The organism is Nocardia aurantia (assembly GCF_009604425.1).
Taxonomy (GTDB): domain Bacteria; phylum Actinomycetota; class Actinomycetes; order Mycobacteriales; family Mycobacteriaceae; genus Nocardia; species Nocardia aurantia.
In genome coordinates this window covers 346029-402186 of the sequence record NZ_WEGI01000003.1, presented here as the reverse complement: position 1 = coordinate 402186, position 56158 = coordinate 346029, and the positions used below count along the sequence as shown (strand labels likewise).

The window sequence follows — 56158 nt, the reverse complement described above, 5'->3', positions numbered from 1 at the left end:
ATTCGCCGCAGTAGGCGAGGTAGCTCGAATATGCTTCGGCCCGTTCGCTTTCGGTACCGGCGAACACCACCGGTGTCGGCAGTTGCCGCCGATCGGCAACGGCGAGTTGGCCACTCATCCAGCCGCCGGGGGTGTAGATCACACAACCTTGGGGGTTGTCACCGAAAGGTGCTGATACCGTTCCGTTTTCGTCGGTCGCGGTCCATGCCGTCAGGTTCCACCGGCCTACCAGTTCCTCGACGTCCATGCTCCCGATGCTAGCCCCGCACAGCGGTGCGGCCCGGTCGGTTCCACGCGCCGGATGGCTGCCGGAGGATACGACTCCCGGTGCGGCACTGCGGCGCTGCCGAAGCTTCGGCAGCGCCGCAGTGCGCCCGGGCGCCGGTCGTGAGTCGTTGCGGTGCAACGACTATTCGGCGCTCACCTCGCTGCGGTCGCCGCTCCACAGGGTGTGGAACTTGCCCTCCGCGTCGGTGCGTTCGTAGGTGTGCGCGCCGAAGTAGTCGCGCTGGCCCTGGGTGAGGGCGGCGGGGAGGCGTTCCGCGCGCAGGGCGTCGTAGTAGGACAGCGAGGATGCGAAGGCGGGCACCGGGATTCCCAGTCGCACCGCCGCGGACACGACTCGCCGCCAGCTGTCGACCGCTTCTTCGATGGCCTCGCGGAAGTACGGGGCCAGGATCAGGCTCGGCAGGGCGGGGTTCTGCTCGTACGCCTCCTTGATCCGGTCCAGGAAACGAGCCCGGATGATGCAGCCGCCGCGCCAGATGGTGGCCAGATCACCGGGGTGCAGATCCCAGTCGTATTCGGTGCTGCCGGCGGCGATCTGGTCGAACCCCTGGGCGTAGGCGACGATCTTGGAGGCGTACAGGGCTCGCCGGATGTCCTCGGTGAATTGTGCTGTGTCGGTGGGCTTCTCGGCCAGCGTTCCCGACGCCAGACCCTGGGCGGCCTTGCGCTGGGCGCGGGAGCCCGACAGGGCGCGGGCGAAGACCGCCTCGGCGATCCCGGTCACCGGGACACCCAGATCGAGCGCGGACTTGACCGTCCAGCGGCCGGTGCCCTTCTGCTCGGCCGCGTCCACGATCACATCGACCAGAGGCTGCCCGGTCTTCGCGTCGGTCTGCTGGAGTACCTGCGCGGTGATCTCGACCAGGTAGCTCTCCAGCTCACCGGAATTCCAGCCGGTGAACACGTCGGCGATCTCGCCCGCTCCGAGGCCCAGCGCGTCGCGCAGCAGGTGGTAGGCCTCGCCGATGAGCTGCATATCGGCGTATTCGATGCCGTTGTGCACCATCTTCACGAAGTGGCCGGATCCGTCCGGGCCGATGTGGGTGCAGCACGGGACTCCATCGACCTTCGCGGCGATCGATTCCAGCAGCGGCCCCAGCGACTCGTAGGACTCCTTGGGCCCGCCGGGCATGATCGCCGGTCCGTTGAGCGCGCCCTCCTCGCCCCCGGAGATGCCGGCGCCGACGAAGTTCAGCCCGCGCGCGGCCATCGCGGCCTCGCGCCGGATCGTGTCGGTGTACAGGGCATTGCCGCCGTCGATGATGATGTCGCCGGGTTCCATCGCGCCGGCGAGTTCCTCGATGACCGCGTCGGTGGCCTCACCCGCCTTGACCATGATCAGCACTCGGCGTGGCTTCTCCAGCGCACCGACGAATTCCTCGATGGTCTCGGTGCGAACGAAGCTGCCATCGTTACCGTGGGCTGCGAGCAGGGCATCGGTTTTGGCGACGCTGCGGTTGTGCAGGGCCACGGTGTAACCGTTACGGGCGAAGTTTCGGGCGATGTTGCTGCCCATCACGGCCAGACCGGTGACACCGATCTGCGCGGTTGCGGTGGAAGAAGCCATGCCTCCGATCATTGCATCGGTGCCGCGCGCTCGGTCGCCCCGGCGTCCCGGCGCGCGACGGCGAGTCCGTCCGCCCTCCGGCCCCACACCGGTCACGTGCGCGCATCGGGTAGCCGATACGGGCCGCTACCTGGGAAGTTGCCGTTCGGTGCAGGCGCACCCCGTGCTGACGCAGCCGTCGCGCGATCCGCCGGCCGTGACGCCGCACCCGCGACGGCGGGCACGGTGCCATGACCACACCAACCCCGCGGCACCGATTCCCAGCAGCGCGAATCCGAGCGGTCGCAGCCAGGACAGGCCCGCCAGTAGTGCGCCGCCGAGGAATCCGCCCGCGGCCAGGGGCGGCAGCAGGCAGCAGCCCACACAGAGGACGGCGCCCAAGCCGATCGAGGCCCGCCATCGCCGCGTGGTATCGGTCTCAGCAGCCACATCGATCACCGCTCACGGGCTCGATCGCGAGATCGGTGTCGAAGCGCGGAGGGTCGAACGGCACCGGGCAGCACGGGTTTTCGCTGCATTCGATCAGGTCGTCGCATCCGGCGGCCAGCGCCGCGCGCAGGGTGTCACGCACTGCCGTCAGCTCAGCGAGCTTGGCATCGACCTCGGCGAGTTTCGCGCCGGCGCGGACGCGCAGTCCGGTGTCGGGGCGTCTCCGGTGCCCGTAGCGCGTCCCCGCCAGCAGACCGGCGACCTCGTCGAGGGTGAATCCGAGCCGCTGGGCGGCCTTGATCACCCGCAGTACCGTCACCGCCTGCTCCGGATACAGCCGATGGCCGCCCAGCGAGCGATCGGGCTCGGCCAGCAGGCCGAGACGCTCGTAGTAGCGCAACGTCTGCGGATTCACCCCGGCCGCGGCCGCCAGTTCCCCGCTGCGCAGGCTCGTCACCGGCTCGCTCCCGGCCCGGCCGCCGCCGCGCGCCCGGCGAGCGCGTCGAGGATGTCGAGGTGTTCGGCGGGGACCTCGATTCCCATCACGGTGCCCGCCGTGTCCGGGGTGAACGTGAAGGTGAAGAACGCGCAGCAGTTCGACTCGCGGGCCGCCAGATCACGGCTCACGGGTTCGGCGCCCTCGCGTAGCCGCAACTCCAGCCGGGTCGCCGACGGGCGGGCCGTGGCGGTCACCGAGCGGGCGAAGAGGTCGTCGAATTCGGCGAGACGGGCCGGGCGCCGCACCGTCGGCAGCGTGCACGCCGAGAGAGTCGTCATCTGCGTATACAGGTCGTTGTCGGTCACGACCTCACGGTAAGCCTGTACTTCGGTACCGGATGCAACCCCGACTTCTCAGTCGATATTGCGGCGTCGCACCGACCATCCCGGCGTGGTGCACAGTCCGCAGGCCGGACCGGTGAAGGTTCGTGCTGCCACCGGATCGCCGGCGACGCGCCAGCGAATCCAGTCGCCGAGCAGAGTCGCGTAGGCGCCGCCACGGGGTTGCAGGAATGTGCCGAAGTGGCCGGTGTCGGACGAGCCCAGGAAAGCGGGCAGGGCCGGCGGGAGGTGTTCGAAGTCCCGGACCCCGTTCTCGTAGGCGATGTCGGTGGGCCCGCCCAGCAGATACAACACCGGCGCGCGCAGCCGATCGAGTTGCGCCTGGTCGACGACGATCTGACCGCTGTCGATGATGCCGACGGTCGCGATCTCCGGCCGGCTCACGGCCAGTTCGTAGGATTGCAGTCCGCCACAGGACCATCCGGCGACCGCGATGTGCCCGGCGTCGAGTCGCCCCGAATACGGGCCGCCCGGTCGCGCGTTCTCGGCGCCCACCCAGTCCACGGATGCGTTCATGACCGCCTGGTCGAGCAGTCCGAGACCGTACGGCTCGGAGTTGTCGATGACCATCACGCCGCGCGCCGCGATCGCCGAGAGGAAGTCGACGTACAGCGAATTCATTGCGACACAACCACCTTCACCCCAGATCAGCACCGGGGTGTGCTCCGCCGGCTCGGCGGGCAGGTATATCGTGTGGCCGGGCAGACGCGGATCGGTCACCATCCGGACCGGTCCCGGTTCGGCGCCGGCCGGTGTCGCCGCGGCGCCCCAGGACAGCGGCAGCAGGGCGCTCACCAGCAGCACCCCGATCAGCCGCCGCAGCGCACCCGATCGCCCTTCGCCGGTAAAAGCTCGAAACATAGTGTCCCCACTGGTTCGGTATCGGTTCGAACCTTATGGCCGGCCGGACGAAAACGGCGCGGATCAATCCGCTTCGTGCCGACTCACAGACCGGCGCCGGTGATCTGTTCGTGATACCACAACGAGTATTCGACGAATATCCTCGAATGTCGCATTTGCGCAACCCTTTCCGCCCGTGTCCACGCCCGGCACCGCCGACGCCGGGACGGGCATCGCCCGGCCTCACCACGCGGAGCGCCTGGACAAGCGCCTCGTTCCGATCAGATGCAGAAGAATTCCGATGGAAGTCCCGATCAATCCGAACGCGAAGTCGCGGAAGCGGAGACGGCGGCGACACGGTCCGGCCCACCCCGCATATGAACATTTCGATACGAATTTTTCACGGCCGCATCGGAATTCGCCATACTTTCGCCGGATGTCATGATGGGACGGTGTCGTCTTTTTCTCCGCCACTGGATATGCGTGAAGTGATCTGGCTCGAAGGGGAAGCCTGGCGCTTACGTGAGCACGATCGGCACGCCGCCACCGCCTGTTACGAACTGGCGTGCACCCATGCGCGGGAGCTGATCGTGGCCGAGCCGCAGCAGGCGGACACCTGGTACCGGCTCGGTTCGATGCTCTACACCCTCGGCGAATGGTATTTGGAGGCAGGCGATCACGCGGCCGCGACGACGGCTCTCGACGGCGCCGAGTCGGCCTACACCAGGCAGGGCGAGGCGGAGACCGGGGAGCTGATCGCGGATGTCGTGTTGCGGCGGGCGCGGGTGCACGCGGCGGCCGGGCGGCCGCTGTCGGCCATCGTCGATGCCCAGCACGCCGCGCTGTCGGCGCTCGATCCGGGCTGGCCGATGGAGTCGACGGCACGGGTGCTCGCCCACGTCGGCCTGGTGCAACTGATCATCGGCGGCGATCCGGATCTCGCTGCCGCCGCGGCGGATCGGTCGGTGCGCGGCTATCTGAGCATGTCCCGGACGTTCGACCCGGCGGCCCTGGCGCCGGCGCACGCGATCGCATTGCGGGTGGCGGCCAACGTATCCCGGGTCGTGCACGCCTCCGCGGGTCGCGACGACATGGCCCGTGCGGCGCACACACTGGTCATGGCCACCGGCGGCCCGATCGAATGCCCGGGATCGGAATACATCCGCGCCAACCAGCCGACCCTGGCGCGGGTGCTCGCCGCCGCCGACAGCGGCGTGCTGCCACCGAGTTTCACCGCGGCGGCCCCGGAGGATCGAATCCTGGTGCCGGCCATGCGTTGTGACGCGCAGCCCGGCCTCGGGCTCGCGAAGACCTTGGCGCGGTTGCAGTTCGCGGTTCCGGGCCGGGACCAGATCCTGCTGGGCCTGGAGGCGCACGCCCTCTTCGCGGCCGCGTCGCAGGAGGGCGCCACGAGTCCGCAGGGGCAGTCCGGCGATTTCGCCCCGACTTGGGCGGCGGTAGCGGTGAACTTCGGTCAGCGCATGTTCGAACAGGACGATCTCAGCGCGGCCGCCGATGCCGTCGGATGGCTGAACGGCATCATCGGCCGGCTGGTGCCACGTGCCCTGATCGACTCCGACGTCCGCGCCGTCGTCCTGGACTGCCTGCACTGGCAGCACCGCGTGCACGCCGCCACCGGCGACACGAAGGCGGCCGGCCGGGTCAGCCGGACGATCACCACCTTGACCGATCCGGCGCCCTGACCTTCTTCTAGACCGCTTTGGCGAGCGGGTCGACTCCCATCAGCGCGGCGAGATTGGCGCCCATGATCTTCTTGCGGTCTTCGAGGTCCAGCGAATCCAGCTCGTCGACCCAGGTCACCGGGTCGAACAAGCCCTCGGGGTGGGGATAGTCCGAGCCGAAGACGATGTTGTCCGCGCCGACGACGTCGACGAGGCCGAGCACGTCCTCCTCGTGGAACGGGTGCACGAAGATCGACCGCTTCATCGCCACCATCGGGTCCTCGTCGAACGCGTGCGGCGCGCGGTCGTAGACCTTCTGCAGGGTGTCGACCAGCGGGCGGACCCACGAACTGCCGTTCTCGACCGGCATGAACCGGATCCCGGGGAATCGGGTGGCCAGGCCGTGACCGATGATCGAGGCCACGACATCCTTGATGCCGCGTGACTCCGCGTGCAGGATCTCCCGGAAACCGGAGGTCCGGCGGGTGAAGGGCAGGAACTCGCCCTGCTCGCCCTCCCATTCGTTGATGTAGCGCTGGTATCCGTCGTCGGAGGCATGCATGCCGACCAGCACCCCGGATTCCTCGACCCGCTTCCAGAACGGGTCGAACTCGGGCAGCGCGAACGACCGGCGCGCACCCTTCACATCCGGCACCGGAGCGGGCCGGATCAGGATGACCCGGGCACCCCGTTCGACCACGCGATCGAATTCGCGGATCGCCTCGTCGACGATGGGCAGCGTGATCACCGGCGTCGGGAAGATGCGCTCGTTGACGTTGTAGGACCAATGCTCGAACATCCACTCGTTCAAGGCATGGACGACGAGATGGGTCGCCTCCGCATCGTCGGCGAGCCGCTCCTCCAGCAGGCTCGCGAGCGTCGGCCACATCAGCGCGCGGTCGATGCTGAGTTCGTTCATCAGCTCGAGCCGGTCCTGCGGATTGAAGAACGCCGGCGGCGCCTCGATGTACTTGGGCGGGTCCGCCAGAACCTTGTCGCCCTCCTTCGGCGCCTTCGTGCGCGAGGCGGGGTTCTTGAGCTTGAACTCGACCTCCTGCGCACCGGGCGGGGCGACCTTGTTGAAGGTCGGGTTGGGGATGTACTCGCTGATCACGTTCCGCAGCGCGATCTTCGTGCGCCCGTTGACCTGCACGTACTTCACCAGGCCGGCGTGACTGTCCGGCAAGTACTTGGTGAACGCATCCGTGGTCTCGTACATGTGGTTGTCGGCATCGAAAACCGGGAAGTCCAACTTCCGGGACATGACAGTTACCTCCAGGCAACTAGATGGTCTGGCAACCTCATCGTAAGGGCAGAATTTAACACTGTCTAGTAAATGATCGAGAGCGCCGAAACGCTTGCCGCCGTGCGCATTCGAGGACAAAGCCACCAGCACAGCCGGACACCGCCAGACTCCGCTCCACCCACGGCGAGCGGCTTCTCACTCACCGGAGATGAGGGTCTTCCAGCCGGTGAGCAGCGCCTCGAGCTCCAGCCGGAACAAGCGCTCCGCGGACTTCGGGGTCGCGCGCACGACCTTCTGCAGGTTGGGATGCTCGCTGCGGTCGTACAACCCCAGGCGCTCGTGCAGCGGCAGGCGGCGCAGATTCGTCATCGCCGACCCGAACGCCATAATTTCCATACTGTCCAGGATCGGGTAGCACAGCCGCCGCGGAACTCCGGAATCGAGCATCTTGGTGACGATGAACTCGCGTCGGAGATTGTCGGCGACAACCTGCCCGCCGGGCGGTGTCATCAGCGGTGCGGCGTTCGGATGCGCGAGCAGAGCGGCGCGGTAGCGGCTCACCGACTGGAGCACGTACTCCTCCCAGGTGCCACCGGGGATCGTCGGGATCACCTCCCGCCGGATGACCAAGTCCGTCACTCCACGCAGGATTTCCTCCTTGTCGGCGAAGTGGTGGTACAGCGCGGCACCGGTCACGCCGAGCTCGGCGCCGAGCCGCCGCAGGCTGAGCGCCGCGAGCCCGTCCCGGTCGATGATCTCCAGCGCCTTGGTCACCGCCACCTCGGGATCCACCAAGGGCACCTGCGGACGTCCCATCGGTCAGCGCCCTCCCGGCTCAGCGTCGCGCATCCGTCATGACCTTCCCGTCACGTCGAGATTTCCCTGCACCGCAAGCAGTCTCGGCGGCTGCCCGATCGCGGAACCGCCACCGGGAATTTTACCTATCAGTGTAAAGTATCGAACGCGGGCCGGACCGGAGTCTCCGCCGAGCCGAGAGAAGGAGCGAACGATGACCACCGCACCGCTGCGGTTCGGTATCGGGCTGCACAGCGCCCGCATCGACCGGTGGGCCGACATCGCCGAGGAGGCGGACCGCCTCGGCTTCGAATCCGTGTGGATACCGGAACATCTCGTGGTCCCGATCGACTCGTCCGGCAGCCCGCACGCCGGTTCGGACCACCCGCCCATCCCCTCCGACATCCCGGTCCTCGACCCCTTCGGGGTGCTCTGCCACCTGGCCGCGCGGACGCGGCGGGTCCTGCTGGGCATCAACGTCTACAACATCGGCCTGCGGCACCCGTTCGTCACCGCGCGGGCCGCGACCACCGTCGACGTCCTGTCCGGCGGGCGGCTGGCCCTCGGCCTCGGCGCCAGCTGGCTGCGTGCCGAATGGGAGGCCGTCGGACTGGATTTCGATCGCCGCGGCGCCCGCGTGGACGAGACGATCGAGGTGTGCCGGCGACTGTGGTCCGAACCGGTCGTCGAACACCACGGCGAGCACTTCGATTTCGGGCCGCTGGCCTTCGAGCCGAAACCGGTCCAGCGACCGGGACCGGCACTGCACATCGGCGGCGACGGCCCGGCCGCCCTGCGCCGCGCCGCCACCGTCGGCGCCGGCTGGATGCCGATGAACCACAGCCTCATCGAACTACCGGCGGCACTGGCCCGGCTCACCGACCTCGCCGCGCGGCACGGCCGCACCACCCCGATCGAGGTGACCGTGCACGGCCGCATCTCCGAGATCGCCGACCTGCGACAGTATGTCGACGCCGGCGTGACCCGGGTGATCGTCGCGCCGTGGACCAGAACCCGCACCGCGATCGAGGAACTCCGCGAGTTCGCCGAACGGGTTGTCCGGCCGTGGAATTCGACCTTCGATCCGACCGGCCGATGATCGGAACGGTCTCGTGGACCGTCGCCGGCGCGTCCTTGGTTCACGCGGCGCGACGATGTCCGGCCGACTCTCGGCGGTATCACCCCGGACCACCGCACCGGTGCCGACCGCGAACGGTCCGTCGCGCCGGCCCCGCGCGAGAATGCTTGCCGCAGCGACAGGTCGAGTTATAATCAACCGGTTAGTTGAGTACGAGCGAGAGACCGATACCCGTGCCGATCGATGAGACCCTGGCCACGACCACGCCGGCCCGGCCGAAGACGTTCGACTGGCGCCCCGACGACGTCCTGCTGTACCACCTGGCGCTGGGGGCCGGATCGGCTCCGACGGATCCCGCCGAGCTGGCGTACGCCACCGAGACGGATCTGCGGGTGCTGCCGTCGTTCGCGGTCGTGGCGCGTTCACTGCGCGACGCCGAACCGCCGGATCTGGACTGGCCCGGGATCGAGGCCGAGCTGTCGCAGTACCTGCACGGTAGCCAGCGGATCGACCTGCACGCCCCGATTCCGCCCCGGGCCGACGGCGCGCTCGCGGACACCCGGGTGGCCGCCGTGCACGACAAGGGCAAGGCGGCCCTGGTTTCGCTCGAGACGACGGTCCGCAGCGCCGCCGGAGCGCCGCTGTGGACGGAGACCTCCCGGCTGTTCATCCGTGGTGAGGGCGGATTCGGCGGCGAACGGGGCCCGTCGCGGGACATCGCGGTGCCCGGCCGCGCTCCGGACGCCGTCACCACCGTCGCGACCCTGCCGCAGCAGGCCCTCTGGTATCGGCTGCTCGGTGACCGCAACCCCCTGCACAGTGATCCGGTGGTCGCCGCGGCCGCCGGCTTCCCGCGGCCGATCCTGCACGGACTGTGCACCTACGGGATCGCGCTGAAAGCGGCGCTGCGCATCCTGCTCGACGACGACACCGCGGCCGTCCGCAGTTACGACGCGAAATTCACCGGCGTGGTGTTCCCCGGCGAGACCCTGCGCCTCACGGGATGGCACGAGGACGACCACGTGGTGCTGACCGCGACGGTCGCCGACCGCGACGACGCTCCGGCGCTGCTCGCCGAACTCGGTGTCGGGGCCGCCGCGTGACCACCCTCGACCGCGAACTGCCGGGCCCGGTCGCCGACTGGCTCGCACACGCGCTGCCCGCCGCCGAACCGCCGTTCACCTGCGAGCGGATCAGCGGCGGCTACAGCATGCTCACCTACCGGCTGCGGGACAACGCCGGCGAATGCTGGGTGCTCCGGCATCCGCCGGCCGGCCACACCTCGGGGAAGGCACACGACACCGACCGCGAGGTGCGGGTCATGTCCGCACTGGCCGGCAGCGCGGTACCGGTGCCCCGGCTCGCCGCGGTCGGCGCCGCCGCCGACCCGCTCGGATTGCCTTGTCACATCACCGAATTCGTGCCCGGATTCGTCCTCGCCGATGCCACGGCCGCGAGCCGCGACGTCGAACCGGCGGCGCTGCGCACCGCGACCGAACAGATCGTGGACATCCTCGCCACCCTGCACTCCATCGATCCGGATGCGGTGGGGCTCGGCGATTTCGGGCCGCGCTCGGGTTACGTCGCGCGGCAGTTGCATCGCTGGCGGTCCGTGATCGACGCGGCGGCCCAGCCCGGAACCGCCGACTCGGTGGCCCGTCTGCACAGCCTCACCGGCCTGATCGAGAGCCACCTGCCGGCGAGCGGTCCGGTCCGGATCGTGCACGGCGACTACCGGCTCGGCAACGCGATCGTCGGTTCCGACGGCCGGGTGCGGGCAATCCTGGACTGGGAACTCGCCTCGCTCGGCGATCCACTGGCCGATCTCGCCGCGCTGGTGGCGTTCTGGCAGCCGCCCGCGGAAGCGATGCTCGGCGACGAGATGCCCACCACCGCACCGGGTTCGATCACCGTCGCCGAAGTGCTGGACCGCTACCGGTCCCGTTCCACGGTGCCGATGGACGGCTTCTGGGTCTACGACACCTTCGCGTCGTGGCGGCTGGCGTGCACGGCGCTGCGCGCCCATGCCCGGTTCGCCTCCGGCGCCATGGACGACGACCGCGGCCTGGAACGCTTCCGGGTGGCGTGCCGGTCGTGGATCGACGCGGCCGAGCGGGCCACGACCGCGCGCTGACGGACACCCGCGCCGCCCCGTGGTGGATTCCGGGGCGGCACAGCTCGTTTCGTGGCGGCCTCGGTCAGATCAGTTCCAGCACGGTGGCATTGGCCATCCCGCCACCCTCACACATGCTCTGCAGGCCGTAGCGAATTCCGTTGTCCACCATGTGATGCACCAAACGGGTCATGAGGATCGCGCCCGAGCCGCCCAGCGGGTGACCCACCGCGATGGCGCCACCGAGCGGATTCAGCCGCTTCGGGTCCGCACCGGTCTCGGCCAGCCAGGCCAGCGGCACCGAGGCGAACGCCTCGTTGATCTCGAACGCCCCGATGTCGCCGATCGACAGGTCGGTCCGGGCCAGCACCTTCGCGGTCGCCGGGATGGGGCCGGTCAGCATGGTCACCGGATCACTGCCGGCCACGGCGAATCCGTGCAGCCGGGCCAGCGGCCGTAGTCCCAGCCGCGCGGCCTTCTCGCTCGTGGTGATCAGCAACGCGCCGGCGCCGTCGGAGATCTGCGACGAGTTGCCGGCGTGGATGACCCCGCCCTCCTTGAAAGCCGGTGGGAGCGAGGCCATCCGCTCCGGTGTCGTACCGCGGCGGACCCCCTCGTCGACGATGAGCCCGGTCCCCTCCACCGGTGCGTACTGTCCGGCGAAGGCGCCGCGATCGATCGCCGCGGCGGCCAGATCGTGTGAGTTCAGGGCATATTCGTCGAGTTGCTGCCGGGACAGCCGCCACTGTGCCGCGATCGTCTCGGCCCCGATGCCCTGATTCGGCGTCTCCGGATAGCGCGCACCGAACAGCGGGCCGAAGGGCTCGCCGAACTGTCCTCGCGTGACCGAGCCCATGGGCACCAGGCTCATCACCTCGGCGCCGCCGGCCACGACGACATCGGCCTGACCCGACACCACGAGAGCGGCCGCGAAATGCGCCGACTGCTGCGACGAGCCGCACTGCCGGTCGATCGTGGTGCCCGGCACCGACTCCGGCCACCCGGCCGCCAGCACCGCGTTGCGCGCCACATTCAGCGCCTGGGCATCGACCGGCTGGACGCAACCCCACACCACGTCGTCGACCACCGCCGGGTCGATTCCGGTGCGCTCCACGATCTCCCGTAACACTCCGGCCGACAGGTCGACCGGATGCACATCGGCGTAGGAGCCGTTGCGCTTACCGATCGGCGTGCGCACGGCGGCTACGATCACGGCATCTCTCACGATTCATCCCATCCGGCGCCCGGCGGTCACGTGATACGGTGCCGGGCAACCATTTTCCGATCTTCTCGCGGTCACGTGCCGTCGGGCACGACAGCGCACCTTGGTCGACCAAATGGTTGGTAACCCTCCGGACCGACCATACCCGGCGCACGCCGCCCCCGGAAGCCGCAGAACTACTTACCCAACCGATTGATCGGCATCGGTCCCACACAATGCGCTCGATTCGAGATCGTAGCCGACCAATCAGTTGGGTTGCTATGGTCACACCGAGTGACGGCGGGCCGCCGCGGCCGTGCCGCCGCCCGCCGTGAAGCACCGCCACGAGGAGGATCGCGCCGATGGACAGGACACCCGCGACAACACCGGCCGAACTGTCCGAGTGGACGACACCGGCGTCGGACGCGCTGATCGCCGAGTCGGTGCCGCAACTGCTCGCCCGCCGGCTCCCGGCGATCCACGCTCGGCGGGCACTGTTGTGGCCGGTCGGCGACCACTTCGAGCAGCTGACCTATCGCGAACTCGCCGACGCGGCGACGCTGGTCGCCCGCGCGCTCGCGACCACCGCCGCGCCCGGCGAGCGGGTCGGCATCTGGTCACGCAACAGCGTCGAGTGGGTGATCCTGCACTACGCCTGCGCGCTGTCCGGAACCATCGCCGCCCCGTTCAACACCGCGTGGACCGACAGCGAACTCCGCTACGCGATCGACCTCACCACACCGGCGGTCGTATTCGCCGGACCCGGGCGCGACGGCGGATCCCTCGTGGGCCGCGCGCGCGAGGTCGCCGGCCCGATCCCGGTCCACGACCTCGCCGATCTGATCACCTGGGCCTCTACCGTTCCCGCGGGCGACCTGCCACAGGTCACCCCCGACGCGCCGCTGCTGATCCAGTTCACCTCAGGAACCACCGGACGGTTCAAGGGCGCGCTCCAGAGTCATCGCGCGCTGCTGAGTTCCGCGGCCCTGCGCGCGGCCCACGACGTGATCCCCGACGACGACGTCTGGCTCAATCCCATTCCCTACCACCACGTCGGCGGCTTCTGCCACGTGATCCTCGGCGGCCTCGTCGACGGCGGCGCGATGGTGGTGATCGACCGGTTCAGCGCGGACGAGATGCTGCGGCTGCTCGGCATGGGCGAGATCACCCGCATCGGCGGCGTACCCACGATGATCGACGACATCGCCGACCGGATCCTCGAATCCGGCCGCACCGTGGCGCTGACCTCGGTGGCGACCGGCGCGGCCACCGTGACCCAGCATCTGATCGACAAGGTGCGCAACGCTTTCGGCGCGGTGATCGTCACCACCTACGGGCAGTCCGAATGCCCCACCATCACCGACACCGAACCCGGCGCCGACCCCGCGACGCTCGGCGCCACCATCGGCCGTCCCGTCGCCGGCACGACGGTCCGCATCGTCGACCCCGCCACCGGTCGAACCGTGCCGCTGGGCACCGTCGGCGAGATCCGCGCCCTCTCCCCGTGCACCATGCTCGGCTACTGGGGCATGCCCGAGCAGACCGCCGAGACGATCGGCCCCGACGGATACCTGGCGACGGGCGACCTTGCGTCGATGTCGGCCGGCGGATACATCGCCTTCGCCGGACGCGCCCGGGACGTGATCATCCGTGGCGGCGAGAACATCTACCCCGCCGAGATCGAGGAGATCCTGCTCGCCCATCCCGGCGTCGCCGCCGCGATCCTGGTGGGCGTCGACGACCGGCGTCTCGGCGAGCGGGTGGCCGCCGCGGTGATCCGGGCCCCGGGCACGGCGGTGACAGTCGGCGAGCTCACCGAATACCTGCGGAACAGGTTGGCGTACTTCAAGATTCCGGCCACGTGGCGGTTCGTCGACTCGTTCCCGATGACCGCCTCCGGCAAGATCCAGCGATTCCGCATCCGCGAGATGTTCGACGCCGAAGCCGCCGGCGACCGATCGGCATGAGCCGGCATCCACCACCGAACGATCCGAGGACCAGCACCGTGCCGATACTTCTGAAGCGCGACAACGGAATCGCGCACGTGACGCTCGACCGCCCGGAACGCCGCAATGCCCTCACGGCCGATGATTTCGCGCACCTGCGCGAGACATTCGACGAGATCGCGGTCACGGCCACCGATCGCGCGGTCCTGATCACCGGTACCGGCCAGGGATTCTGCGCCGGCGCCGACCTCGGCGGAGGACGGCCGGCCGAACACCCGACCACCGTCATGCGCCCGATCAACGACGCGTTCCGCGCGCTGCACCGGCTCCCGCAGCCGACCGTCGCGGCGGTCCACGGCGCCGCCTTCGGCGCGGGCATGAGCCTCGCGCTCGGCTGCGACATCGTGATCGCCGCCGACGACGCCCTCTTCAGCCAGATCTTCGTCCGCCGCGGACTGTCGCCGGACACCGGCAGTTCCTGGCTGCTCCCCCGGATCGTCGGCCTGCACACCGCGAAACGCCTTGCCCTGCTGGGTGACACGATCACCGCCGACCAAGCTCGAGCACTCGGCATCGTCACCGAGGTGACCCCCACCGCCCACCTCGCCGAGACCGCCACGGCCTACGCTCGCCGACTCGCCGACGGCCCGCCCATCGCCCTCGCCCTGACCAAACGCCTGCTGGACGCCGCATCGACCACCGGCTTCGACGAAGCCCTGGACGCCGAGGCCGCGGCCACCGCGATCAACGTAGCCACCGACGACATGGCCGAGGCCTTCACCGCCTTCACCGAGAAACGGCCCCCGGTCTTCCGCGGCCGGTGACCACCGGTCGACTCGGCTGTCACCGCAAGGATTACGCGGCCCCGCACCTCCGGCGGCGCGACCAGGAATAACCCGTTGTGCGCGTGTGGAATTCGCTCACTCGGTGTGGACGTGAGCATGGTCCGGCCGGTTTCCCGGCCCGGACCTCGTACTGTCAGGATGGGCAGTGGTCGGGATCGGCCGGTCGTCGGAACGAAAGTGAGCGCCTGTGGAATCCGAGCAGCCACCACCGGGTATCGATGTCTCCGTGCCGCATTCGGCCCGGCGCTACGACTACTGGCTCGGGGGTAAGGACAATTTCGAGGCCGACCGGGAGTCGGCGCGGGCGGTGGCCGAGGGGTATCCGCCGGTGCAGTGTGCGGCGGTGGCGAACCGGGCGTTCCTGCGGCGAGTGGTGGCCTATCTGGCCCGGGACGTGGGTGTCCGGCAGTACCTCGACATCGGCGCCGGGCTGCCCACGGTGGGCAACGTGCACGAGATCGCGCAGGCGATCGCGCCGGAGTCGCGGGTCGTGTACGTCGACAACGATCCGATCGTGGCGATCCACGCGAAGACGTTGCTGCGCGGCGGTTCTCACGGCCGCACCGCCTATCTGGAGGCCGACCTCCGGGACCCGGCGGCGATTCTCACCGATCCGGAGACGACATCGGTCCTGGATCTGAGCCGGCCGGTGGCGCTGATGCTCGTCGCCGTCCTGCATTTCATCACCGACGATCAGCGCCCCTACGAACTGGTGCGCCAGTTGTGCGACGCGCTGGCGCCGGGCAGCTATCTCGTTGTGTCGCATGCCACCAACGATCATCTCAGCGTGGAGGACCTCGCCGAGAGCGATGCGGCCAACCAGCGCAGCGGCATTCCGTTCCGGCTGCGCTCCACCGCCGAATTCGCCCGCTTCTTCGAAGGACTGGAACTGCAACCACCCGGGATCGGGTCGATCCTGTCCTGGCGGCCGGAGACCTGGAGCGCGCATCCACGGCCGGAGGCCGTGTCCATGCTGGGTGCGGTCGCGCGTAAACCCTGACGCGGGAACGGCTTCGGCCACCGGACCGGGTGCGCCGCCCGCGGTGGTTCTGGTCTAGGGTCGATCGGGTCAACCCCGCGGCGCGGCAGCAGTGTTGCGCCGTCTCGAAAGGTTCTGCATGTCACTGCGTTACAGTCCCTACGACTTCGACGTACACAACGACCCGTACCCCCACTACGCCCGGCTGCGCGAGCAGGCGCCGGTGTTCCGCAACGACACCGACGACTTCTGGGCGCTGTCGCGGCACGCCGATGTACTTGCGGTGCTGCGGGATTCGAGCAGGTTCTCGAGCCGCAACGGACTGCGCATGGAGCCGGCGTTCTGGGGCCCGCAGGCCGAGCAGTTCTTCTCGTTCGTCGCGATGGACCCGCCCCAGCACACCCGCATGCGCGGACTGGTGGCGCGGGCCTTCACCGCGCACCGGGTGCAGGCCCTGGAACCCGGCCTGCACCGGATGGCCCGGCAACTGCTGGAGCCGCTGCTCGAGGCCGAAAGCTTCGATCTGATCGCCGATTTCGCGGGTCCGTTCCCGACCGACGTCATCTCGGAGCTGGTCGGCGTCCCCGAGGCCGACCGCGCCATGATCCGCGCGCTCGGGATGGAGATCATGTACTCCGACGAGGAATCCACCGACCTGCGGCCCGAGGCCGTGCAGGCGATCGGCGCCCTCATCGGCTACTACACCGAACTGACCACCGACCGGCTCCGGCACCGCCGCGACGATCTGCTGTCCGCGCTGCTGGACGCCGCCGACGGAGACGACCGGCTCACCCCCGAGGAGATCGTCGGAGTCCTCATCCTGCTGGTCGGCGCGGGCATCGAGACCGCGATGCTGACCCTCGGCAACGCCTGGCACGCCGCGGGACAGCACCCCGACCAGCGCCGCGCCGCGTTCGGCGGCCGGATCGACGACTGGATCAGCGAATCCATGCGCTACGACCCCGCGACGCAGACCCAGCTCCGCACAACCACCGAACAGGTCGAACTGCACGGGGTGACGATCCCCGCCGGGCAGCGGATCCTGCTGATCTCCGGCTCTGCGAACCGGGACCCCGAGGTCTTCGCGAACCCGGACACGTTCGACCTGGACCGCGACACCAGCGCCTCCCTCACCTTCGGCTCCGGCCGCCACCACTGCCTCGGCGCGAACCTCGCCCGGCTGGAACTACGGGTGGCCCTGCGCGAAATCGTCGACGCCGTAGCCGATTACGAGATCGACACCGACAACGCGAAACGGATCCACTCGTCGAACAACCGCGGTTTCGCCGCCCTCCCCACCCACGTCACCACTCGCTGACCCGCCTATCGCGCGTCGCCCTCGCAGTACGCCTTGACGAAGATTCGCCGCTGCCCGGCGCCGCTGTCGTGGACGACCACCCAGCGGGCCGGGAACGGCGGGTGGTAGTCGGAGAATCGGGTGTTTCCCGTATCGGTTCGCAACGCCGCCGTGAGGCTCTCGTCCATCCAGCGCTCCGATCGCCACTCGTCCGGCACACCGGGAGTGAACGGTCCCAGACCGGACAGTTGCTCGAAGGTTTGCGTCGGTTCCGGTGGAACATCGACGACGACGGACAACGTCCGGCCCGCGCCGAAGTCGGCGGCGCGATGCTCCGTGACCACGTGGGGGGTTTCCGCGAAGTGAATGTTCGCGCAGGCCGACAGTTCGTCGAGGACGGGCTTTTCTCCCGTTCCGCACCCGGCGAGCACCGAGGCGGCCGACAGCAGCAGAACCACGGCGGATCTCACAGATCTCCTCGCCAGGTCTTCGGATAGGCGGAGTTGTCGCCGCTGACGCGGAAGCTGCGGGCCCACCCGGCCGCCTCGAGTTGCCGCATGTCGCTGTCGACATTGGTCTTGAAGCTGTACGAGGGATCCCCGAGGTCGAAATGGCGGGATTGATCGAAATTGTAATAGTCGTAGATGTAGACGGCGTATTCGATGACACCGATGAGTCTGCTGCCCGCCTTGATCACCGTCGTATCGCTCCCGACGGCGACGGAGAAATGTGCCAGTCCGTAGACGACATCGATGTTGTCGCTGGGAAAGGCCAGCATCCAGTTGCTGGTTATTTCCCTGGTCATCCCGACCTGCGGGTCGGCCTTGGCGACACTCCTGATGTATCGCAGGCCCTCGTCCACCTTGTTCCCGACGTCGTCGGTCGCGACCACCTCCGCCACTTCGCGGTCGTTCATGATGTATCTGGCATCGGGGCCGTTGTTGCCGATGTAGAAGTCGAAGAGGCCCGAGGCGAAGTCGTAGCCACGCATGTCGAAATACAGTGCGACATATCCGGCCTCGGACGCGTTCATGGCCGCTTCGAACTTGTCGAACCAGCCGTGCTTCGATCCGTATTTCACGACGTTGCCGGGGATTCCGGGTTCAGGCGGCGGCCGCAAGGTTCTGCTCCCACCAGACGTTGTTCCGGAACCCGTAGCGGATCGTGTCGTAGTCGAGGGTGACCTTGCCGGGCGGATCGAAGAGAGCGCCCGTCGGTTCCGCGATCGCGGTGCCGGGCTCGTAGGCCAGGGCCTTGTGCATCCGGTCCACCAGGTCCGTGATCGACGCGCTGCGGGCATCGGCCTCGCTGCGCACGGTGTCGACGGCGGAGGTGATCTGCGCCTTGATCGAGCCGCGCATCGGGCGATCCACGATCTGCCCCCAGACCCCGACGGGCAACGACAAGCCGAGGATGTCCAAGGGCCGCATGAGTCCCGAGGTCACGCCGGCGGCCTGATTGTGGACGTGCCGCTCCAGGCATTCGCCACCTTTTTCGAGGGTTTTGCCGATGGTCTCGAGCTCGGTGCCGCGCTGATGGATATCGGTGTGGAACGCGGTCATCGCGGTCGTGTACGAATCGGCGGACCCACCCGTCCACTGCGCGGTCAGCCAATTCGAGCCGCCGCTGAGGTTGCCGGCGGTGCTGGCGTGATTGACGCCCAGTTGCCGGATCCGCTTGCCGATGGCCTGGATATGTTCCCAGTCGTCGGCCAGCGGTGCGAGATAGTGCGCGGCCGGTTTGATCCCGATCGATCCGTTCAGGCGATCGTCGAAAACGGATACGATCCCGTGGGCACCGGTCACGGCGTTCCTGGTGGTGAGAGTGCCCGTCGCGACCTCGGGAAGTACGGGAAACAGCAACCCGCTGTAACGAATACTCCCGGTCGAGTCGCCCGACTCTCCGCCCGCCGGGATATGCGCGGCCGCGGAGACAATCTGCCCGGACGTGACGTCCTGATTCCGGAAATCATCGTTCGCACCACCGAGGTGCGTACCGAAGTCGATCATCCGGCCGTGATCCAGGCGACCCAGCGCGGATACCTGGTTCCGGAAATCCCGGAACGACGGCTCCAATGTCGCCAACAGTCCGGAAGCGCCGCTCGGAAGCGAAACCGCAGACGTTATCCTCGACGAATTGGCGCCGAAGAAATCGCCGATGTCGTTCAAATCGGTGCTGAACCCGCGTAACGCGGCGTGGGTAACGGAAAGTACACTCATACGGACCACGAGCCCCCTCGGCTGTGCCGATCCCGGAACGATCGACCGACTCCCTGTTCCCGATACGGTCGAACTCGAATTCTAAAGCATCCCAGCAGATTCGACCACCACCGGCGTGCACGTGCACACCATCCCGACCCGACATCGCCAGATGTGCCGCACCGGCAATCGGGAAGTAATCCCCCTGGAAACACTGCCGATGAAATTCGGGCATTGCATCCGGATACGAGAAGCCGCTGCGTCATTCGCTCGGAAACGCGCGTCCTCGTGGCAATTCCGATGGACGGTCACATCACCGCCGCGGCCCATCAGCGGCGCGGCGAGCGAATCAGGGGTTGCCGTAACCGATTCGGACCGCCTGTTCGACGACCGCCCGCAGGTCGGCGGGCCCGAGCCGGCGCGGGACGCCGACCGCGGCGGCATCGAGATAGATGCGGCACAGCCAATCCAGCAACGCCAGATTCTCCATCGCCGCCGCCAGCGACTGCCCGACCGCCACGGCCCCGTGATGCGCCATCAGCACCGCCTGGTGGCCGTGCAGGCCCCGCAGGGTGGCTTCGGCGAGTTCGCCGGAGCCGAACGGCGCGAACGGCACGACGGGGATCGCGCCCCCGAGCATCAACTGCTGGTAGTGCACGACCGGTAATTCGTCGGCGACGAGGGTGAACGCGACCGTGGTCGCCGAATGCGCGTGGACGACCGCCTGCGCGTCGCCCGCCCGGTACACCCCCAGGTGGATCCCGATCTCCGACGTCGGTCGGCGTTCACCCTCGAGACGGGTGCCGTCGAGGGCGACCAGCGTGATGTCCTCGGGGGTGGCCTCGGCCAGGACCAGTCCGGTGCCGGTGACCGCGATCGTGTCACCGGCGCGGGCGCTGAGATTCCCCGCCGTGCCGTGCACCGCTCCACCGGCGGCCAGCGATCGCGCGGCGGCCGCCAGATCCGCTCTCAGCGTTGCGATTTCGGTGGTCATCTGGTCGGCTCGTTCCGGACGAACCGCTCGATCGACGCCTGGTCGTAGTCGCCGTAATCGCTGCCCAGTCCTTGGGCGACGTGGGCGGCGACCGCGTTGCCGAAGCGCGCGGCGTCGACCAGGTTCCGGCCGAGCTGGACGGCGCGCAGAAAACCGGCGGAGAACGAGTCCCCGCAGCCGGTGGTGTCCACGACATCGACGGCGAACGTCGGTACCCGATCGATCCCGTCGGCGGTGGCGACGACGGTCGGTTCGGCCCCGGCGGTGGCCACCACCGCACGCACGCCGCGGTCGACCAGTTGCCGGCAGCCGTCCTCGAGGTCGGCGGCACCGGTCCAGCCCAGGACCTGCTCGTCGTTGGGCAACAGGAAATCCAGATGCGGGAGCACCGCGGCGAACCAGTCGAAGGTCGCGCGATCGGCGGGCGCGAGACTGTCCGCGGACGTCAGCGCGCCGGCCTCGCGTGCCCGCTCGCAGATCCGCGCGGCGAGTTCACCACCGTAGAACTCCGGCCCGCCCAGGTGCAGCAGGCCGATCCCGGTCAGCTCGGACCACGGCACGTGCTGCGGCAGCAGCGCACTGGTCCCGACCAGGTGCAGCGCCGGACGTGACCCGTCGGGCCGGATCGGCAGCACCGTCGCCGAGGTCGGCGTACCCGGCACCGCGACCAACCGGCCGGTGTCCACACCGTCCCGCTCGAGCAGCGTGGTCAGGAACTGCCCGGTCGAATCCGCACCGACCACCCCCGCGCTGCGGACCCGCGCGCCGAGCCGCGACATCACCAGAGCGGTCGCCCCCGCAGGCCCCGCCGCGGTCACGGCGATGTTCTCGACGAGCGCACCGGCCTGCCCGGCCGGAATCGCCTCGACCGGCCGGACGAGGGTGTCGAGGATGTGGACACCGAGCGCGAGGACGGGCTTCGGATCAGCACTGATCACGGGTGAGGTCATGGATGGTCTTTCACTTCGGGTGTCTGCCGCATACCACGAAGACGATAGGGCGTCGAAGTCCGCCGGAGAGCGGCGGGCGCGAGCGCGGCCCGATGCCGGCTCGCGAGGGCCGCTCGGGGACGCGCCACCTACCGGTGCGGTCACGCGGGGACCGCACCGGTGTCACCGGTGACGTCAGCTCGCGAGCTTCAGGGTCTTGCAGGCCTGGATCTCGTTCGCCAGCGCGTCCTTGTCCGTCGTGTACACGTTCACCGTGCATTCGTGGAACTTGTCGCCGTCGGGGACGAGTGCGGTGACCAGCACGTTCGAGGTGGACTGCGTCGCCACGTAGAACCCCTTGCCACCCGCGATGTCGACGTCCTCGAGCACGACGACGTCGGGTGCGCCCGTGCTGCCGCGCGCGAAATCGCGACGGCTGGAGACGAATTCGGGTGTCGCGGGGAACATCTCCGTCCGCACCACCAGGTCTTGCGCCGCTCTCGGTTCGGTCCCCAGCGCGAAGACGACCTTGTCGCCGGATTCCTGGGCGGTCGTGCCCGCCGGAGGCGTGAAACAGAAGCCGCTGTTCGCCCGGTACGGGCAGTTCGGACCGGAGGTCGCCCTGGTCGTGGCGCCGGCGCTCGTGGAAGTGGCGGTGTGGTCGTCGTTCGTCGCGCAGCCGGCGGCGACCACACACGCGAACAGGACAAGGATTCTCTTGATCATCACGGGTCAGTCTTCCCGTCGCCGCCGGCTTTCGTTAACCGCCCGGGGAAATATGGCCCGTGCTTCCGCCGAAAATGGCCCGCTGCCGAACCCGCCACGGACGCAGCCGATCATCGAGCCGGAAAAGCCCGGCACGCAACAGATCCGGACGTGCTCGGACGGCTCAGGGGCCGATCGGCAACACGCTCAGGATGGGGTCGTAGACCCAGTTGAGCATGTGGGCGGCGTCGGCCGCCGCGACGGCGCCGCTGTCCGGTGAGCTGTGCAGGACCACTCCGATCATCGGCAGGCCGCCCCGGACCGTCTCGAACAGCAGGCAGGTTCCGGCGGCGTCGGTGGACCCGGTCTTGATACCCACCGCACCGGGATAGTCGCGCAGCAGCCGGTTCGTGGTCCGCCAGTCGTGCTCGCGGTTACCCGGGCCTGCCGCGAGGTGATAGTTCTGCTGTCCGACGATCTCGCGGAACACCGGCAGGTTCATCGCGCGCAGACCGAGTTTCACGAGGTCCGACGCCGTGGAGTAGGTGGAGTAGTCGGTGGGGTCCGGCAGGCCGCTGGGGTCGCTGAAATGTGTTCCCGCCATGCCCAATTGACGCGCGGTGTCGTTCATCTTGGCGATGAAGGCGCCTTGGCCGGGCCCGTATTCCTCGGCGAGGGTGTAGGCGGCGTCGCAGCCGGACGGCAGCATCAGCGCGTACAGCAACTGCCGGGTGGTGAGGACCTCGCCGGGAACGAGATCCGCGGTGCTGGCACCGTATTCACGGTCGTAGGCGATGATGCCCTCCGGCACCGTGACGTTCCGTTCGAGGTCGCCGGCGTTGATCACGACCAGCGCCGTCATCACCTTCGTGATGCTGGCGATGGGGACCGGGGTGTTCGCCTCCCGCGACCACAGCACCGTGCCGGTGATGCCGTCGGCCAGTTCGGCCTCCGGCGCCTGCACGCCGTCCGGCTCGGCGGTCGGCCAGAAGGGCAGCTGTGCGTGCGTGACGTTCGCGGTGGGAGCCGCCGAGGCCGCGTGACCGGCCACCAGTACCAGCATGCCGGCCACGGCAGCCTGCAACAATCGAGCAAATGGTCGCATGGCGACATCATGCCGCCCGATTCCGGCGAACCGCCGGATTTGATCATCGGAGTCGCGGCACTGTTTCGCTTGTTATAAACGACCGTTCAGGGCTCGAACAGGTCCGGTAGCCCGTCGGAGACCCGGTCGACGAACCGCGGCTCCCGCTTGTCGAGGAACGCCTCGACACCCTCGCGGATGTCGGCGGACCGGCCGCGCTCGTAGATACCCCGGGACTACATCGCGTGCGCGACCTCCGGACCCTCGGCGCCGAGCATCGACCACAACATCCGACGGGTCAGCGCCACCGACACCGGCGCGGTCCCCGACACCAGACCACGGGCCAGCTCGATCGCCCGCTCCACGACCCGCTCCGGCGGAACGATTTCGCGCACAAGCCCTTTGGCCAGGGCCTCCGGCGCGTCGATCAACCGGCCGCTCAACGTCCACTCCAGCGCCGTGGCGATACCCACGATCCGCGGCAGGAACCACGACGAACACGCCTCCGGCACCAGCCCGCGCCGGGTGAACACGAACCCGAAACGCGCTGTGTCCGAGGCGATCCGGATATCGGCGGGCAGGGTCGAGGTCACACCGACACCAACCGCGGGACCGTTGACCGCCACCACCACCGGCTTGGTCGAGCGGTAGATCCGCAACGACACGAGCCCGCCCTCGTCCGGCGGCACCTCGCCGCCGACCGGCTCCGCGACGAAAGTGTCTGCGCCCGAGGCGAGATCGGCGCCCGCGCAATACGCCCGCCCCGACCCGGTCAGCACCACCGCCCGCACCTCGTCGTCGGCGTCACAGCGATCGAACGCCGCCTCCAACTCCTCACGCATCCGCACGGTGAACGCGTTCAGCCGATCCGGCCGATGCAGGCGCAACACCGCCACCTCACCCACACGCTCGAACAGCACCACCGGATCCGCCACGACCGGGCTCACCGCAACTTCTCGAAACGGTCTGCCACATCACGGTATTCGGCGCGGATCGCGGTCTTCGCCAGTTTCCCGCTGGGCAGCCGGGGCAGTGGTTCGTCGCGCAGGATCACGTAGCGGGGCACCTTGTAGTCGGCGACCAGGGCATTGCAGTGGTCGATGATGCGGGCCTCGTCGACCTCGCCGGACACCTTCACGATCGCGGCGGGGGTCTCGCCGAAACGGTCGTCGCGGGCGGCGATCACCGCGACCTCCTCCACGCCGTCGAGCTGGCCGATCACCCGTTCCAGCTCGACCGGGGAGATGTTGATGCCGCCGGTGATGATCAGATCCTTGAGGCGGTCGACGAACTGCAACCGGCCGTCCGCGTCCTGTTTTCCCAGGTCGCCGCTGTGCAGCCAGCCGTCGGCGAAGGCGGTCGCGGTCGATTCGGGATCGTTCCAGTAGCCCGGCGTGACACCCGGCCCGCGCAGCAGGATCTCCCCCTCCTCGCCCGGCGCCGCGGGCCGGCCGTCCGCGCCGACCACCCGCAACTCGGTGAAGATCGAGCCGGAACCGCACCACTGCGGGTAGTCGGCCGCCTCCTCGACGAGGGTCGCGGTGGCGACGCCGCCGGCCTCGGTCATGCCGTAGATCTGCCGCAGCGCCACGCCCTTCTTCGCCCAGCGCTCCAGCAGCTCGGGTGACACCGCGGCGCCGCCGACGATCGCGGTGCGCACCGAGCTCATGTCGGCCTCTTCGAATTCCGCTGTGCGCGAGATGGATTCGAATACCAGCGGCACACCGAACATCGCCCGGACCTGCCGCTGCGCCACCAGCCGCGCGGCGCGGGCCGGCACGAAATCGGGCTCGATCACGATCGTGCCGCCGAGCACCACGGCCATCAGCAGGCCCCAGACCAGGCCGGGTGTGAACACCAGCGGGAGCACCAGCAGCGAGGTGGTTCCCGGGAAGAAGCCCTCCTCGACCAGCGAGGCCTCGAACACGATGTTCAGCAGCGTCCGGTTGGTGCAGACGACGCCCTTCGACAGCCCGGTGGATCCGCTGGTGAACAGCAGCGTGGTCGGTTCGTCGGGATCGAGGTCGATGCGGAAGTCGTCGGGGCCGCCCGCGCGCAGTTCCGCCAGCTCCGTGAACCCGATCCGGTCGAAGGCGTCGCCGAGCGCCAGCGTTCCGTCGATCAGTTCGTCGTAGCCGTCCGGCGCCGTCACCACCCGGGCGCCCGCGTCGTCGAGCACCTTGCGCAGCTCGGCCGGGCGCATCCGGGGGTTGAGCGGCACCACGACCGCGCCCGCCTTCATCACGCCGAGCGCGACGACCGGCCAGGTCAGCGAGTTGGGACCGAGTACGCCCACCCGATCGCCGGGGACGATCCCACGGCCCGCGAGGTCACGCGCGATCCGGCTCGACCAGTCCCGCAACTGCCGGTAGGTCAGCTCCTCGTCGTCGACGACGATCGCGGTCCGGTCCCCCTTCACCCGGCCCCACCAGCTCAGGGCGGATCCGATTGTCGCTGCCATCTCTCCTCAACTTCCTTGTCGAATCCGGCGTTGCCGGGAGGTTGCACAGAGCGTGACGCCCGTCACCTTTTATCTAATGTCCGTAGTTTAAGCGACTCAGAGGTCGAGCACCAGCCGGATCCCCAGGCAGCGTGAGACACACGGCATCATCACGTCGCCCGCGGCCTGCTCCTCGGCGGTCAGAACGGAGTCCCGGTGGTCGGGCGTGCCCGCCAGCACGGCCACCTCGCAGGTGCCGCAGGTGCCCTCGCGGCAGGAGTAGTCGGTCCGCACCCCGGCGGCCTCCAGCGCGTCGAGAATCGAGGCCGTGGCGGGCACGGTGACCACCGCACCCGAACGCGCCAGCTCCACCTCGAACTCCCCGTCGGCCGCGGTCACCGGCACCACCTTCGGCGCGAACCGCTCCACGTGCAGCGTGAGCCCCTCGTGATCGCGGACCGCGTCCTCGACCGCCCGCAACAGCGGCTCGGGACCGCAGCAGTACACGGCGGTCCCCGGCGCCGCCGCGGCCAGGGCCGCCTCGATGTCCAGCAGCCCGTGACTGTCCTGCGGGTGGATCGCGACCTGTCGGGGATGCGTGGCGGCCAGTTCGCCGGCGAAGGCCATGCTCGCCCGGGTCCGCCCGCCGTACAGCAGCCGCCAGGGCGCACCCGCCGCGGCGACCGCGCCGATCATCGGCAGCAGCGGCGTGATCCCGATGCCCCCGGCGACGAACAGATAGCCGAGCGCGCCGGCCAGCGCGAAGTTGTTGCGCGGCCCGCGGACCTCGACGAGGTCGCCCTCCTCCAGCTTGTCGTGCACGCGGATCGAGCCGCCGCGGCCCGCGGCCTCGCGCAGGACCGCCACCGTCAGGTGCCGGTCGTCGGCCGGGTCGCCGCACAGCGAATACTGCCGGACGAGCCCTTCGTCGAGGACCAGATCGAGGTGCGCACCCGGCGACCAGGCGGGAACCGGCCCGCCGTCGGGTTCGGCCAGGCGAACGGCGACCACGTCCCGGGCCACGGTCGTCTTGGCGACCACGCGCATCCGGTGCTCGACCGGCCCGCCGGAACCATCCATGAAGCTTCCTCCCACCACCCGAACCGGCCGTCACTTGCGATATTAAATCTTAAGGCATTAGATTAATGACAAGCAAGGTGCGGGTTCGAACTCGCTGCTCCACAGCAGGTTCACCCCACAAACCTATGACTATTAGATTTTCAGGATGGAATCATGACGACCCCGGTACCCGGCGACGTACTGAGCCTGTTCCGGCTCGACGGCACGGTCGCGATCGTCACCGGCGGCGGCAGCGGCCTCGGGGCGGGGATCTCGCGGTCGCTGGCGGAGGCCGGGGCGGACATCGTCGTGGCGGGCCGCCGGCGCGGACCGCTGGACGAGGTGGCCGCGCAGGTGGGCGCGCTGGGCCGCCGGTGCCTCGTCGTGCCCACCGACGTCACCGATCCCGCCGAATGCGACGCGCTGGTGCAGGCCACGACCGCGGCCTTCGGCCGGGTCGACGTGCTGATCAACAACGCGGGCGTGAGCCACGTGGCCCCCGCGAGCCGGGAACTGCCCGCCGATTTCCGCGCGGTGCTGGACATCAACCTGCTCGGCGCGTATTGGATGGCGCAGGCCGCGTCCCGCGTGATGCCGCCGGGCTCGGCCATCGTGAACGTCTCCAGCATGCTGGGGCTGATCGGCTCGGTGCTGCCGCAGGCGGCGTATTCGGCCAGCAAGGCGGGCCTGATCGGGCTCACCCGCGATCTCGCCGGGCAGTGGTCGGGGCGGCGCGGCATCCGGGTCAACGCCGTCGCGCCGGGCTTCGTCGAGACCGACATGATCGCCGAGATGCCGCCGGAGACGCTCGCGGAATTCCTGCGCGGCTGCCCGCTGGGCCGCCCCGCGACCCTGCGGGAGGTGGGCGCGGCCGTGGTGTTCCTGGCCGGCCGGGCCTCCTCCTACATCACCGGATCGACCATCGCGGTGGACGGCGGCACCTCCGGGCATTGAGGCGCCGGCGACGCGCGGACCGATAGGATTATCGAATCACCGTAGATTAGCCCCGCCCGAAGCCCCGGCCCCCGTATCGAGAGCGAGCCATGCCGCGACCGTCGAAACCCTTGATCAGCCGATCCGCCGCTGTCGCAGCGGCATTGGAGATCATCGATACCGAGGGCCTGGACGCCTTCAGCGTCCCGCGCCTGGCCAAACATCTCGGGGTGCAGGCCCCGTCGCTGTACTACCACTTCGCGGACAAGGCGGAGTTGATGTCCGCGATCGCCCTGCACGTGATCGGCGACGTCTCGCTGCCCCGCCGCAAGCCGGGCCCGGACTGGCCCGAGTACTTCGTGACCCTCGGCCTCAACTTCCGGACCGGCATCCTGCGCCATCGCAACGCGGCGCCGGTGCTGCTGGAGGCGCTGCCGCGCACGGTGCTGCTGCGCCGCTACGAGGACGCCGCGCAGTTCCTCACCGCGTCCGGGGTCCCCGACCATCTGCACGTGCAGATCCTGGACGGGATGGAAAGGCTCACGCTCGGAGCGGTTCTCACCGAAGCGGTCCGCTCCCCCAGCAGTCGCGCGACCATCTTCCCGAACGTCGACCCGGCCTCCCAGCCGGCGCTGGCCCGCGCGCTGGCGGCCAACGACCGCACCTCGAAACGGTTGTACGAGGAGATGATTCGCAGTTTCCTGCACGGTGTGGTCCGCGACGAGGCGATCGCGGCGGAACCCAGCGCGCTCGAGGCGTGAGCGGGATCGACCCCGGCTCGGGCATGAACGGTGCCGGGCCGCGGCCGGCAGGGCCGCGCGAGGACGGCAGCCGCTCGCGGCGGCAGCGCACGTGGGCGGAGTCGCGATGTCAGCGGCGGGCGAAGATCGGCGGCCCGGCCCACTCCCCGATCTGATAGCAGGCGTGGGCCTCGTCCTGCTCGAACGATCGCAGCCGGCACATCCGGACCGCCGCGCGATTCTCAGGATCGACGCGTAGCAGCGCGACCTGCGCCCCACCGGCCGCGACCTCGTGCAGCGCCCGGCTCAGCAAGGCCGCGCCGAGCCCGTGCCCGCGCACATCCCGGTCGACCATGAGCGCTCGCACCCAGCCGGCCGACCACTCCGCGTGCGGGGCGGGAGATGGATCGAACCAGGCGAATCCCGCGTCCTCGCCCTCACGAGTCGCGATCACGACCCGGCCGCGGCGGTCGGCGAGGTCCTCCGCGAACCGATCGGCCTGGGCCGAGGTCAGGGCCGCGCGCGCCGCCACGGACTCGATCCGGGCGGCGGCGCCGGGATCGGCGAGATCCAGCGGTGCGCTCACCTCGTATCCGGGCGGCGGCGCGTCCTCGTCCAGCGGCATGGCGAACGGCCCGGTCAGATGCCGCAGCAAGGTCCACAGCCGGGCGACCGGCCGCACCTCGAAGCGCCTGGTGAGTCGTTCCGCGGCGGGATGGCTGCCGTAGGCCCAGCAGCGCAGCGCGGTCGCGCCGGTGTCACACCAGCCGCCGGGCCCGGACACCGACAGGCCCAACTCCTCGACCAGTTGGGTGGTGACCCCGCGCGAGCGATAGTCGGGATGCACGGTGTAGCCGATCGTCCCCTGCCCGGCCGCGTCCACCACCAGCCGCAGATACGCCACCAGCACCATCGGCGCGTCGGCGCCGCCGCGCAGATCCTTGCGCGCCGTGATCGGCAGATGCCGGATCCCGGCGCCGGTCGCGCGCACATCACCGGGCGGGATCACCGCGAATCCGGCGTCCGCGTCGTAGGCTGCGGCCTCGGCGACGAGCCGTTCGACCGCCGCGCGATCGCCGTCGCCGAGTTCGTCGCGCCACGAGTAGCTGATCATCGCCCTCATCCCCATCGCCGGTTTACAACATAAATCTACATGAGTTAGATTTAGAGGAGTATACGGACAGCTCAGACTGATATGACCGATCGCCCGGTTCGCACTCCGGGCCAGGTGGACGACATTGGAGGCACGCCATGACCGAGGTCGGGGCTCCCCGCGAGGAACGCATTCGCCGCGCGCTGACGCATCTGCGCAACGACACCACCGACGAGTTCGGCGACATCACCTGGTTCGCGCCGCGCGAGTTCACCGATCCCGCTGTGGCACAACAGGAACGCGATCTGATCTTCGGCCGGGTGCCCTCGATCGTCGCGCACGGCTCCGAGATCCCGCGCGCGGGCGACTTCTTCACCCTGCAACTGCCGCGCAACACCGTCATCGTGGTGCGCCAGCGCGATGGCGGGGTGAAGACCTTCGTCAACCTGTGCCGGCACCGGGGCGCACTGCTGGAGAAGGAGGAGCGCGGCCGCTGCCGACTGTTCTCGTGCCCGTACCACCGATGGTCCTATGACATCGACGGCGAACTGCGAACCATCACCCGGGACAACACCTTCGGCGAACCGGACCGCTCGATGCTCGGCCTGATCGAACTTCCCACCGAGGTGCGGCACGGCTTCGTCTGGGTGGTCGACGACGCGGCCGCCGAGATCGACGTGGCCGCCTGGCTGGGCCCGGAGATGGACGCGATCCTCGCCTCCTACGATCTCGGGCCGAAGGTCTGCGTGCAGTCCGAGGGCTTCGACGAGCCGGTGAACTGGAAGATCATGCAGGACGCCTTCCTCGACGGCTACCACATCCAGTACGCGCACCCGAACACCGCGGCCAAGCACATCCACACCAACGTGATGGCCTTCGACGACTTCGGCCGGCACTGCCGCTTCATCGCGCCCCGCAAGTCCATCGACCGGTGGATCGAGGAGGATCCGGGCGAGCACAGCCTCGCCGGCGACGTCACCGAGACCCATTTCCTGCTCCCCAACAGCACCCTGCTGCGCCAGCCGGATCACTTCCAGCTCTTGACCTTCCGGCCGCACCCCACCGATCCGCAGCGTTCCCGGATGGAGATGCGGCTGATCGTGCCGCCGGTCGAGCAGACCGGCCTCACCGAGGAGAAGTGGAATCGCCTGTGGGCCAAGAACTGGCAGATCCTGCTGGACGTGCTGCACGCCGAGGACTTCCCGCTGCTGCGTGACTCCCAGCGCGGCATGGTCAGCGCCAGCGCGGGCCGGATGGTGCTGGGCCGCAACGAGGTCGCCAACCAGGTCTTCCGCCGGGAGACCCAGAAACTGCTGGCGCACCACCGAGGACATCCCGGGACCACAGTCCCGGACCAGGAAGGAATCCAGTGAGAACCGATCTGTTCGAGGCCGACCACGAACTGTTCGCCCGCACGGTCCGCGGCTTCGTGGAGCGGCACGTGGCGCCGAAGCTGGCGCAGTGGGACGCCGACCGCCTGATCGACCGCGAAACCTGGCGCGCCGCAGGCGAACAGGGCCTGCTCGGCCTCGCCGTCCCCGAGGAGTTCGGCGGCCCCGGCGAAACCGACTACCGCTTCCGGGTGGCGATCCAGACCGAGATCGCCCGCGTCGGCGCCTCCGCCCTGCAGTCGGGTTTCTCCACCAACGATGACATCGCACTCAATTACCTGCTCCGGCACGCGAATCCGGAACAGAAGCGGCGCTGGCTGCCCGGTTTCGTCACCGGCGAGACGATCGGCGCGATCGCCATGACCGAACCCGGCGCGGGCAGCGACCTGCGCGCGATCCAGACCACCGCCGTCCGCGCGGGCGACACCTGGATCCTCAACGGCGCCAAGACATTCATCACCAGCGGCATCCTCGCCGACCTGGTGATCGTCTTCGCCGTCACCGACCGCGAGGCCGGTTCGCACGGTTACAGCCTGCTCGTCGTCGAGGACGGTATGCCCGGCTTCAGCCGCGGCCGCAAACTGGACAAGGTCGGCCTGCACGCCCAGGACACCGCCGAACTGTTCTTCGACAACGTCGCGGTGCCCGCCGCCAACCTGCTCGGTGAACCCGGCGGTGGCTTCGGCTACCTGATGCGCAGCCTCCCCCTGGAACGCCTCGGCATCGCCATAGCCGCCCAGGTCTCCGCCGAGGCGGTGCTCGAATGGACCCTCGACTACGTGAAGCAGCGCAAGGCCTTCGGCAAGCGCATCGGCGAATTCCAGGGCCTGGGCTTCACCCTGGCGGACCTCCAGACCTCCGTCGAGGTCTCCCGCGCCTACATCGACCGCTGCGTCCGCGAATACAACGCGGGCACCCTCACCGCCGTCGACGCCGCCAAGGCCAAACTGTGGGCAACGGAGTTGCAGGGCAAGGTGATCGACGCCGGCGTCCAACTGCACGGCGGCTACGGCTACATGATGGAGTACCCCGTAGCGAAGGCCTTCGTCGACGCCCGCATCCAGCGGATCTACGGCGGCACCAACGAAATCATGCGCGAGATCATCCACCGGGATCTGTTGCGCGCCTGAAGCATTCGAACCGCTGCCCATGCCGTCCGCATGGGCAGCGGTTGCCGATCACCGGACCGCCACGGCCGGGCGTCGCGCCGAAATCCGGGAGGGCGCAGAGCGCGATCGCCGATCGGTCAGCCGAGATCGTCCGGCCGACGCGGCAACCGAAGCCAGTTGCCTTGCTGTCTCATACCGTGCAGCAGAGTGAAACCCGCACGCCGATCGATCAGGCCCCCGAGCACGCCCTCAGACATCAGATCCATCGTGTCCCTTGTCTGCAAACCGTTGCGGCGAGCCCAGTCCGCCGCGTCGCGGTCGTCGGTCACCCACAGCGATGAACCTGTGAACTCCTCGTAGTTCTGGAGGACATAACACGTCTGCGCCTCACCGAGGTGCTTGGTCGTGAACGGCAGACCACCGAAGACGTTGCACCGCACGTGCTCGATGTGCGCGATCGCCTTCGGATCATCGATCTCGATCGGCGCACCGAGGAACGTCAAGCGCCGAAGTTGACCGAGATATGCGCTGGACTGCTCCGCTTCGGCGGCAACGGCTTCGGTCCAACGTCCGTTGCCGTCGAGAATCTGCTCCAGAAGGTCGATTCGGAGAACGGACCCGAAATTGCACAGGACAGTATTGTCCGGGAAAATGTAGTTCGGCATTCCGACCTCACATTTTCGAGCTGTCGCCGGCGCCGTCGGGCATGAACGACTCCGGCTGGCTCCATGTGGCTTCGAGGTCGGCTCGCAGGTCATCGACGTCCGCGTCGATCAGGCTGGCGAAGGGGCGCAGTGTGGTCGCACCGTCCAGGTAAGCTTGCCAACTGTCTTCGACCAGTAGCTTCGGCAGTCGTCTCTGCTGACTGTATTTAATCCAGTTCGAGAAGACCGCACCCTGCTCTATCACCCGGACGGCGTCGGTGGTCCGAATTCCACCGAATCGCTCCCGCTGTTGCCGGTTGATCATGTTCAGGTTGTACAGCCGGAAGCTCAAAGTCCGGACCGTGACCCGCATCTTCCACGCCAATTGGGCGAAATCGCGTTCCCCGATCTCATCCGGGCCGAGAAGTTCCCGCACCTCCCGTTCGGGCATCAGGAAACTCGCCGCGAAAGCGTTCGCCCGAACTTCGGACTGCGGCCGCTGCGGACCCTGCTCGACATCGACGACGAGGCCCTGATCATCTTCGGCGAGCAGATGAGCCAACTCGTGTGCCAAGGTGAAGCGCCGACGGCCGGGCACGCGGGACGTGGCGATGAGAATCAGATGCACATTCTCGTGACGCCACGTCAGGCCGTCGAAATCGCCGTCGAAATCCTCGACGGCGATATCTACGGCAAAACGCCGCTCGATGGCATCGATGAGGTCGTTGTCGTCGATCGACGAGATGCGGTCGATCCCCAGATACTCGAGTGCCGCGCAGGCGAGGTTCTCACCGGCGGCGACCGGGTCGGCCAGGATGGATGGCCGCACCCAGCCGGTGGGGAGATGTTCGTACCCCAGCTTCACCAAACCCGCGCGGCGCCTGGCCAGTTCTGTCGCGCGTTCGATGGCCCGGTCCGCCGGCTTACGCCCGATATGCCCGGTGACCTGCCGGGCGGCCACAGCGGGAAGCGGCACATCGACTCCCAGGAGCCAGTCCAGGCTGACTCTGCCGAACTCCGCAATCCTCGTCAGATCGAGTGAGGTGAACTTGCGCTGCCCAGCCAAGGACTTCGACAGCTTCGGTGGATCGAGACCGACCCGACCAGCAAACTGCCGGTCGGACAGCCCACTGCGGACGATCACCTCTCGGACCCGGGACGCAATGATGTCGGCCGCCATGCGTGAACAGTAACCCGCGTGTTGCGATTTTCGCAACACGGCCTCGGGAACTACTGCGCCCCTGCGTTCCTCTGGAGAAGAGAACCATCCGGTCACGACCGCGGCCGCGACCCTGGCCCTCCGGTATTGTTCCCGCCGACAAGTCCGCCCTGATGAGCGGCTCTTCCGATCCGCCGGGGCGAGGTACCTGTTCAGTCACCGTGACCGGAAGGTTGCCCGCATGACCGAGAACAGTTCGTATCTGTTCCGCTTCGCGGAAGCGGCACCCAACGAATTCGATGTGGGCACGTTGAAGGGCGCTCACGAGCGGAATTTCCCGGTGCTCCGCGACCAGGAAGGGTCGGTGTATCGGATCCGGCTCGAGGGCGGCGGCATCCGCGAGCCGCACTGGCACCCGACGGCCTGGGAACTGAACTATGTGATCGCCGGCCGGGCCCGGTGGACGGTCCTGGGCACCCATCCCGACGGCGACTACCGCAACGAGACCTTCGAGGCCGGCCCCGACGACCTGGTGTTCGCCCCGCAGGGCTTCTTCCACTATTTCGAGAACGTCAGCGACACCGATCCGCTCGAGGTGCTGGTCGTGTTCAACACGAGCACCCAGGAACCCAACGACGACATCGGCATCGTGGGCACGGTGAACAGCCTGCCCCGCCACGTTCTCGCCGCATCGTTCGGCGTCCCGGTGTCGACGTTCGACAACCTGCCGACCGAAGTGAAGCCGGTCATCATCAGCAGGCGGCCCCCGGCCTGAGCGGCGGGCACGCCGGGCAAAATCGGTTGTCGGAACCGGATCGGTCGAATGTACTGCGAGTATGACGACGTCATCTCCGACTGTGCGGGCCGCCGGCCCGATCGACCCGGCCGCTGTGGCGGCCTTGGCCGTCGCGTTCTACACCGAGACCGGATCCGGTTGCGACGAGCAGAATCTGGCCGGCAATCTCGCGACGCTGCTGGCCTCGCCCACGGCGCGAGTCGCCGTAGTGGATTCCGGGGATCGGCTGCTCGGCTACGCCGTCACCACAACCGGTTTCGGCCTGGAAAGCGGGCCCATCGCCGTCCTCGACGATCTGTTCGTGGTGCCGGAGGCACGGCGTGCGGGACTGGCGGGCCGGCTGATCGACGACAGCATCGCCTGGGCGCGCGAACGAGGTTGCCGGAGCCTGGAACTGGTCGTGGCGCCGAACGGTCGCGACGTCGGGCACCTGTTCGCCTATTATCGCAAGCGCGGTTTCCACGACGACGGTCGTCGCCTGCTCGGCAGACAGTTCTGACGGCAGGACGTCACCTGCCGGTCCGGATCCGTTGCGCCGGAACGTATCCGCAACTGTGATCCGGCACAGGCCGGATCGCCGAATCAACGAAATCGGTCGGCGTTTTTCGCGGCCCAGTCGGCGAAGGTGCGGGCCGGGCGGCCGGTCACGGTTTGCACGGTGTCGCGGACCGTGGTCTCGTCGATGGCGCCGCCGACGTAGAAGTCGAAGAATGCGTCGACGTAGGCCGGCGGTGTCGTTTCCAGCAGTTCGGCGCGGGTCTGGTCGTCGGTGAGCGGCACGGCGCGCAGATCCCGTCCCAGTGCCCGGCCGAGGATCGCGAGCTGTTCGGCGGGCAGCAGCGCCTCCGGGCCGGTCGGCCAGAGAATCTCGCCGCGGAAGGCGTCGGTCGACAGGGCCCGGGCCGCGACCGCACCGAGGTCCGCGGGATCCAGGCAGGCGAGCGCGATCGACGGAAACTGCACGCGCACTTCGTCACCGGCCCGCAACTGGGGTAGCCAGCGCAGCGCGTTCGACATGAAGGCCACCGGGCGCACGATCGTCCACGACGCGGCCGAGTCGATCAACTCCTGTTCGGCGGCCGCCATGTACCGGGTGACGGCGTTGGTTTCGTGTCCGGTCGCGGCCGCCGTGCCGGACAGCAGCACGATGTGGCCGACCCCGGCCCGCGCCGCGGCCGCGACGACGCCCGGATATCCCGGAAGTACGAAAGCGGCTCGAACCCCGGCGAAGGCGTCGCCGAGAGTCCCGGGCGCGGTCAGATCTCCGGCGACCACCTCGGCCGCGGCGGGCACATTCGCATTCACCGGATCGCGAACCACCGCCCGCACCGGTTCGCCCGCGGCGAGGAGCGTCGCCACCACCTCCGAGCCGACGTTGCCGGTGGCTCCGGTCACTGCGAACATATCTCACTCCCGATCGTGCTCGATGGTCGGCACAACCGCACCGCAGCCGCGAAATCGACGTCAAACACGCTGTGCCGCAGCCGACTCTACATTCCGCGAACGAGGCCGCCCACGTACTGCGCGACGAATTCGCTCTCGACCGAATCCTCGCAGAGCCGACCGGATTCACGAGTCGACGGAGACAGGCACCGCCGGTCACCGCCATCAACCGACCGGAACGAATATCGCCGGTTTCTTTGTCGCTCAATGTATCCCGGTTCACCGTCGAGCACCGATCGCCTACTTCGGCGGGATCTCGCAGAGTTCCCGGTCGGTGGCGAGATCGTCGAGGACGGCGGTCAGTGCCCGGATGCGTTCGTGTGCCTCCTGTTCCAGACCGTGGCGTAGCCGGAGGAAGTCGTCGATGGTGATGTCGCGGCTGTTCTCGGGCAGGCCGGCCATGCGGTCGCGGATCTCGGCGACGGAAAGGCCGACTCGCTGTGCCACGCGGACGATCTTGACCGGGCGGGCCAGACGGTCATCGGCCTGGCGGTCGGCCGCAGCGGCTGGGCCGGATGATGGGCATGCTCGGCCTGGTCGTCGGGCTCGCCCCGATCGTCGGGCCCAGCGTCGGCGGGTTGATGCTGGCCCGCTTCTCCTGGCCCGCGCTGTTCTGGCTGAACGTGCCGATCGGTGCGCTCGCCATGGCGCTGGGACTGTGGCTCGTGCCCCGCGGTGAGCGGCAGACGCCGCCGCGCATGGACTGGCCGGGACTGGGACTGATATCGCTCGGGCTGCCGCTGGTGGTCTACGCGCTCACCGCACTCGGCACGCCCGGCAGCGCGAGCGGACCGCTGTACCCGATCCTCCTGGCCACCGGGCTGGCCGCGCGCGCGATGTTCGTCCGGTGGTCGCTGCGCGGCACGCACCCGGTGCTGCGGCTGCGCTTGGCCGCCGAACCGGCGATGGCGCCGAGTCTGGCCGCTGCGCTGCTCGGCGGCGCCGGCATGACCGGCCCGGTTCTGTTGCTGCCGTTGTGGTTTCAGCTCCGCCTCGGTGCGGGATCGCTGATCGCCCTCAGCGTGCTGACAACCGCGGCAACCGCCTGGCTGCACCGCGTGGAACGCCGCCGCCGCAACACATCCGGCGCCGAAACCGCACAGGAAGGCACAGTATGGACACCGACGACAACCTCCGCGTGGCATGGACGGCCACCCCGACGTCGCCGCGTTCGCCGAACGGATCGGCCACGCCGACGCCGTCATCGTGATCACCCCCGAGTACAACCACAGCTTCCCCGGTCCGCTGAAAACCGCGATCGACGCGGTACGAGACCAGTGGCGGGGCAAGGCCGTCGGATTCGTGTCCTACGGCGGAATGTCCGGCGGGCTACGCGCGGTCGAGGCACTGCGCGTGGTCTTCGCCGAACTCCACACCGTCACCGTCCGCGACACGGTCAGCCTGCACAACCCCTGGGGGCCCGCGGCCGACCCGGAAGCGGAGTATCCGGACCACGCCGCAGGCCGGGCGCTGCACACCATGACACGGCAATTGCTGTGGTGGGCAAGCGCATTGCGCGTCGCCCGGCGCGGCGAGCCCTACCCCGGATGAACGGGGCGGTTCGATTCCGGGAACCGACCGGCTGACGAACTACGTCGCCGGGGCGGGCATGTGCACCGTCTTGGTCTCGAAGTACTCCTCGAGGCCCTCGGGTCCGCCCTCGCGGCCGACACCGGACTGCTTGTAGCCGCCGAACGGCAGGGTGAAGTCGATGACCGCGCCGTTGACGCTCACCGTGCCGGTCCGGATCCGTTGGGCCAGAGCGTATCCGCGCTCCAGGTCCTCGGTGTAGACCGCGCCGGACAGGCCGTAGATCGAATCGTTGGCGATCGCGACGGCGTCGTCCTCGTCCTCGTAGGTGATCACCGAGATCACCGGGCCGAAGACCTCCTCCTGGGCGACGCGCATGTCGTTGCGGACGCCGTCGAGGAGAGTGGGCTGCACGAAGTAGCCGTGGGTGACCCCCTCGGGGCGGCCGCCGCCGTAGACCACGGTCGCGCCGTCGGCCTTCGCGGATTCGATGTAGCTCTCCACCCGCTCGAGGTGACGGGCGCCGGCCAGCGGGCCCAGGAAATTGACCGGCTCCCACGGGTTTCCGATCGGCAGGGCGGCGTAGGCGGCGGCGAGGGTGGCCACCACCTCGTCGTGACGGGCTCGGGAGACCAGCACCCGGGTGAGGGCGATGCACGCCTGGCCGGACTGCATACAGCCACCCATCGGCAGCGACTGCACCACGTGGTTCAGGTCCGCGTCGTCGAGAATGATCGCGGCGGACTTGCCGCCGAGTTCCAGTGCGACACGGGCGATCCGCTCGCCGGCCAGGGACATGATCCGGCGTCCGGCGGCGGTCGAGCCGGTGAAGGTGATGCGGTCCACCCCCGGATCGGTCACCAGGGACTCGGAGACCTCGCGGTCGGCGACCAGCACGCTCACCACGCCCTCCGGAATGCGCTGCTCGGCAACGAGTTCCGCGATCACGTCGGCGAACACGCTGGGCGACAAGGGCGCGTCCGGGGCGGCCTTGAGCACCACCGAGCACCCGGCGGCGAGGGCGGGCGCCAGCTTGAACGCGATGGTGCCGATGGGGCCGTTCCACGGGATGATCGCGGCCACCACACCGGCCGGCTCCTTCAGGATCCGGGAGATGCCGCCGTCGGCGCGGGTGCGGTCCTCACGCAGGCGAACCTTGCGGGCCTCGGCGGCGACCGCGCGGAACAATTCGGCGGTCATCTGCTGGGTGGGACCGCTCACCGAGACCGGGATGCCGACCTCGACCACGCCGATCGCGGTCAATTCCGCGGTGCGCGCGGCCAATCGGTCCGCGATGGCGTCCAGGACGTCGGCGCGCTCGGCGATCGGGGTGCGCGCCCAGGAGCCCTCGTCGAAGGACGCGCGGGCCGCGGCCACCGCGCGGCGCACGTCCTCGGTGGTGGCGCTGCGCACGCGGGCGACCCGCTGTTCGCTCCACGGATCGATCACGTCGATCCACTCGTCACCGGACGACTCGGCCCACCGGCCGCCGATGAAAACCCGTTCCCGGGAGGCGATTTCGGGCGCCGCGGCGGGCGCCGTGTCGACAGTCATCGTGTTGTGCTCCTCGTCAGCGATTCTGGTAGCCGGCGTCGACCGGAAGGGTCACGCCGGTGATGTAGCGGGCCTCGTCGGAGGCGAGAAAGACCACGGCGTTGGACACGTCCACGGCCTCGATCAGCTCGACGGGCATCGGGTTCTTGTAGGCCTCGTCGCTCGCGACCTCGGGATGTGAGTTGACGAAGGCGCCGTATTCGGCGTTCGCCACCATCGGGGTGTTCACGCCGGTGGGGTGGATCGAATTGACCCGGATCGAATGCTTGGCAAGCTGTTTCGAGTACAGCCGCATCAGGCCGACGACACCGTGCTTGGCCGCGGAGTAGCCGGCCTGACCGGGAAAGGTGTTGAGCCCCATGCTGGTCAGGCCCGCCGCGGAGCTGATGATCGAGATGGAGCCGCCCGCACCGCGTTCGATCATGCCCGGGACCGCGATGTCCAGGACGTGCCACACGCCGGTGAGCATGGTGTCCACCGCGTCGTGCCAGGCCTGCGGCTCGACGCCCTGGTCGATCACGGGCATGATGCCCGCGTTCGGGACCAGGATGTCCACCCCGCCGAAGCGTTCGACGCCCGCGTCGTGGGCGCGCTGTACGGCGGCCCGATCGCGCACATCGCCGACGGAGGTGAGGATGTCGCCGCCGGCCGCCTTCACCAGGCGCTCGGTCTCGGCGAGATCCTCCTCGGTGGCCATCGGGTAGAACACGCTGGGGATCTGGGCACAGATGTCCATGCCGATGATCGACGCGCCCTCCTCGGCCATCCGGACCGCGTGGGAACGGCCCTGTCCCCGCGCCACACCGGTGACGAACGCGACCTTGCCGGACAGTCTCTTCACGAAATACCTACTCTTTCTGCATGTTTCGGATGTCGCGGGCCATGGCCCGCGCGCCGTGCGGATCGCGACTCGGGTGCGGCGCACCGACGCCGCGGTGGTTCAGGGCTGCACAGGCGCCGCGTCCAGCGGGACCGCCTCGGCCGGTGCGGCCGGGAAGCGTTGCCGCAGCGCCGGTTTGGCCAGCTTCCCGGAGAAGGTGCGGGGCAGCGGCTCGCCGAGTTCGACGGCGTGCTTGGGCCGCTTGAACGTGGCCAGGTTCACCGCGGCCACGGCGGCGATGTCGGCGGCCACCTCGGCGGACGGCCGGGCGCTGTGGAACACGACCATCGGCACCTCGCCCCAGCGGTCGTCGGTGACGCCGATGACCGCGAGATCGACCAGCCCCTCGATACCGTGCAGCACCTGCTCGATCTCGGCGGGATAGACGTTCAGGCCGCCGGAGATCAGCATGTCCTTGCTGCGGTCGACGATCTTCAGGAAGCCGTCCTCGTCCTGCAGGCCGAGGTCGCCGGTGCGCAGCCAGCCGTCGGTCAGCGCCGCGGCGGTGGCCTCCGGCCGGTTCCAGTACTCCCGCATGACGTGCTCGCCGTGCACCAGGATCTCGCCGACCTCGCCCGGCGGCGTGTGCTCGCCCGGCTCGCCGATGCGGACCCGCGTGCCGACCAGCGCGCGGCCGGTGAAACCCGGCCGGGACAGCGCGTCCTCATAGGTCAGGCTGGCCACCATGCCGGACGCCTCGGTCAGGCCGTACACCTGGGTGAGCGGAATACCCTGGCGGCGATAGCATTCCAGCAGATCCGCGCTCACCGGCGCGCCGCCGGTGGCGGCGAAGGTGAAGTTCGCGAGCTTCCGCTTGCCGAATCCCGGCAGGGTGGTCATCCGTTCCCAGATCACCGGGACAGTGGTGGTCGCGGTGATCCGTTCCCGCTCGAAGGTGTCGAGCGCGATCTCCGGGTCGTACTCGCGCAGCAGCACCATGGTGGCGCCGGGCACGACGACCAGTTGCATGAACACCGACAGCACCGAGCCGGTGTAGACCAGCGGCGCCGAGCACAGCACGCGATCGCGGGCGGTGAAGCCGTAGCTGACCGTTTGCGAGATGCCGGGTGCGATGGCGCTGCGATGCGTGATGACCGCACCCTTCTGCACGCCGGTGGTGCCGGAGGTGTAGCAGATGAAGGCCGGATCGTCGCCGGCGATCTCGACCACCGGCGCGGCGCCGGGATCGAGCAGGCTCGGGTACGGCCGATGGGAATCACCGTCGACGCTGTAGATCTCGAACTCCGTCTGCGCGGCGCCCGCCTCGAGCAGCGCGGACAGGTCGTCCTCCACGACGACCACCCGCGGGGCGGCGTCGACCAGCAGCGGCGCGAGTTCCCGTGCGGTGAGCCGGAAGTTGAGCGGCACGCTGACCGCGCCCAGCTTCAGGGTCGCCACGATGACGTGCGCGAGCTCGGGACGGTTGAGCATCATGACGGCGACCCGGTCGCCCTTGCGCACGCCGCGCGCGGCCAGGCCGCGGGCGAGGGCATCGGTGACCGCGTCCAGTTCGGCCCAGGTCTGCGCCGTGTCCCCGAACACGATCGCCTGCTGCCGCGGCCGGGCTCTGCCCCAATAGCGGGTCAAGTCGGCCAGATTCATGTGAACTCCTCGATCGTCATGGCGCCCACCCCAGACCGGTGTGACCCCGGTCACCGCAAATCTATCACCAGTAGATAACTAGCACAATGCCGAGTTTCGGCAATTTGTCTTCGTATTCGATTGCCGGACAATGCTTTTCGCACAACGACGGCACCGCCCGGCCGGCCCGGTGCCGCCGTGTCGTTCGGCGTGCGGACCGGCCCGTCCGGACGGTTCACATATTCGGTTGTCGCCCCGGGCTATCCGATGCCCGCCACGGCTGCGCGCACCTCGTCGGTGTGCGCCCCGAACTCGGGCGGCAGGCCCGGCGCGAACGTCTCGCCGTGCACGCGAACGGGACTCGCGGCGAACTCCAGTTCGCCGACGCCGGGATAGTCGACGCGATAGGTGGTGCGGCGGGCCCGGAAATGCGGGTCATCGAGCAATTCGGCCACGCTGTTGACCGGACCGCCCGCGATGTCGTGCGCGAGGAACAGTTCGATCCACTCGGCGCGGGTCCGCTGCGCGAAGATCTCGGTGAGCGCGCGCCAGACCGTTTCGGCACGCGCGACCGCGCCCTCGTCGGTACCGGCGAGATCGATCTCGGCGAGCTCCGGACGGCCCACGGCCACCGCGAAATTGCGCCAGAACTTCGCCACGTGCGCGCCGAACAGCACGGCGTGGCCGTCGCTGGTGCGGTACGCCTCCAGCCGCGGCCAGTCCGGCAGCCGGCCGTCGGGCAGCCAGCCCGGTCGCGGGAGCGAGCGATCGCGGTTCAGTTCCGCGTCGATCAGATCGGGCATCCAGGCGGCGGCGACGTCGATCCCGGCCACCTCGACGTGACAGCCCAGGCCGGTGCGCGCGGCCCGGTGCAGCGCCGCCAGCAGGCCCATCGCGCCGTACGCGCCGAGGGCGTACATGGCGATCGGCGGTGTCGTGCCGCCGGCCATGCCCTCGGTCGGTGGCTGCTCGGGGATCTGTACCGCGCGCAGCCCGGCGAAGGCGTCGAACACCGGGCCGCCGGTGCCCAGGCCGCGGTACGGCCCGTCGGTGCCCATCCCGGACACCGAGCAGAGCACGATGCGCGGATTGACGTCGAGCAGCGTCTCGTAACCGAGTCCGAGCCAGTCCAGATAGCCGCCGCGCATGCCCTCGATCACCGCGTCGCAGGTGGCCGCGATGTCCAGGAACGCCTGTTTGTCCGCGGGCTCGCGCAGATCCAGCGCCACCGACTTCTTGCCGCGATTCCACCGCAGATGCATGAACGACGGGCCGTCGGGGTCGCCCACCGCGCGGCTGCCGCCGACGCGGACCGGATCTCCCAGCGGACCGGACTCGACCTTGATCACCTCGGCGCCGAGGTCCGCGAGATGGCCGCCGAGCGAGGCCGGGGCCAGTTGGGCCACCTCGAGCACCCGAACGCCGTCCAGCAGCGAATAACCGCTCATCGCGCCGATACCTCCGTCTGATGCGAAAGATTTTGTGCCTGTTCGGTTCTGATCTCGACCCAGAGCCCGTCGGCCTCCGCCACGAGCAGGTCGCCGTGATACATCGCGCCGCGCAGATACCGCTTGCGGCCCTCCTGCCCGACGAGTTCGGCGGTGACCCGCAACTCGGTGTGCAGCGGCGCGGGCGCGCGGAATTGCACGGTCAGACAGGCGGTCCGGGCCCAGGGGCGGCCGCCGCCGTTGGCCACGCGGGCCAGGATCTCGTCGAAGATCAGGGTGGTGACGCCGCCGTTGAGCGCGTACCGCCCGGAATGGAAGCGCCCCACGGTGACTCGCGCCGACGCCGACGTGTCGGTGACGGTGTCGATGTGCAGCGGCGCCGGCAGCGGATGGCCCCGGCCGGGCAGGTCGTACCGCTTGCCGGCCAGCTGACCGTCCTCGTCGGCCTCGAATTCGCCCAGTTCCGAGGCGATCTCGCGCAAGCCGGCGGCCAGGCGGGTGGCGACCTCGGGTGTCGGGTAACTGCGGGTGACCGCCTCCTGCGCCGCCCGGGTCGCCGCGATCAGCTCCGCGAACTCGTCACCGGCCTCGGCCGTCGGAATCAGCCGATTCTCCCAGCTCGGCGTCCAGATGTCCTGCGCTGCGTCGATATTCGTCATCGCCGCTACCGGGCCGCCGCGACCGGCCGGGCCGCCTCGTCGAGCGCCGCGACGTCGGCGGCCACCATGGTGTGGAAGACCTGTCCCGGCAGTTCGTTGCGGCCGTAGACCAGTTCGTCGACCTGACCGTTGGCCGCGTTCGCGGTGATGGTCCCGCTGACGAACCAGTCCTCGGCGTGCAGGGTCTCCATCAGCAGATCCCAGCTCTTGTCGAGAACCCTTCGCTCCCGGTCGGTTTCGGGTTTGCGAGGTGCGAGCAACCGGATCGTGCAGTGGCAGACGTTCGGATCCTCGGCGTCGGGCGTGATCGTCCAGATCTCGAAGTGCTGCGGCTCGGTGACCAGCATGGTGCCGGGGTAGACGGTGTAGTTGGCCAGCGAGTAGTCGCGCACGTCGAAGCTGTCCGGATCCGCGTCACGGACCTCGGTGATCGTCTTGCGCGCCACCACCAGTCGCCACGACCGGTCCACTCGATCGAAAGTGGACACATTGCCCTCGAGGAAGTGGCACACCGTCTTCGTGTGCAGCTGGCACAGGTGGTACGCGTCCTGCACGCCGTCGACGGCGATCTTCCAGTTCATCGCCAGCCGCCAGGTCTCCTTGCGTACCTGGTGGGAGGCGCCGATACCGGTGTCGATCACCTCGGCGTCGTGCTTGCGCCCGAGCACCGCGGCGATGTCGAGTTCCGCGCCGGCGGTGGGCACCACCCAGACCAGTCCGTGCCGTACCTCGCACGGGAATTCGACCAGCCCGTGGCCACCGCGGTCCAATTGCTCGAAGCCGTCCGCGTGGGGCATGCCCCGCAGGGCGCCGTCCCGCCCGTAGGACCAGTTGTGGTACTTGCAGGCGAACACCCGCTTGCACCCGGACTGCTCGAATTCGACCCGCGCGCCGCGGTGGCGGCAGACGTTCGCGAACGCCCGTACGCCGCCGTCGTTCTGCTTGACCACCAGCAGCGGGGTGCCGATCAGCTCGGTGGTGAGGAAATCGCCGGGCGCGGCGAGCTCGTCGACATGCGCCACGATGTGCGGGAATCGCCGCACCACCGCGCGCTCCTTGGCGGCGAGCTCCGGATCGTCGAACACCGAGAACGGCACCCGCATGAGCCCGTCCGCGTAGTCGGTGGTCCGGTTGTCGACATGGGCGATCAACCGCCGGGTCAGGTCGATCTTCTCCTCGCGCTCCATGGCTCCAGCGTGACACATGAGACGATTACCGTCCAGTGTCTTATCTAAGAATCGTAGATTTAGGAGCTTGGTAACGTGCCCCGTATGGACAGCATCGACGCCGGGACACCCGATGTCCGCGCCACGATCCTGACGGCCGCCGAGAGCTGCTTCAAGCGGTTCGGCATCGCGAAGACCACGATGGAGGACGTGGCCCGCGCGGCCGACCTGTCCCGTGCCACGGTCTACCGCTATTTCGCCGACCGCGAATCGCTGATCGTCGAGTCGATCGCCCGGCGCGCCCGGATGAACCTGGCACCGGCCCGCGCGTTCGTCGCGCAGTGGCCCACCGTGACCGAACGCCTGGTGGAGGGCATCTGCCAGGACATCCGCAAGGGCCACTCGGACCCGATGGTGAACCGCCTGGTGTCGCCCGGCCAGATGAGCCTGGCGACAAGGCTGTTGCAGCAATCCGGCCGCGCCCTGGAACTGACCCGGGAACTGTGGGAGCCGATCCTGGCCGAGGAGCAACGCGCCGGGCACCTGCGCCCCGATCTCGACCTGGCGCTGCTGTGCGAATGGATCGCCGAACTGGAGATCCTCTACATCAGCCAATACGACAGCGACGAAACCACTCTGGACCGCGTCCGCGCCAAACTGCGCGCCTTCGTGATCCCGGCGCTGCTCCCCCATCCCGTCACCTGACCCGGCGGGATCCGCCGCGGCTCCGAATCGGCGGAACACGACGCCGGGCAACGAATCCGGCCGATGCCGCGCTCCGACACCGGTAGGCCGCCTACGGCGGAACGCCGTGCCCGACGACGGACCCGGCCGATGCCACTGCCCGCGCCCTGCGGGACAAAATACGCTGCCGGACAATCGGATCCGGTGTTGCCACCGCTCGCCCACCGATCGAGTCCGACAGCAGAAACGATCGCGCGCCGCGCTCGGCCGCTCACTGTCGATCCGGCCGAACGATCGGCCCGAGCCGCGAAACGCCATACCGCACCGTCTGCCCGGATCCTTCCGCCGCCGAGTGATCAGACCGGCGGCACGACTGCTCGCGGCGGGCGGCGAAACCACTCGGCCCATGACGGATCGGTTCGGACGGGAACGCCCGCCCGGCGCGTGGACGCCGGTCATCTCACCCGATGGCGACGGAGCCGAGCGGCAGCGGCGAGGCGGTGACAGCCGGTCGCTTTTCGGCCGGAACGGTTTGCAGCACACCCTGTCCCACCAGCGCGGCGATGGCCTCGTCGCTCATCTCCAGCAGGGACCGGCAGATCTCCTCGGTGTGCTCGCCCGGCAACGGGGCCGCCCGCAGCGGTGGTTCGGGGATGGTCCGGAAATGCGCGACCGTCGCGGTGGCCGGAAGTCCGGCGGGCAGCAACGGATGCGCGAGCATCGTGTAGGCCCCCCGTTCGCGCAACTGCGGATCTCGCAGCAGTTCCGGCAGGCGCAGCATCGCCCCGGCCGGAACCCCGGCCGCCTGAAGGGTTTCCATCGCGGCGCGCGGCGAACGGCCGGCGAGCCAGCCGGTCACCAGTTCCTCCGTGACGGAACGGTGCACCAGCCGCGCTTCCCGGGTCGCGAACCGGGGATCCGCCGCGAGCTCCGGGTGACCGATCACCTCGCACAACCGGGCCCACTCCGCGTCGGTGCGCACCGCGACGACACACCATTCGTCGTCACCGACGCAGGGGAAGACCCCCGTGGGGGCGTAGTAAGGATCGCGATTGCCCGGCGCCGCGGCCGATCCCGGCCGGATCGACTCCGCCGCGAGCTGAACGCCCAGCTGCACGAGCGCGGTATCCGATTGCGCCAGCTCGATCAGACCACCGGCCCCGGTCTCGGCCCGGCGGATCAACGCGGCCAGGATCGCGGTGGCCGCGACCTGCCCGGCGATATGGTCCGGATAGACGGTCATGCCGTCGCACAGCAACTCCGGATCGTCCGGATACCGCCACATCGCCGACACCCCGCACGAGGCCCGCACGAGCGGCCCGTAACCCAGCCGCTCCCGCCACGGCCCCACATCGCCGAAAGCGCTTGCCTCCGAGACGATCAGCCGCGGATTGAGCGCGAGCAGCCCGGCCGGATCGAAGCCCATCGAGGTCAGCGTGCCGGGCTTGAAGTTGGCCAGCAGCACGTCGGCGTCCCGCACCAGCTCGGTGAAGATCCGCTTACCCGCCGCGGTACGCAGATCCACGCCGAGACTGCGCTTGTTGCGATGCCCCCACGCCACCGAAGGCGCCAGCGCCGCACCGCGTTTGGCCTGCCGCAGCCCGTCCGGGAAGGCCGCGTTCTCGATCTTGATCACGTCGGCGCCGTAATCGGCCAGCTGCCTGCTCAATTCGGCCCCGAACACGATCACCCCGAGATCGAGCACCCGCAACCCGTCCAGCGGGCGGACCACGCCCGCATCGCCCCCGGCCCCCGATCCGACCACCACCGGCCGCGTGGATTCGGCCGGCGGCGGATCGACTCGCGCTGCCGGATCGGCGATTCCAGCCCGCGCGTCATCGGAAGGTGGCATCGGCTCGGCCGAAACCGCCCGCATCACCGGCTGCGCGGTCGAACCGGCCGGCGATTCATCGTGCTCGCCCACTTCCGGTGCCGGAGTGCGGATTCCGGCCCGGTGTCCGTCGATGGTCAGATAACCGGCCGGCACCCGAGCGGTGAGACCCGGTGCCAGTTCGGTGTCGATCAATGCCCCGGAGACCGCGAAGTGGTCCAGTCGCAGCACCTCGGCCACGTCGTGCACACCACCGACCGGGACGCCGCGCCGCGCGCCCTCGGCGACCAGTTCGTCGCGGGTCCGGTCGGCGAACAGCGCGCCGATCAGCGGGTGCAGCCGGTCCGCGGCGGCGAACCGCGCGGGAATCGTGTCGTATGCCGGGTCGGCGAATTCCGCCGGCTCGCCGAGCCATTCGAACATGCACCGCCACTGCCGGCGCGCCAGCAGGCAGATCCGGACGTATCCGTCCGCGCACCGGAACACCGGGTAGAAGTTCGCCGCCGCCGGGCGGCCGCGCGGGAAGTCCTCCGACCTGCCCGCCGCGGCCGAGCCCTGGGTGCCGAAGCCGGGGTCGAATCCGTGCACCACCGTCTCGAAGGCCGAGACGTCGACGAATTCCCCACGGCCGGAACGCAGTGCCGCGACGTGCGCGAGCAGCGCGGACCATGCGGCGTGCACGCCGACGGTCTCCTCGATCAAGCCGGCGGGCGGCAGCAGCGGCACCGCGCCGGGTGTCCCGGAGCGCGACAGCACACCGCTCATCGCGTACAGCACCGATTCGCTCGCCACCCAGTCCCGGTACGGCCCGGTGCGGCCGAACGGGGTGATCGACACCCACACCAGCGCCGGATTCCCGGCGAGCAGGTCCGGCAACTCGGCGCGCGGATTCACCGGAAGATTCAGTGCCGCAGGCGAATCCGTGGTCACCGTGCCGGAATCCACGACGATGTCCACGCCCCGGACCAGTGCGCGCAGCTGTTCGGGCCGTTCGGGATCGAGGGTGATCCCACGCTTGTTCGCGTTGCGCAGCGCGAACGGGATGCTCACCCCGTCGATCCGCGGTTCGGCGGACCGCGAGCGGGATCCGCCCGGCGGTTCCGCGCGCACCACCTCGGCGCCCAGGTCGGCCAGATAACGGCCGCAGGATTCGCCGAGCCCGTCGGTCAGATCGAGGACTCGGATGCCGGTGAGGGGAAATGTCATGGACGACTCCGTAATTCCGGTCGCGACGGGTACGCTCAGCGCCCGGCGAGGTAGACCGATTTCGTCTGCTGGTACGGCAACAGGCCCTCCGGGCCCAGCTCCCGGCCGAGACCCGACGCCTTCACCCCGCCGAAGGGCGCGGCCAGGTCGAGGGCGTAGTGGTTGACCCCGACCGTGCCGCTGTGGATGCGGTCGGCCAGTGCGATTCCACGCTGTTCGTCGGTGGTCCAGACGGTTCCGGCCAGGCCGTATTCGGAGTCGTTCGCGATCGCCACCGCGTCGTCCTCGTCCCGGTACGGAATCACCGTCAGAACCGGGCCGAAGATCTCCTCGCGGGCGAGCAGCGCGGAGTTGTCGACGTCGGCGAAGACGGTGGGTTCGACGAACCAGCCGTGCGGCTGGTCCGCCGGCACTCCCCCGCCGGTGGTCAGCCGGTGACCGCCGCGCCGCCCGGCTTCGACGTAGCCGAGCACCCGTTTGCGTTGTGCGGCACTGACCAGCGGTCCGATCTGCGTCGCGCGATCCAGCGGATCACCGATCACCAGATTCCGGACCGTCTCGGTGACGGCGTCGACCACTTCGTCGTATCGGTTGCGCGACACCAGGATCCGGGTGCCGGCATGGCAGGTCTGGCCGTTGTTGACCAGCGACACCTCGATCAGCGCGGCGGTGAACGCGCCGAGATCGGCGTCGTCGGTGACGATGGCGGCGGACTTGCCGCCGAGTTCGAGCGTGACCGGCCGCAGCAGCCGGCCGCACACCTCACCGATCGCCCGGCCCGCGCCGGTGGATCCGGTGAATGCCACCTTGTCCACGCCCGGGTGGGCCACCAGGTGCGCACCCGCCTCGCGATCGGCGGGCACGATGTTCAGCACCCCCGCCGGGAGCCCGGCATCGATCGCCGCGTCGGCGAAAACGAAAGCGTCCAGGGCGGTTTCGGGCGCGGGCTTGAGCACCACGGCGCAGCCGGCGGCCAGCGCGGGAGCCAGCTTCATCGCGGCCAGCGATTGCGGGTAGTTCCACGGGGTGATCGCCGCGACCACACCGACCGGCTCGCGCCGCACCAGGGTGCGGCCGCCGAACATGCCGGGCCGCGAGTCCTCGGCGGGCGCGGCGCGCAGCAGTTCCGCGTAGTAGCGGAACATCGCGGCGGGCGCGTAACCGTTGACCGTGATGGACAGCGAGATCGGCATGCCGTTCTCCCGGCTGCACAGTGCGGCGGTCGTTTTCGCCCGCGACTGCAACGCGGCGGCGAACCGGTCCAGGGCGGCGGCCCGCTCGTCCGGCGAGTAACCGGCCCACGGTCCGTCCAGCGCGGTCCGGGCCGCGACGACCGCCGCGTCGATATCGGCGCGATCACCGGCGGCCGAGCGGGCCAGCGGTTTCTCCGTCGCCGCCTCCACCAGATCGAAGGCGCCGCCCCGCGAGGCGACCCACTCGCCGCCGATGAACAGGGCGGCGCGGTCGATATTCGTGTCCTCCATGGGGATGTCCTCCGCAGCTGATCGGGATCGGGCGCCGCCGGGGTACCGGCGGCCGGGATCACAGGGTGTCGTGGTGGCCGAACAGGGTGGAGCTGACCAGCGGCGCCATCGGGCCGCCGATGAACAGCGAGACCTTCGCTCCGGCAACGGGATTGGTGGAGGTCCCGCGGATCTGCCGGACCGCCTCGACCGCCAGGCCCATCCCGTTGACGAAGGAGTCGGCCAGGTTGCCGCCGCTGGTGTTCACCGGCAGCGCGCCGATTCCGGCGGTCAGGTTGTCGACGGTCAGGACCTCGCCCGCGGCCGGGCCCGGCGGGACCAGCCCGTGGTCGATGAGCGCGGAAACGGCCGGGCCGCTGAAGTTCTCGTACACCTGGGTGACGTCGACATCGGCCGGGCCCAGCCCGGCGGCCGCCCACAGCCGGTCCGCGACACCGGGACGTCCTGCGGCGCCGGCGAATCCGGCCGAGGTGTACAGGTCGTCGTTGTCGATCAGCGCCGAGTACCCGCCGGGCGCGCCCTGCGCTCCGGCGAGCACGTAGGCCGGATCCGGCCGCAGTTCGCGGGCCAGCCCGGCGGAGACCAGCACCATGGCCACCGCGCCGTCGCTCTCCCGGGAGCAGTCGAACAGGTGGAACGGCTCGGTGATCAGGCGGGAGTTCTCGTAGGTCTGTTCGTCGAGCGGCTTCCCGTACGCCTGCGCGGTGGGGTTGCGCTGCGCGTGCCGGTACGCGGCGAGCACGAAAGCCCGCATCCCCGAACGGGGTACGCCGTCGTGCTCCAGCAGCCGCTGGGTCCGCAGCGCGCACACCTGCGCGGGCGAGCCGACCCCGTGCGCGAGGTAGTGCGGGCCGTAGAAGTATTTCGCGTAGCCGAGCCGGCCGGTGTCGGCCTGGGCCATCGACCGGTAGACGACCACGCATTCGGCCTGCCCGGCCGCGATGGCGACCGCGGCGGTGTTGATCGCCGCGGCGACCGTGCCGCCGCCCCCGCCCCACATCATGGTCGACCAGCGCACGTCGTCGACGCCGAGCGCGGCGCCGAGCATCGAGCCGTCGTGCCCGCCACCGGCGTAGGAGACGAAGCCGTCCAGCCGCCGCGGCGAGATGCCGGCGTCCGCGCAGGCCCGCACGATCGCGTCCAGTGTCATCCGTAGTTCGCCGTGCGGGGCCTGCCCGCGGCGGTAGTGCAGTTCCGCGATGCCGACGACGGCCGCCGCACCGCGCATCGGGTTCGCGCTCATCGTTGTCCTCCGGTCGTCGCCGCGGTACGCCGCCACCGCAGCAGCGGCCAGGTCGCGCCCTCGTCGAGTTCGATGTGGCCGGTCACGGCGTCGCCGATACGCGGCGCGTCCTCGGCGGTCGCGTCGGTGAGAATGCCCAGCACCCGGCGGTTTCCCGCATGCGGGAGTTCGACCAGCACGGTCACGTACGGCAGCGCCACCGGCAGTTCGTCGATGAACGGATACCAGCTGCGCGACCAGGTGTAGACGGTGCCGACGGGTTCGACCGGCTCCCAGCCGGGATCGAAGGTGTGGCAGTGCGCGCAGATCCACTGCGGGCCCCAGATCCAGGCGCGGCAGCCGGTGCAGCGCTGCAGGCGCAGTTCACCGGCCCGCAGGCCCTCCCAATAGGGCCGATCCACGCCGTCCTCGGCGGGGCCCCACGGCTCGCTGGTCATCGCGCGGACTCCACCGGGAAGTTGGCGAGCGCGGCGGCCAGCCAGACGCCGTCCCGCTGTTCCCAGATCGAGCGCAGGCCGATCACGCCGTCCGGCGTGGTGTACACGGCGTCGCCCACATACGTGTCGCCCTCGGCGCGGACCTCGACGATCCGCGCCGCCGACACCTCGCGGCCGGGCACCCGGACACCGTCGAACACCGCCGGGATGTTCTCCGGCACCATGTCGGCCAGCGCCGCTTTCACGTCGCCGGCCCGGACGTAGCCCACGTGGCGCTCGTAGCGAGCGCGGAAGTCCTCGATGGACATGGGAAACTCCTTGTCTCGGGCGATGTTTCGCGCACCACCCGAATCAATAAAACTAACGTCTCTAGATATAAGACCTCAACGGGGCAGGCATGCGCCCACCTCGGTGACCGAGACAGCCGCGCCGGCCACATCCTCGGCGGCCAGCCGGGCCACCCATTCCGGCTCGGTGGCGGTCGCCAGTGTCCGGGCGCCGCCAGGGGTGCGGGCGACCACGAAACCCTTCTCGGGCAGGCCTTCCCGGTCGTAAGCGACGGTCCAGGATTCGATGGTGGCCGTGCCCTCGTAGCTGTCGAGCGCCTCGGTGGCCGGCTCGGCGTCGACCCGCGCCTGGACGTCCTCGCGCCGGAAACCGTGGACCGGCGGCTCGGTCCGGTAGACGCCGATGGCGTGTTTGGTGAGGTAACCGCCGTTGGCGGTGATCATGCCGTAGCTGCCGGGTGATTCGCGCAGCCGGGTCGCGAGGGTCGCGATCGCGTGCGTGACGTAGTTGTTCCACGGCCCGCCGGCGAAGGTGAGGCCACCGGTCAGGGTCAACGGCCGGCCCGGATCATCCAGTGGTAGACCGAGTTCCGCGGCCGCCACCTGCACCGCGGAGGGGAAGCAGGAGTAGACGTCGATGTGTGCCACATCGTCGGCGCCGACGCCGGCCAGCTCGAGCGCGCGGGCCCCGGCGAACCGGATGGCCGGGGAACGATGCAGTTCGCCGCGTTCGGCGATCGCATAGGTGTCGTGCGCCTCGGTACCCGACTGCGGGAACACCCAGCGGTCCCGGGGCACGCCGTACCGCCGCGCGGCCTCGGCCGAACACAGCAGCAGGCCCGCGCCCTGTTCCACCATGTTGTTCGAATTCATCAGCTTGGTGTAGGGCAGCGTGATCGGCCGGTTGCCCGGCGTGGGAGCGAGAATCTCCGCCGCGCTGTACTCGCGCGGATTCCAGGCGTGCGGATTGGTGGCGGCGACCTTGCTGAATCGCGACCACAGCGCCGCGGCGAGTTCCCGCTGCTCGGCGATGCTGCGCCCGGCCGCGATCCGCAGCGCCTGCTCGAACAGCGGATAGACGTAGACCGGCCGGTCCAGCCCGATGCGCCGCTCGGATTCGGCGTTCATCGGCACGGGAGCCATCAGCAGCGGCGCCTCGGGCACCGAGTCGTCCTGCCGAGTCCACGCCGGACGCTTGCCCTCGGCCCGCAGCTTCATCCGGGTCCGCCAGGATTCGCCGCCGCCGATCAGCACGACGTCGGCCCGGCCCGCGGCGATATCGACCGCGGCCCCGTTCAGCAGGGCCTGCGGGGTGCTGCCACCGTCACCGGTGTACCCGGTGTGCCGGGGTGTGGCCCCGATCCGCTCCCCGACCAGCCGGCCCGGGTCGCGGTAGCGCCAGGACAGCAGGCCCACGACACGGATCGAGTCGACGGCGGTGAGCAACCGGGACGAGCCCGCGTCGACGGCCGCCGCGCGCGCCGCGTCGGCGATCAGGTCGACCGGCTCGCGACCGCCCACTCGCTCGTTGATCTGCCCGCCGCCGACCAGCACCGGCGTGCGTGGATCGATCGTCATACCGACCTCCACATCCGGCCCTCCGCGCACTTCCCGAGCATCCTCATCACCTCGTCGTCATCGACCAGTTTATCTACGATCATTAGATTAAATCAAGTCCGCCGCCGACGCCGCAACGCCCCCAGCAGGGCTGCGGTCGCGGCCGCCGGCAGCCGCGATGCCACGCCGCCGGCCGGGCCGGATTCAGCGACCTCGCCAGACCGGTGGCCGCTTCTCGGCGAACGCCACCGCGCCCTCCCGGGCGTCCTCGGAGGTCATGACGTCCTTCACCGCTTCGCGCTGCGCACGGAAGCCCTCGGCGGCGGCCCAGTCGGCGGCCGACGCGACGATCCGCTTGGTGGCCCGCACGGCCAGCGGCGCGTTCGCCGCGATGCGCGCGGCCAGCTGCCGGGCGCCGTCGAGGGCCGCACCGGGCTCGGTGAGCACATTGATCACACCGTGCCGGTGCGCCACCTCGGCGCTCAGGTCGTCGCCGGTCAGCGCGATCTCCATCGCCAGCTGGTACGGCAGCGTCTTCGGCAGCCGCAGCAGCCCGCCGGCCGCGGCGACCAACCCCCGCTTCACCTCCGGGATACCGAACTTCGCCGTCCGCGACGCCACCACCAGGTCGGCGCTGAGCACGAGCTCGAATCCACCGGCCAGCGCCCAGCCCTCGACGGCCGCGATGAGCGGCTTGGCCGGCGGCGCCTCGGTCAGCCCGCCGAAGCCGCGACCGCGCACGATCGGGTTCTCGCCGCGCACGAACGCCTTGAGATCCATTCCCGCACAGAACGTTCCACCCGCGCCAGTGAGGATCGCGACGGTCACATCGGACCGGGCATCGATCTCGTCGACCGCTGCCGCGATCCTCTCGGCGGTGGCACGGTCGATGGCGTTGCGAGCCTCGGGGCGGTCGATGGTGATCACCGCGACCCCACCGTCGAACTCGGTCCGGACACTGTCGGTCATGGCTGCTCCTTCGCACCTGGGATCATCTTCACGTTATCTACTATCGTTAGTTTTAGCGACCCCCGCCCGCGGGCGTGCCGCGCCGTGGTCACTTTACAAATTACGATTGACGTCAGTCGTAATATGACTTACCTTCGCTGTGAGGCACGGCACACCCGGCCGGACCGCAGCCCGGTCTCGTCCTCGCCCGGCCACCGTGCCCTCTCCGGCGCCGTCCCCTGCGGATCGGTCGCATCGTTTCCCGAAAATCGGAGTACCAAGCCCATGAAGCTCGAAGGCAAAGTCGCCATCATCACCGGTGCCGGTTCCGGCCTCGGCCGCGAGAGTTCGCGGTTGTTCGCCGCCGAGGGCGCCAAGGTCGCGGTCGTCGACATCGACGCCGAACGCGCCGCTCAGACGGTCGAACTGGTCGAGAAGGACGGCGGCACCGCGCTGGCCGTCACCGCCGACGTCAGCGTCGAGGAGCAGGTGCAGGCGGCCGTCACCACCACCGTGGAGCGGTTCGGCAAGCTCGACATCATGTGGGCCAACGCCGGCATCGTGTCCCGCGGCGGCGTGCCGTCGGTCCTCGGCGGCGAGCAGATCGAATTCCAGGACGTCACCGACGCCGACTGGCAGCAGGTGCTCGGGGTCAACCTCAGCGGCGTGTTCTACTCCGCCAAGGCGGCCGTCCCCGCGCTGCGGGCCAATGGCGGCGGCACCATCCTCGCCACCTCGTCGGCCGCGTCGCTGGTCGCCTATCACGGCATCGCGATGTACTCGGCGACCAAGGCCGGCGTCAACGGCCTGGTCCGCGGGCTGAGCCTGGACCTCGGCCGGTACGGCATCCGGGTCAACGCGCTGTGCCCCACCCACGGCATGTCGCCGAACTTCCTGATGCCGCCGGGCTCGCCGGTGGTCGGCCAGTCCTACGAGGAGGTCGCGGGCCCGTGGGATCCGTCGATCTCGCCGATCCCGCTGAAGTTGCGGCGACCGCCGTCGCTGCTGGACAACGCGCGCGTCGCACTGTTCCTGGTCTCCGACGACTCGCAGTACATCTCCGGCCAGTGCCTGCCCGCCACCGACGGCGGCACCCTGTCGCGAGTCGCCATGTGGTTCCCCGAGGACAAGGGCTCCCCCGGGGATCTCTGAGATGGGCCGCAGTCCCGCCCGCCTCGTCGTCGATCGGAAAGCCTGTGCGGGCCATGGCATCTGCTATGCGACGGCACCCGATCTGCTCGGCCCCGACGAACAGGGTGACCCTGTGGTCCTGGCCGACCCCCTGCCCGCCGACCGGCTCGCCGCCGGGCAGACGGTCGTGACCGTCTGCCCGGAGCGCGCACTGACGCTGACGGAACCGTCCGTTCACCCCTCCGAGGAACAGTCATCATGACTACTGCCGCAATGGTTCCCGGTAATCTGGTCGTCGATTTCGACATCTACGACCAATCCCTGACCGTCCCCGTGGACACCGTGCCCGAACGCGTCGCGGAACTCGCGCGCAAGGGCCCGGTGGTGTACTCCACCGCCCACGGCGGACATTGGATCGTGACCCGCTACCAGGAGATCCACGAGGTCCTGCGCGATCCGGAAACGTTCTCGAGCTATCCCAACAACCTGGTGAGCACCACCGCCGGATTCGGCAAATTCCTTCCGCTGGAACTGGATCCGCCGGAACACACCGGCTACCGGCGAGCGCTGCAACCGCTGTTCGGCCCCCAGCGCATGCAGGCGCTCGAGGACGACATCCGCGCCGTGATCAACGAACTCATCGACGCGTTCGCCGATCGCGGTGCGGCG

General features: G+C 69.3%; 55 protein-coding genes and 2 pseudogenes (2 of these 57 only partly in view). 20 read left to right on the top strand and 37 right to left on the bottom strand.

What is annotated here, in order from left to right; all coding sequences use genetic code 11:
* The 6 genes from NRB56_RS08145 to NRB56_RS08120 all read right to left on the bottom strand — a co-directional run.
* Positions 1-247: the 5' portion of a lipocalin-like domain-containing protein gene (locus NRB56_RS08145; protein ID WP_153339971.1), read on the bottom strand. It extends 182 nt beyond the left edge of the window; 247 of the gene's 429 nt are visible here — the first part of the coding sequence; the start codon lies at positions 245-247; its stop codon lies beyond the left edge, outside the window.
* A gap of 162 nt (positions 248-409) precedes the next feature.
* Positions 410-1855, bottom strand: coding sequence for an NADP-dependent phosphogluconate dehydrogenase (gene gndA / locus NRB56_RS08140; protein ID WP_194290765.1), 1446 nt, complete (start codon positions 1853-1855; stop codon positions 410-412).
* 126 nt (positions 1856-1981) lie between these two features.
* A complete protein-coding gene (locus tag NRB56_RS08135) occupies positions 1982-2284 on the bottom strand; it encodes a hypothetical protein (protein ID WP_153339969.1) in 303 nt (100 codons plus the stop codon).
* Positions 2274-2741, bottom strand: coding sequence for a MerR family transcriptional regulator (locus NRB56_RS08130; protein ID WP_319942713.1), 468 nt, complete (start codon positions 2739-2741; stop codon positions 2274-2276). The genes NRB56_RS08135 and NRB56_RS08130 overlap by 11 nt, the downstream gene beginning before the upstream one ends.
* Positions 2738-3088: a hypothetical protein gene (locus tag NRB56_RS08125; protein WP_319942712.1), complete on the bottom strand. Its 351-nt coding sequence runs from the start codon at positions 3086-3088 to the stop codon at positions 2738-2740. Before NRB56_RS08125 ends, NRB56_RS08130 begins: the two co-directional genes overlap by 4 nt.
* A 48-nt stretch (positions 3089-3136) precedes the next feature.
* A complete protein-coding gene (locus NRB56_RS08120) occupies positions 3137-3985 on the bottom strand; it encodes an alpha/beta hydrolase family protein (protein WP_153339967.1) in 849 nt (282 codons plus the stop codon).
* Positions 3986-4416: 431 nt separating this feature from the next.
* Here NRB56_RS08120 and NRB56_RS08115 point away from each other — a divergent pair, with 431 nt between their 5' ends.
* Positions 4417-5667 (top strand): hypothetical protein, encoded by a 1251-nt coding sequence (locus NRB56_RS08115; RefSeq protein ID WP_153339964.1) that lies wholly within the window; start codon positions 4417-4419, stop codon positions 5665-5667.
* A gap of 7 nt (positions 5668-5674) precedes the next feature.
* Here the strand turns inward: NRB56_RS08115 and NRB56_RS08110 are convergent, their stop codons facing one another.
* Positions 5675-6910: an amidohydrolase family protein gene (locus NRB56_RS08110; protein WP_153339962.1), complete on the bottom strand. Its 1236-nt coding sequence runs from the start codon at positions 6908-6910 to the stop codon at positions 5675-5677.
* Between the two features lie 177 nt (positions 6911-7087).
* Complete coding sequence (locus tag NRB56_RS08105) at positions 7088-7708, bottom strand: TetR/AcrR family transcriptional regulator (protein WP_153339960.1); 621 nt, start codon at positions 7706-7708, stop codon at positions 7088-7090.
* Between the two features lie 193 nt (positions 7709-7901).
* On the opposite strand from NRB56_RS08105, the gene NRB56_RS08100 reads away from it, so the two are divergent.
* The 3 genes from NRB56_RS08100 to NRB56_RS08090 all read left to right on the top strand — a co-directional run bounded on the left by NRB56_RS08100 (position 7902) and on the right by NRB56_RS08090 (position 10899).
* Positions 7902-8786, top strand: coding sequence for an LLM class F420-dependent oxidoreductase (locus tag NRB56_RS08100; protein WP_153339958.1), 885 nt, complete (start codon positions 7902-7904; stop codon positions 8784-8786).
* Between the two features lie 212 nt (positions 8787-8998).
* The gene (locus NRB56_RS08095; RefSeq protein WP_319942711.1) at positions 8999-9868 is read left to right on the top strand and encodes a MaoC/PaaZ C-terminal domain-containing protein; all 870 of its coding nucleotides are present in this window, start codon (positions 8999-9001) and stop codon (positions 9866-9868) included.
* On the top strand, positions 9865-10899 hold the full coding sequence (locus NRB56_RS08090; RefSeq protein WP_194290764.1) for a phosphotransferase family protein: 1035 nt from the start codon (positions 9865-9867) through the stop codon (positions 10897-10899). The genes NRB56_RS08095 and NRB56_RS08090 overlap by 4 nt, the downstream gene beginning before the upstream one ends.
* 64 nt (positions 10900-10963) lie before the next feature.
* Here NRB56_RS08090 and NRB56_RS08085 read toward each other — a convergent pair whose 3' ends face one another.
* Entirely contained in the window at positions 10964-12103 is a 1140-nt protein-coding gene (locus NRB56_RS08085) for a thiolase family protein (RefSeq protein ID WP_319942710.1), read from the bottom strand.
* A 338-nt stretch (positions 12104-12441) separates the two neighbouring features.
* Here NRB56_RS08085 and NRB56_RS08080 point away from each other — a divergent pair, with 338 nt between their 5' ends.
* The 4 genes from NRB56_RS08080 (at position 12442) to NRB56_RS08065 (ending at position 17167) form a co-directional block, all read left to right on the top strand.
* On the top strand, positions 12442-14046 hold the full coding sequence (locus tag NRB56_RS08080) for a class I adenylate-forming enzyme family protein (RefSeq protein ID WP_153339954.1): 1605 nt from the start codon (positions 12442-12444) through the stop codon (positions 14044-14046).
* A gap of 38 nt (positions 14047-14084) precedes the next feature.
* Entirely contained in the window at positions 14085-14849 is a 765-nt protein-coding gene (locus tag NRB56_RS08075; protein ID WP_319942709.1) for an enoyl-CoA hydratase/isomerase family protein, read from the top strand.
* Positions 14850-15057: 208 nt separating this feature from the next.
* Entirely contained in the window at positions 15058-15870 is an 813-nt protein-coding gene (locus NRB56_RS08070; RefSeq protein WP_319942708.1) for an SAM-dependent methyltransferase, read from the top strand.
* Positions 15871-15988: 118 nt separating this feature from the next.
* A complete protein-coding gene (locus NRB56_RS08065; RefSeq protein WP_153339950.1) occupies positions 15989-17167 on the top strand; it encodes a cytochrome P450 in 1179 nt (392 codons plus the stop codon).
* A 5-nt stretch (positions 17168-17172) separates the two neighbouring features.
* Here the strand turns inward: NRB56_RS08065 and NRB56_RS08060 are convergent, their stop codons facing one another.
* The 10 genes and pseudogenes from NRB56_RS08060 to NRB56_RS08015 all read right to left on the bottom strand — a co-directional run bounded on the left by NRB56_RS08060 (position 17173) and on the right by NRB56_RS08015 (position 26576).
* The gene (locus tag NRB56_RS08060) at positions 17173-17616 is read right to left on the bottom strand and encodes a hypothetical protein (RefSeq protein ID WP_153339949.1); all 444 of its coding nucleotides are present in this window, start codon (positions 17614-17616) and stop codon (positions 17173-17175) included.
* Complete coding sequence (locus tag NRB56_RS08055) at positions 17613-18227, bottom strand: hypothetical protein (RefSeq protein WP_153339947.1); 615 nt, start codon at positions 18225-18227, stop codon at positions 17613-17615. Before NRB56_RS08055 ends, NRB56_RS08060 begins: the two co-directional genes overlap by 4 nt.
* Positions 18228-18249: 22 nt before the next feature.
* Positions 18250-18951: a hypothetical protein gene (locus NRB56_RS08050; protein WP_153339945.1), complete on the bottom strand. Its 702-nt coding sequence runs from the start codon at positions 18949-18951 to the stop codon at positions 18250-18252.
* Between the two features lie 742 nt (positions 18952-19693).
* Entirely contained in the window at positions 19694-20338 is a 645-nt protein-coding gene (locus NRB56_RS08045) for a class II aldolase/adducin family protein (protein WP_153339943.1), read from the bottom strand.
* On the bottom strand, positions 20335-21288 hold the full coding sequence (locus tag NRB56_RS08040) for a carbohydrate kinase family protein (RefSeq protein WP_153339941.1): 954 nt from the start codon (positions 21286-21288) through the stop codon (positions 20335-20337). The genes NRB56_RS08045 and NRB56_RS08040 overlap by 4 nt, the downstream gene beginning before the upstream one ends.
* A 174-nt stretch (positions 21289-21462) precedes the next feature.
* Positions 21463-21993: a hypothetical protein gene (locus tag NRB56_RS08035; RefSeq protein WP_153339939.1), complete on the bottom strand. Its 531-nt coding sequence runs from the start codon at positions 21991-21993 to the stop codon at positions 21463-21465.
* Between the two features lie 163 nt (positions 21994-22156).
* On the bottom strand, positions 22157-23077 hold the full coding sequence (locus NRB56_RS08030; RefSeq protein WP_227837349.1) for a D-alanyl-D-alanine carboxypeptidase family protein: 921 nt from the start codon (positions 23075-23077) through the stop codon (positions 22157-22159).
* An 86-nt stretch (positions 23078-23163) separates the two neighbouring features.
* Positions 23164-23979 (bottom strand): annotated as a pseudogene (locus tag NRB56_RS08025) (enoyl-CoA hydratase-related protein).
* Between the two features lie 20 nt (positions 23980-23999).
* Complete coding sequence (locus NRB56_RS08020) at positions 24000-25517, bottom strand: class I adenylate-forming enzyme family protein (protein ID WP_153339936.1); 1518 nt, start codon at positions 25515-25517, stop codon at positions 24000-24002.
* Between the two features lie 96 nt (positions 25518-25613).
* Positions 25614-26576 carry a PDR/VanB family oxidoreductase gene (locus tag NRB56_RS08015; protein ID WP_227837347.1) on the bottom strand — a complete coding sequence of 321 codons (963 nt, stop codon included), beginning with the start codon at positions 26574-26576 and terminating at the stop codon, positions 25614-25616.
* Positions 26577-26729: 153 nt separating this feature from the next.
* Here NRB56_RS08015 and NRB56_RS08010 point away from each other — a divergent pair, with 153 nt between their 5' ends.
* Together NRB56_RS08010 and NRB56_RS08005 are read left to right on the top strand one after the other, a co-directional pair.
* Entirely contained in the window at positions 26730-27509 is a 780-nt protein-coding gene (locus tag NRB56_RS08010; protein WP_153339934.1) for an SDR family NAD(P)-dependent oxidoreductase, read from the top strand.
* 89 nt (positions 27510-27598) lie between these two features.
* Entirely contained in the window at positions 27599-28249 is a 651-nt protein-coding gene (locus NRB56_RS08005) for a TetR family transcriptional regulator (RefSeq protein WP_153339932.1), read from the top strand.
* Between the two features lie 109 nt (positions 28250-28358).
* Here the strand turns inward: NRB56_RS08005 and NRB56_RS08000 are convergent, their stop codons facing one another.
* Complete coding sequence (locus tag NRB56_RS08000; protein WP_153339930.1) at positions 28359-29342, bottom strand: GNAT family N-acetyltransferase; 984 nt, start codon at positions 29340-29342, stop codon at positions 28359-28361.
* Between the two features lie 137 nt (positions 29343-29479).
* Between NRB56_RS08000 and NRB56_RS07995 the strand changes: the two genes are divergently transcribed.
* Entirely contained in the window at positions 29480-30694 is a 1215-nt protein-coding gene (locus NRB56_RS07995; protein WP_153339929.1) for an aromatic ring-hydroxylating oxygenase subunit alpha, read from the top strand.
* Positions 30691-31842 carry an acyl-CoA dehydrogenase family protein gene (locus tag NRB56_RS07990; protein WP_319942707.1) on the top strand — a complete coding sequence of 384 codons (1152 nt, stop codon included), beginning with the start codon at positions 30691-30693 and terminating at the stop codon, positions 31840-31842. Before NRB56_RS07995 ends, NRB56_RS07990 begins: the two co-directional genes overlap by 4 nt.
* 116 nt (positions 31843-31958) lie before the next feature.
* Here the strand turns inward: NRB56_RS07990 and NRB56_RS07985 are convergent, their stop codons facing one another.
* Positions 31959-32486, bottom strand: coding sequence for a hypothetical protein (locus tag NRB56_RS07985; RefSeq protein ID WP_153339927.1), 528 nt, complete (start codon positions 32484-32486; stop codon positions 31959-31961).
* 7 nt (positions 32487-32493) lie between these two features.
* Positions 32494-33645: an XRE family transcriptional regulator gene (locus NRB56_RS07980; RefSeq protein WP_153339925.1), complete on the bottom strand. Its 1152-nt coding sequence runs from the start codon at positions 33643-33645 to the stop codon at positions 32494-32496.
* A 220-nt stretch (positions 33646-33865) separates the two neighbouring features.
* On the opposite strand from NRB56_RS07980, the gene NRB56_RS07975 reads away from it, so the two are divergent.
* Complete coding sequence (locus tag NRB56_RS07975) at positions 33866-34399, top strand: cupin domain-containing protein (RefSeq protein WP_153339923.1); 534 nt, start codon at positions 33866-33868, stop codon at positions 34397-34399.
* Positions 34400-34460: 61 nt separating this feature from the next.
* On the top strand, positions 34461-34919 hold the full coding sequence (locus tag NRB56_RS07970; protein WP_153339921.1) for a GNAT family N-acetyltransferase: 459 nt from the start codon (positions 34461-34463) through the stop codon (positions 34917-34919).
* An 83-nt stretch (positions 34920-35002) separates the two neighbouring features.
* On the opposite strand, the gene NRB56_RS07965 is transcribed toward NRB56_RS07970, so the two are convergent.
* The gene (locus NRB56_RS07965; protein WP_153339919.1) at positions 35003-35824 is read right to left on the bottom strand and encodes an NAD(P)H-binding protein; all 822 of its coding nucleotides are present in this window, start codon (positions 35822-35824) and stop codon (positions 35003-35005) included.
* Positions 35825-36103: 279 nt separating this feature from the next.
* The gene (locus tag NRB56_RS07960) at positions 36104-36310 is read right to left on the bottom strand and encodes a MerR family transcriptional regulator (RefSeq protein WP_194290763.1); all 207 of its coding nucleotides are present in this window, start codon (positions 36308-36310) and stop codon (positions 36104-36106) included.
* 59 nt (positions 36311-36369) lie between these two features.
* Here NRB56_RS07960 and NRB56_RS40435 point away from each other — a divergent pair.
* Together NRB56_RS40435 and NRB56_RS07950 are read left to right on the top strand one after the other, a co-directional pair.
* A pseudogene (locus NRB56_RS40435) lies at positions 36370-36900 on the top strand (MFS transporter); the annotation flags it as partial.
* A gap of 106 nt (positions 36901-37006) precedes the next feature.
* On the top strand, positions 37007-37414 hold the full coding sequence (locus NRB56_RS07950; protein ID WP_153339914.1) for an NADPH-dependent FMN reductase: 408 nt from the start codon (positions 37007-37009) through the stop codon (positions 37412-37414).
* A gap of 39 nt (positions 37415-37453) precedes the next feature.
* Here the strand turns inward: NRB56_RS07950 and NRB56_RS07945 are convergent, their stop codons facing one another.
* From NRB56_RS07945 to NRB56_RS07920, 6 genes are all read right to left on the bottom strand, one after another.
* A complete protein-coding gene (locus tag NRB56_RS07945; protein ID WP_153339912.1) occupies positions 37454-38947 on the bottom strand; it encodes an aldehyde dehydrogenase in 1494 nt (497 codons plus the stop codon).
* A gap of 16 nt (positions 38948-38963) precedes the next feature.
* Positions 38964-39788 carry a mycofactocin-coupled SDR family oxidoreductase gene (locus NRB56_RS07940; protein WP_319942706.1) on the bottom strand — a complete coding sequence of 275 codons (825 nt, stop codon included), beginning with the start codon at positions 39786-39788 and terminating at the stop codon, positions 38964-38966.
* 99 nt (positions 39789-39887) lie between these two features.
* Entirely contained in the window at positions 39888-41429 is a 1542-nt protein-coding gene (locus NRB56_RS07935; protein WP_153339910.1) for a class I adenylate-forming enzyme family protein, read from the bottom strand.
* Between the two features lie 239 nt (positions 41430-41668).
* A complete protein-coding gene (locus NRB56_RS07930; protein ID WP_153339908.1) occupies positions 41669-42856 on the bottom strand; it encodes a CaiB/BaiF CoA transferase family protein in 1188 nt (395 codons plus the stop codon).
* Positions 42853-43515: a PaaI family thioesterase gene (locus NRB56_RS07925; RefSeq protein ID WP_153339906.1), complete on the bottom strand. Its 663-nt coding sequence runs from the start codon at positions 43513-43515 to the stop codon at positions 42853-42855. The genes NRB56_RS07930 and NRB56_RS07925 overlap by 4 nt, the downstream gene beginning before the upstream one ends.
* Before the next feature lie 5 nt (positions 43516-43520).
* Entirely contained in the window at positions 43521-44702 is a 1182-nt protein-coding gene (locus NRB56_RS07920; protein WP_153339904.1) for an aromatic ring-hydroxylating oxygenase subunit alpha, read from the bottom strand.
* 84 nt (positions 44703-44786) lie between these two features.
* Between NRB56_RS07920 and NRB56_RS07915 the strand changes: the two genes are divergently transcribed.
* On the top strand, positions 44787-45386 hold the full coding sequence (locus NRB56_RS07915) for a TetR/AcrR family transcriptional regulator (protein WP_153339902.1): 600 nt from the start codon (positions 44787-44789) through the stop codon (positions 45384-45386).
* Positions 45387-45825: 439 nt separating this feature from the next.
* Here NRB56_RS07915 and NRB56_RS07910 read toward each other — a convergent pair whose 3' ends face one another.
* From NRB56_RS07910 to NRB56_RS07880, 7 genes are all read right to left on the bottom strand, one after another.
* Entirely contained in the window at positions 45826-48402 is a 2577-nt protein-coding gene (locus tag NRB56_RS07910; RefSeq protein WP_153339900.1) for a CaiB/BaiF CoA transferase family protein, read from the bottom strand.
* A gap of 35 nt (positions 48403-48437) precedes the next feature.
* On the bottom strand, positions 48438-49886 hold the full coding sequence (locus tag NRB56_RS07905; protein WP_153339898.1) for an aldehyde dehydrogenase: 1449 nt from the start codon (positions 49884-49886) through the stop codon (positions 48438-48440).
* Between the two features lie 58 nt (positions 49887-49944).
* Positions 49945-51129 carry a thiolase C-terminal domain-containing protein gene (locus NRB56_RS07900; protein WP_153339896.1) on the bottom strand — a complete coding sequence of 395 codons (1185 nt, stop codon included), beginning with the start codon at positions 51127-51129 and terminating at the stop codon, positions 49945-49947.
* Complete coding sequence (locus tag NRB56_RS07895; protein WP_153339894.1) at positions 51126-51566, bottom strand: Zn-ribbon domain-containing OB-fold protein; 441 nt, start codon at positions 51564-51566, stop codon at positions 51126-51128. The genes NRB56_RS07900 and NRB56_RS07895 overlap by 4 nt, the downstream gene beginning before the upstream one ends.
* A complete protein-coding gene (locus NRB56_RS07890; protein ID WP_153339892.1) occupies positions 51563-51874 on the bottom strand; it encodes a hypothetical protein in 312 nt (103 codons plus the stop codon). Before NRB56_RS07890 ends, NRB56_RS07895 begins: the two co-directional genes overlap by 4 nt.
* 75 nt (positions 51875-51949) lie before the next feature.
* On the bottom strand, positions 51950-53431 hold the full coding sequence (locus NRB56_RS07885; protein WP_153339890.1) for an acetyl-CoA acetyltransferase: 1482 nt from the start codon (positions 53429-53431) through the stop codon (positions 51950-51952).
* Positions 53432-53614: 183 nt separating this feature from the next.
* Complete coding sequence (locus NRB56_RS07880; protein WP_153339887.1) at positions 53615-54379, bottom strand: crotonase/enoyl-CoA hydratase family protein; 765 nt, start codon at positions 54377-54379, stop codon at positions 53615-53617.
* A 264-nt stretch (positions 54380-54643) separates the two neighbouring features.
* Between NRB56_RS07880 and NRB56_RS07875 the strand changes: the two genes are divergently transcribed.
* The 3 genes in view from NRB56_RS07875 to NRB56_RS07865 are tightly spaced (at most 1 nt apart) and all read left to right on the top strand, a layout consistent with a single transcriptional unit that may run on beyond the window.
* Complete coding sequence (locus NRB56_RS07875) at positions 54644-55510, top strand: SDR family NAD(P)-dependent oxidoreductase (protein ID WP_153339885.1); 867 nt, start codon at positions 54644-54646, stop codon at positions 55508-55510.
* A gap of 1 nt (position 55511) precedes the next feature.
* Positions 55512-55751 carry a ferredoxin gene (locus tag NRB56_RS07870; protein WP_153339882.1) on the top strand — a complete coding sequence of 80 codons (240 nt, stop codon included), beginning with the start codon at positions 55512-55514 and terminating at the stop codon, positions 55749-55751.
* A protein-coding gene (locus NRB56_RS07865) for a cytochrome P450 (RefSeq protein WP_153339880.1) crosses the window boundary here: on the top strand, positions 55748-56158 show its 5' end (the start). Its footprint extends 822 nt past the window's final position; only the first 411 of its 1233 coding nucleotides appear in the window; it begins with the start codon at positions 55748-55750; its stop codon lies off the right edge, out of view. Before NRB56_RS07870 ends, NRB56_RS07865 begins: the two co-directional genes overlap by 4 nt.

Coding starts and splice junctions, on each gene's coding strand:
- NRB56_RS08065 (WP_153339950.1), top strand. CDS start 15,989: ATGTCACTGCGTTACAGTCCCTACGACTTCGACGTACACAACGACCCG.
- NRB56_RS08120 (WP_153339967.1), bottom strand. CDS start 3,985: ATGTTTCGAGCTTTTACCGGCGAAGGGCGATCGGGTGCGCTGCGGCGG.
- NRB56_RS08045 (WP_153339943.1), bottom strand. CDS start 20,338: ATGACCACCGAAATCGCAACGCTGAGAGCGGATCTGGCGGCCGCCGCG.
- NRB56_RS08030 (WP_227837349.1), bottom strand. CDS start 23,077: ATGCGACCATTTGCTCGATTGTTGCAGGCTGCCGTGGCCGGCATGCTG.
- NRB56_RS07910 (WP_153339900.1), bottom strand. CDS start 48,402: ATGACATTTCCCCTCACCGGCATCCGAGTCCTCGATCTGACCGACGGG.
- NRB56_RS07895 (WP_153339894.1), bottom strand. CDS start 51,566: ATGACCAGCGAGCCGTGGGGCCCCGCCGAGGACGGCGTGGATCGGCCC.
- NRB56_RS07970 (WP_153339921.1), top strand. CDS start 34,461: ATGACGACGTCATCTCCGACTGTGCGGGCCGCCGGCCCGATCGACCCG.
- NRB56_RS08035 (WP_153339939.1), bottom strand. CDS start 21,993: ATGATCAAGAGAATCCTTGTCCTGTTCGCGTGTGTGGTCGCCGCCGGC.
- NRB56_RS07950 (WP_153339914.1), top strand. CDS start 37,007: ATGGACGGCCACCCCGACGTCGCCGCGTTCGCCGAACGGATCGGCCAC.
- NRB56_RS08020 (WP_153339936.1), bottom strand. CDS start 25,517: ATGGCAGCGACAATCGGATCCGCCCTGAGCTGGTGGGGCCGGGTGAAG.
- NRB56_RS07900 (WP_153339896.1), bottom strand. CDS start 51,129: ATGAGCGCGAACCCGATGCGCGGTGCGGCGGCCGTCGTCGGCATCGCG.
- NRB56_RS08005 (WP_153339932.1), top strand. CDS start 27,599: ATGCCGCGACCGTCGAAACCCTTGATCAGCCGATCCGCCGCTGTCGCA.
- NRB56_RS07995 (WP_153339929.1), top strand. CDS start 29,480: ATGACCGAGGTCGGGGCTCCCCGCGAGGAACGCATTCGCCGCGCGCTG.
- NRB56_RS08015 (WP_227837347.1), bottom strand. CDS start 26,576: ATGGATGGTTCCGGCGGGCCGGTCGAGCACCGGATGCGCGTGGTCGCC.
- NRB56_RS08110 (WP_153339962.1), bottom strand. CDS start 6,910: ATGTCCCGGAAGTTGGACTTCCCGGTTTTCGATGCCGACAACCACATG.
- NRB56_RS07905 (WP_153339898.1), bottom strand. CDS start 49,886: ATGGAGGACACGAATATCGACCGCGCCGCCCTGTTCATCGGCGGCGAG.
- NRB56_RS08105 (WP_153339960.1), bottom strand. CDS start 7,708: ATGGGACGTCCGCAGGTGCCCTTGGTGGATCCCGAGGTGGCGGTGACC.
- NRB56_RS07915 (WP_153339902.1), top strand. CDS start 44,787: ATGGACAGCATCGACGCCGGGACACCCGATGTCCGCGCCACGATCCTG.
- NRB56_RS07930 (WP_153339908.1), bottom strand. CDS start 42,856: ATGAGCGGTTATTCGCTGCTGGACGGCGTTCGGGTGCTCGAGGTGGCC.
- NRB56_RS07920 (WP_153339904.1), bottom strand. CDS start 44,702: ATGGAGCGCGAGGAGAAGATCGACCTGACCCGGCGGTTGATCGCCCAT.
- NRB56_RS07890 (WP_153339892.1), bottom strand. CDS start 51,874: ATGTCCATCGAGGACTTCCGCGCTCGCTACGAGCGCCACGTGGGCTAC.
- NRB56_RS08080 (WP_153339954.1), top strand. CDS start 12,442: ATGGACAGGACACCCGCGACAACACCGGCCGAACTGTCCGAGTGGACG.
- NRB56_RS07935 (WP_153339910.1), bottom strand. CDS start 41,429: ATGAATCTGGCCGACTTGACCCGCTATTGGGGCAGAGCCCGGCCGCGG.
- NRB56_RS07880 (WP_153339887.1), bottom strand. CDS start 54,379: ATGACCGACAGTGTCCGGACCGAGTTCGACGGTGGGGTCGCGGTGATC.
- NRB56_RS07875 (WP_153339885.1), top strand. CDS start 54,644: ATGAAGCTCGAAGGCAAAGTCGCCATCATCACCGGTGCCGGTTCCGGC.
- NRB56_RS07925 (WP_153339906.1), bottom strand. CDS start 43,515: ATGACGAATATCGACGCAGCGCAGGACATCTGGACGCCGAGCTGGGAG.
- NRB56_RS08000 (WP_153339930.1), bottom strand. CDS start 29,342: ATGATCAGCTACTCGTGGCGCGACGAACTCGGCGACGGCGATCGCGCG.
- NRB56_RS07980 (WP_153339925.1), bottom strand. CDS start 33,645: ATGGCGGCCGACATCATTGCGTCCCGGGTCCGAGAGGTGATCGTCCGC.
- NRB56_RS08100 (WP_153339958.1), top strand. CDS start 7,902: ATGACCACCGCACCGCTGCGGTTCGGTATCGGGCTGCACAGCGCCCGC.
- NRB56_RS08040 (WP_153339941.1), bottom strand. CDS start 21,288: ATGACCTCACCCGTGATCAGTGCTGATCCGAAGCCCGTCCTCGCGCTC.
- NRB56_RS07870 (WP_153339882.1), top strand. CDS start 55,512: ATGGGCCGCAGTCCCGCCCGCCTCGTCGTCGATCGGAAAGCCTGTGCG.
- NRB56_RS07885 (WP_153339890.1), bottom strand. CDS start 53,431: ATGACGATCGATCCACGCACGCCGGTGCTGGTCGGCGGCGGGCAGATC.
- NRB56_RS07965 (WP_153339919.1), bottom strand. CDS start 35,824: ATGTTCGCAGTGACCGGAGCCACCGGCAACGTCGGCTCGGAGGTGGTG.
- NRB56_RS08010 (WP_153339934.1), top strand. CDS start 26,730: ATGACGACCCCGGTACCCGGCGACGTACTGAGCCTGTTCCGGCTCGAC.
- NRB56_RS07945 (WP_153339912.1), bottom strand. CDS start 38,947: ATGACTGTCGACACGGCGCCCGCCGCGGCGCCCGAAATCGCCTCCCGG.
- NRB56_RS07975 (WP_153339923.1), top strand. CDS start 33,866: ATGACCGAGAACAGTTCGTATCTGTTCCGCTTCGCGGAAGCGGCACCC.
- gndA (WP_194290765.1), bottom strand. CDS start 1,855: ATGGCTTCTTCCACCGCAACCGCGCAGATCGGTGTCACCGGTCTGGCC.
- NRB56_RS07985 (WP_153339927.1), bottom strand. CDS start 32,486: ATGCCGAACTACATTTTCCCGGACAATACTGTCCTGTGCAATTTCGGG.